The following is a 57,023-nucleotide window of genomic DNA, read 5'->3' as shown; positions in this document are numbered from 1 at the left end:
ATTGTTATCTAAGGATTCAACATCAATAAAGCCCTTTAAATAACCCTCGTCATCGGTGACCAACAGTGTATCCACCCGGCGTTTGCGCATCAAGCGGATGGCTTCGCCCAAAGAGCGGCCCGGTGTGATGGAAACGGGGTTTTTCAGCATGATCTGGTCAACGGTGGTGACGTCTGCGCGGGCTTGGATCAAGCGCTCAGCCCCAATTAATTCTTCTACGAATTGATTGGCCGGATGGCGCAAGATTTCTTCTGGAGAGGCGTCTTGGATAATATGACCCCCGTCCATGACCACGATTTTCGTGGCTAATTTCAAAGCTTCATCCATATCATGGGTGACGAAGACCACGGTTTTACCCAGTTTTTCCTGTAAATTCTTGACTAATTCCTGCAGACTTTCCCGAGTGATGGGGTCCAAAGCGCCAAAGGGTTCGTCCATGAGGATCAAGTCTTGGTTGGCTGCAAGGGCACGGATGACCCCCACTCGCTGTTGTTGGCCCCCGGATAATTCGGAAGGATAGCGGTCTAGGAATTCCTTAGGAAGCTCCACTAATTTGATCAGTTCTTCAGCCTTTTCCCGGCGCTTGTCATCAGGCCATTTTAACAGCTTGGGGACTAGGGTAATATTTTCATAAATCGTCATGTGGGGCATGAGCCCGATATTTTGAATCACATAGCCGATATGGCGCCGCAATGTAACGGGGTCGGACGTATGAATATCTTCACCGTTGAACAAAATCTCCCCACTAGTTGGTTCTAACATGCGGTTGATCATGCGCATGGTCGTGGTTTTCCCGGAACCAGATGTGCCAATCAGGCAAACAAAATCGCCCTTGTGTATGGTCAAGTTGATGTGCTCTACAGCCACGTTGCCGCCCTTGTAGATTTTAGCCACATCCTTGTACACTAAAATTGGATTATCTTCTGTCATATAAGGTCCTCCATTGTTAAAAATATTATTACTAATATATTCATCTTAACATAACCAAGGCACTCAAAAAAAATTAATCCGTGGTTTCCAGGGCCCAAATGTTGATGGGACCGAATTTATGGCCCACTGCCAATTCCCGTTCAATGGCTTGATTGACTAAAGTTTTAGCAATGCGCACCGCCGCTTCAATGCCCGCCCCTTTGCCGATTTCCGCAGTAATGCAGGCTGACAGGGCGTCGCCGGTACCATTGATCCGTTGGGTGGGATGATAGGGTTCTGATAACCAGAACGTTTCGCCGTTTTCTAATAGCAATAGGTCTTTGACTTCGGTTAAATTCGTATCTTCGTGGTGGGCGCCTTTAGCTACGACATTTTTAGCCCCCAATGCTTGTAATTTCTTCGCCGCCGTCAGCATATCCGCATCAGTGGTGATGGTCATGTCGGCTAATTTTTCCAATTCAAAGAAGTTAGGGGTGATCACCGTGGCCAGGGGAATCAGTTCTTGGCGCAGGGTCTCATAGGCTGCTTGTTCTAGCAATAAGTTTCCGTGCTTGGTAATGATCACCGGGTCTAATACCAAGGGGCCAAAATCATATTGCTTATAATTCTTGGCCACGGTTTGAATGGTGATGCTATCCGTCAGCATACCGGTCTTGGTGGCCAGCACTTTGAAGTCGTCAGCAATGGCTTTGAATTGGCTGTCAATGAAGTCTGGGCTTAATGCGGTGGCATCGTGGATTCCATAGGAATTGCCAGCCACTGCGGCGGTCATGACCGAGATGCCATAAGCCTTGCGGGCGAAAAATGTGTGCATGTCAGCTTGCATCCCAGCACTGCCGTCACAGTCAGAACCAGCGATTGTCATTACTTGGGGAAAAGAGTTAGCCATAAGAGGAGCCTCCTAAAAATTTTTATTTGAGTACTATGAGTATCGTCTCATTTTTTGCGGTCATTTGAAAGGATTTTCCGACAGTTATTGCAATTATGTGGTCTGCTAGATAAAATGGGGTCAATCACTGATTTCTAAAAGAGAAGATGGGAGCAGCCTATGCACATCAATTTATCGTTTCTTTTGTTCGTCTTTGGCATTAACGTTTTGTATCTGACCGTGAACACGATGCGACTACTCCTGCAAAATCGGGGGTTACAGGTACCGGCAGCCCTATTTGGCATGGTGGAAATCACCCTGTATACACTAGGGCTGAACTATGTCTTAAAGAATCTCAATCAACCGCTTTACCTCATGGCTTACGCAGTGGGCTTTGGTTGTGGGATTTTTGTGGGGATGATGATCGATCGCTGGCTGGCCATTGGCTTTGTGATCGTACAAGTCATCAGTGCCCATGAAGATTCCCCCGATGAAGACAAACGCAGTCCCCTGGCCCGTTTATTACGGGACCAAGGCTATGGGGTCACTGAAATGAGCGGGGAAGGCCGGGATGGCACCCGGGAAATCCTAGAAGTCTTAGTACCTAGAAAAGAAGAAAAATTAGTCTATGAAACTGTCCTAGCTTATAACGCCAGTGCGTTCATGGTTTCCATCACCCCCACCGGGTTTAACGGCGGTTTTTGGAGCAAGCACGCCCGGGGTCGTAAAGCACGGAAGAAATAATAAAATTAAACAAATAACGCCGCCAATGAGGGGACCCTTGTTGGCGGCGTTGGTTTGAATAGGAGAATTTAAATGGTTAAAGCTTGGTATGAAGATAGAATTGCTGCGGCATTGGCGGGAACTAATCCGATGGTGATGGCAGAGTTACCCGGTGGCTTTGCAGTTTTTGGAGATGTGCAGTTTTTACCCGGATATTCTGTAACTATTGCCCAAAAGACAGGTTAGCACGTTAAACGAATTACCCTTGACCGAGCGAACAGTTTTTCTACGGGATATGAGTATTTTAGGGGATGCTGTGCTGGCCGCTACTCAAGCTTTGCGCATCAATTATGACATTCTTGGGAATACCGACAATTTTTTACATGCCCATGTTTTTCCCAGATATCAAGCAGAAGACCCAGCACGGTTAAAAAAGCCAGTGTGGCTATATAGTCCGGATCATTGGACGGCTGAAACATACCGTTATGATCCAAGGCAACATGACACTCTACGCGCAAAAATCACGGCATATTTGCGATAAGTTGTTTTAAAATATAGAACGTTAATTATTGCGTATCTTTTAAATCTGTACTATCACTTATAAAGTAAAAAGAAGCCACTGGGGGCAAATCCAATGACTTCAAGCGTAGTCTAGAAATGACTTTTGGGTAAGCTAACCTGTGTGGTTGGCTTTTTTGCTGTGATTAATTCAAAAAAAGCCTGAAATTCCCCAGCTAAAACTAGGAATTTCAGGCTTTTACCTGTTACTTCAGATTACTAATAGCATCAAAATCGGAGGTGCTTAATTCAATATTCGCAGCGGCGACGTTTTCTTTGAGATGTTCTAAATTCGAGGTGCCGGGGATTGGTAAGATAATCTTGGAGCGTTGTAATAGCCAAGCTAAAGCAATTTGAGCCGGTTGAGCCTGGTATTTCTCAGCGATTTTAGCTAAGACACTACCTGGGGCTGCCAATTTGCCAGTTGCCAGTGGGAACCAAGGGACGAAGATGATGTTGTGGGCTTCGGCGTAGTCTAAGACGATTTCGTCAGCCCGGTCTGTCACGTTATAACGGTTCTGAACGGCATCGATATGGACGATTTTTTCAGCGGCTTGCAGTTCTTCCACCGTCACTTGGCTGACACCAATATGTTGGACTTTGCCTTCGGATTGTAATTGTTTCAATTCACCCAATTGATCAGCTAATGGAATTGCGGGATCGATGCGGTGTAAGAATAAGAGGTCAATCGAATCCACCCCTAAACTGCGCAAGTTTAGCTCGACTTGTTGCCGTAAGTAAGCGGGTCGGCCCACTGGCGTCCAAATGTCTGGGCCTTGGCGGGTCAAGCCCACTTTGGTGGAGATGAATAGGTCGTTATATTTGCCAGAATAATCACCAAACGCTTGATGCATCAATAAATTAGACGTGAAGGGGCCATAGGAATCGGCTGTATCGATGAAGTTGATACCTAAGTCCACGGCTTCTTGCAAGACCTTGACGGCATTATCTGGGTCTGGGGATGGCCCCCAAATACCCTTGCCAGGTAGCTGCATAGTGCCATAGCCCAACCGATTGAAAGTTTTACCACCAATTGATAACGTGCCTGCATGATTCGCATTAATTTCAGCCATAACGACAACTCCTCATATATTATTTTGATAACACCTACATTGTACGCAGATTTTATGAAAAAAGCTTGAATAAGCCTTGGTTTAAAGTTGCTTTTTGACGCAAATGGCCAGTTCATGAATGCCCTGGGCAAATTTAGCGGGGGTCAAATAAGAATAAGACAGACGTATGCTTTGATCACCGTGGGGCCCATAGATTTTACCAGGGTTTACTTTTAGCTGATGGGCCTTGGCTTCGGCCAATAGTTGCGGCATATTAATGGTGTCCGGGAAGGTGAGCCAAACGTAAAAACCCCCCTTTGGTTGATTCCAAGTGGCAATCTGGCCCAGTTCTTGTTTTAAGACCGCCATGGCCAAGTCACAACGTTCTTTTAACTGTGCCCGCATGGCTACCAGGTAACGGTCATAGTCCGGGTCACTTAAAATGGCTGTTAAGATATGCTGGGATAAAGCGCTGGCACCATAGTCGGTTTGTTGTTTGATGGCTGTGAGTCGAGCAATGATACCGGCATCCCCCACGACCCAGCCTAAGCGCATACCCGGTGCCAGGGTTTTAGAAATCGAGCCCAGGTATAAGACGTTGCCGTTTTGGTCATAAGCTTGCAATGGTTTTGGCGGCTGTTGGTCTAACCAAATATCTTCATAGGCGCTATCTTCAATGACTGGCAGGCTATAGTGTTGGGCAAAGTCCACTAAATCTTGACGGCGTTGGGCACTCATCACATTGCCCAGGGGATTGCTGAAGGTGGGGATGGTGTAGAGTAACTGTTGTTTAGGACTGTTGGGAATTTGGGTAAAGTCAAGACCAGCTTCATCTAAGGGCAGTTCTTTAAATTGAATGTGGCGAGCTTTAAAAATCCCCAAAGACCGCAGATAGCTCTCTGGTGCGGTGTATATAACGGCGTTATGCTCAAGCAAACTAACGATCAGTTGGATGGCCTGCAGGGAACCAGACGTGATCAAGATATTGTCAGCTGTGACGGTCATGCCCTGGCGCTGCAACCGTTGCGCTAAGACTGTGCGCAGGCTTTCTAAGCCCGGTCCGGTTTGATAGTTCATGGTGGTGATGTTTTGAGCGGTATTGATAATCGCTTTTTGCACCAAATCCCTAGGGAAAATATCGGCCCCCAATTCACCGGTGCTCAAGGGCAATAAAGGTTTAGGATCAGCTTGGCGGGCTTTGACGAACCCCGTGGCCAGACTTTGGGGCGCTGCACTAATTAAAGGGCCCCAGCTCGTGTTGGCACTGCGGCCCTTTGCATCAATGCTACCGGTGCTCTGCAAGTATTGCAGGGCCCGTTGTACCGTGGTGGGGTCCACATTAAATTGGTCAGCCAGCTCCGTTTTAGTGGGCAGGGGTGTACCCAGGGGCCAAGTGTTTTTGTGGATTTGTTGACTCAAGTAAAGACTGATTTGTTTATAGATTGGCAGTTGGATTTTTTTATCCGGCTGCCAATTTTTCTTGTGATAGGTCATGGCGCTGGAACTCCCTTCGTTATTTCCCGGGAAATATTGGGCAATGGAATATGATTAAGTCCTATTATAGATTAAATTTCAACCAATTGGCGATAAAAATAACCACCGCAAAGGCTATGCAGTGGTTAATGCCAATTTGAATCAATTAATAAGCATTGGCAAGACTTGAGTAATAGGCCGGTAACCAGTTGGTTTCATTGCCTAAGTTGTACCAGATAGGGTCATTGTTGCCATAATTATAAGTTACAGAATAACATTGCCATTGACTACCAGCAGGCACAGCTTGGTTAAATGCTTTATAGTTCGGTGTTTTCCAAAGGGCAATGGGGCCATCATTATTTGTGGCAGTTATTGTTAGAGGATTCTTAAAACTGGTTTCATAATTTGGAGCTACACCGTTTGTTTTTGCATCGAAGTCATACAGCAAACTGTTGGCAACGTAATAGGCATTGATCCAATTATTATCGCCTAAGTCAAACCATAATTCCCCAGTTGGTGCGCAGTAGTACCGGGCAATTTTCCAAATCGTACCCGGATCAACTGTACGTTTTGGTTGGCTGGCATAATTAGGTTGGCTCCATAACGCAACAGGGCCGTTGCTATCAACGGCTGTAGCAACAAAGTCAGCACTTCCGGGATCGTCTGAAAAGTTACTAGGTCGGTCAACGATTTGATCTTGGGGAATGACTAGAACCTGATTGGTGGTTAGCCAAGTATCATTTCCAACTTCGTAAGCTTCTCTTGCACTAGTCCATTCTTCAGGTTGAATAGAACTGGGCATGCTTTTTCTAGTAGCACTGATTTTCCAAGTGGTGAGACCATAAACTGGCTCCAGCACTTTTAAGCTATCGATGGCAGATGCTTCTGCAAAGGGATGTTTAGCATCAGGCCGCGTTGTTAAAAGATTTGTATCTCTCAACGGTATGGCAACTTCATCTGCGGCTTGGACGGTGCTGGGTCTTAAAAATAAACATACAGTTATAGCTGCTAGGCCTGTGAGTAGCAGGCTTAATTTGAATTTTGGCATAGAATTCCTCCCCGAATTGTTACTTAAATTATAGCATGGTGGCTGGAAATCACGGGGAAAGTAACGTATTTGTAGTTGAATTGCAATCAAAATAAAACCAGTGGCGATTTGCCACTGGTTGACCATCAATAATAGGTTGGGGGCGTTGCTATCAAGGGATGAGCCTGCAGCCACTGTACCACTTTTTGGGCCAGGGACTGGGCCATTTTTGCCGCGGCTTGGATTTGTTCGGTGGTGATGCCATTCACGTGGACACCGGCGGTAATGGTGCAGTGCCCAGTCAAATTTGGCTGGAGTAAGCGGCCGATGATTTCAGACAAAACATGATCCTGGTGCAAACGGCCATCGTGACTGGGGTAGCGAAAACTACTTAAGGTCGTGGCGGTCACATTGGTGATGGCCCCGATATGGGGATGGTCACCACCTGTTAAGACCACTAATAAATCCGGGCCGATTTGCTGCAGGGCCACGGTCATGGTAAAACCGGCCTGCGCCAGGTTAAACGTGGCGGTTTGGGTCATCATTACCCTCCCGTCCAGCGTTGAGCCAAGTCGTTGGGGATCTTTAGAGCGTCTAATAAGTGCATGGTTTGTTTGGTCACCAAATCGGCGATGGTCTTAGGCTGGGTATAAAAACTGGGAATAGGGGGAATGATTTGAGCTCCTAATTTGGCCAGCTTGGTGAGATTTTCCAAATGAATCACGCTCAAGGGCGTTTCTCTAGGTACGATGATCAGCGGTCGGCATTCTTTAATGGTCACATCAGCCGCCCGGCCAATCAGATTTTCCCCGAAGCCGTAGGCGATTTCGGCCACGGTCTTCATGCTGGCCGGGACGATCACCATGCCATCGTGCAGGAAAGAACCACTGGCAATCGCCGCCCCTTGGTCATTGTCGTGGTAGACCACATCGGACAAATCTTGGACCTGCTGCAAGGTCAGATCGGTTTCTAGTTGAATATTCTTTTTAGCCCAGGGACTGAGCACCAGGTGGGTTTCAACCGACGGAATGGCCTGCAAATGGCGCAATAAATCAAGGCCGTAAATCACGCCTGACGCGCCGGTCATAGCAACGACAATTTTCTTCATAGTTTAACAGACCTCCTATTGCAAATACTTGCGCCAGTCTTGAACTTCTTTAAACCGGGCTCGGATGAACTGAGCCTTCATGTCCCAGGGGACGGTGCCATCTAAAATCAACTTGCTGGACATCCCCTGAACTCGAATAGACTTCGGGTCATAAGCGGGCCGCTCTGAAGGGTCCAGGGGATGATTGCGCATCCCCGGCAGCACCACAATGTCCTGGTCGGCCTGAAAACGGGTATTGACAGTCCATATCACATCGTTCATGTCGAAAATGTCCACATCCTCGTCCACTAAAATCACTGTCTTCAATTCTTTAAAAGCCGCAAAGGCTAAGAGGGCGGCCTGACGCTGGATGCCTTCATCAGCGGGATTAGTTTTGTGGATCTGGAGAATCGTCATCAATTTACCGCCGCCAGCAGGGGGATTGTAGACATTTAAGACTTTACCGGGGATGGCTTTATTGGTGAGTTCTAGAATGCTAGCTTCCGTGGGAATTCCGGCTAAGTTCACATGTTCTTCGCTGGGACCAATCACTGTCTGCATAATGGGCTGGTCTTGACGATGGGTGACCGCCGTTACTTTGATGACCTGCACGGCGGGATTAGCATCACCGTCATAGCCAGGAAATTCTGGCATGGCTTTACCCGTGTTGGTGTTGATGTCTTCTTGCATGCGTTGGTGGGGCATGATGTAGCCTTCGATGGTGAATTCAGAACGGGCGATGGCCTTTTCGGCAACGGTGATAGCGTCTACCAGCTGGACGGGTTCTTGGCGAATAGCCCCGGCAACTCCCAATTCGTTATAACCTAAGGGCGTTGTAGGCGGTTCAAAGGTGGCCCCCAACGTGATGGCCGGATCTAAGCCGATGTTCACAGTAATGGGCATGGGTTCGTTGGCTTGCTCATATTCTTCAGCAAAAGCGCCGATATGCCGGCCCCCAGGCATGATGTAGATGCCAATGGTATCTTTATCCTCTAAAACCATGCGATGAATGGTCACATCACTTTTGGTTTTGGCCCGATTAGACCCATAAACTAAGCCCATGGTGATGTAAGGCCCTGCGTCGTATTCGGTATTGGTGGGGGCGGCGATGAGTTTGCGGATATCAAAATCAGGGTCGTCGACTTTGTGGATGACTTCATGGGCCGGGGCGTCAGCTTCAGAAACTGTCACCGGGTTTAGGGGATGGTCCACTGCATCATTTAGAAATTGGCCTAGCGTATGGTAATCGTGATGAAATAGCAAACCCACCCGCTTGCGACTGGCCAATAAGCCAATCAAGACCCGGGTGCCGGCAAAGCCCTTGACGTTGTTGAACATCAATGCCGGTCCTGCTTGAGTGGGCCGCTTGACCGTGCCCCCAGCGCCAATGTAGCGGTAAACTCCAGCTAATTCCGCATTAGGGTCCACCAATTCATCGGTGGCGTGATATTGCTTAGGGGCCTCAGCTGCTAATTCCTTTAAGACCCGTCTCAAATCATAATAATCTGACATTTAATGACCTCCGTTTTTCAATAAGTCAATTATGGGCGGTTTTAAACTTGCATACCAATCGGATTATGACTATCATTATGCCAAAAGGGCATAAGAGGTGATCACGATGAATTTAGAGGACTTAAACGCCTTTGTGAAAATTTATGAGATCCGCAACATTTCTGAAGCGGCTATTGCCGTGAACTTGACCCAATCGGCCTTGTCAAAGCGCATGAAACATCTTCAAAGCGACCTAAAGGTTAAACTTTTGGATACCAGCAACCGCCAGTTTCTGCAAATCACCAGCGCCGGCGAGACGTTTTATCATTATGCCAAGTTGATGAGTGACCAGTACCAGGCGTTGTTGCAGGCTTTACGCCAAGGGGATAGTCAGCGGCAAGGTCAATTAAAAATCGGCAGTGTGCCAGTGGTACGCCAATATGGCTTGTCCCAAGCTTTGACCCGCTTTATGGCCGACTTCCCCAATATCAATGTGTCTTTGAATGAGTTAGAGGGCCAAGACTTACTGCGGTTATTGCGGTTTAAGGGTGTTGATGTGGCGATTCTCCGGGATATCCAAGTTCAAGACTTAGCTTTGACCGACTATGTGGTCCAAACCATTGCCCGGGATCAATTGGTCCTGGTGGGCAGCACCAGCGGCCCCTTGGCCCAAGTCAAACAGGCTAAAATCAGCGACTTGGCCAACTATGCCTATGCCTTGTTACCACCGGGATCCGGGGTATTTGAGTACGCCAATCAACTTTTCGCCCAAAACGGCCACTTGCCGGCGATCCCCTTACAAACCTCCCACATTGGCACCATTACCGATGTGCTGCAAAATTCCCAGCAGGTGAGTCTGCTATTTCAACAGGCCATTGACCCCGCGGTGGCCAAGAAGTTGAAAATTGTCCCCTTTGAAAAGCCGATTTTTAGCAACTTGTTCTTCATTTATCCCAAGGCCAATGGCAATCTGGCGATTCAAGCCTTTTTGAAATATGTGGTGAATTTGGGGTGAATCCAGCGCACCTGAATTGACCTGGTTTTTCTGTTATAATGCAGCTATTCCAGATACCAAGTCACAATTGGAGGTGGATCTATGATTGCTTTAAGCATCGCCTTGGGACTGCTGGTTGTTATCCTTGTGGGCGCTGGGCGACTGCGTTATTTGGAGAATCAAGTGATCGATGGTCAGCTTGAAAGTCATGTGACGCAGACGGTGGAGAAAGTCAGAGGGGCCCGCCGTTTTTATTTGCGCACCCTTTACCGCAGTCACCAACCCTTAGCTTTTTTGCGGTTTTTAACGATTATATTATTGGTACTGGCAGCCTTGGCTTTGGCCTGGGCCATTAGCATCCAGTTTGCACTGATTACTGGGCTGGCGGATACACTGAGTTCGATTCCGGGGTTATATGTCAGTTCTGACGATGAGCGGAATTTAGCGCTTTGGATCATGGCGATCACTGCCCTGATTGCCCTGGGCCTGCGCTGGCAGACGGTCAATGCCCTGCAACGGATTCAAGATGCCGAAGATACCAAAGAAATGCGGGATATCTTTACCACGCCCAGTCAATTACGACAAAAGATGGACGTTACCCGTAAAGCTCAGCTGGTGGTAGCTGCTTTGTTGGCCCTGTGGTTGGCCTTGGCGGGGCAATTGCAGCTGTTACCGGCAGTCGGGACGCCTTTTGTGGATCTATGGACTGCCAAAAGCACTGAAAATAGGCGTAATGCCGCCAGGGATAGTGCTTATAATAATCCCATGGCCTATGAACCCAGCAATAGCGCCAGTAGCAGTACTGCTTCAAGTTCTAATGACAATGGGCCTGCTAAACATGACCCGGACACCCCAATTGGGGCTTTACAAGCCGCTAAGAAGGCCCCAGCAAGTATGGCGGCCCAAATGACGGATGCTGACCAAGCTACCATGATATTTATGGCTTATTGGGCCATGGAGGGCCAAGACCCGGCCCAGTTATTTAGCCGGGGGCTAGGTGGGGCCCATTATTATTACCATATCCTGCCGAATAACGGCAATCCCCTATATGTGTTCAACAGCATCACGGATGCGGGCAATATTGTGGATAATATGTTTTATGCCAGCATTGCTGCTGGGCAGGTCACCTTTTATTCGCTGGATAATTCCACCAGCGCCAGTCAGCGCTTGTCGGACATTACGCCATTGACCATTCGCAATGGCCAGATTTATCCCGCCTCAGAGTCTTTAGACAATTACAGCTTTGACCTGCGTCAGCTGATTACGTTGTATTATCAACAGGCCGGCTATGCCAAGGTCCAGTCCTATTTAGAACTGGGGACCACGATGACGGCATTTTAAGACCAACGAATTAACCGCCAGTTTCAAAGCCATAAAGACTTTGGACTGGCGGTTTTTGGCTGGCCTTAATTTTGAAAAATTTGCAGCAACTTGCTGCGCTAGGGGTATAATCGAAACCAATCAAGCAATTATTATTGAAGGGATTTGAGATTATGGCTACAATCAAAGTTCAAGAAGGCTACATGCCCTTTCGGGGGTTTAAAACATACTATCGCATTGTGGGGGAACCCAGTGCCACAAAAGCGCCGCTCCTATTGATCCACGGCGGCCCGGGCTCATCCCACAATTACTTTGAATTACTGGATGATTACGCCGCCACCGGCCGTCAACTCATCATGTACGACCAAGTCGGCTGTGGCAAGTCCTCTTTGCCTGAGGATCCCGGGGTTTACGTCAAAGAGACCTGGGCTGAGGAACTGGTGGCCCTTAGAAAATATCTACATTTGGATCACATCCATATGCTGGGGCAATCTTGGGGTGGCATGCTGGAAATGTTTTACCTGACCAACTACGACCAAACCGGCATCAAAAGTGTCATGATCGATGGCTCACCGGCGTCAATTAAGCTGTGGATCCAAGAACAACATCGCCTGATCAAATACTTAAGTTATGAAGATCGGCAGGCCATCAGTGAAGCCGAAAGAACCGGGGACTTCACTGGCCCTAAATACTTAGCCGCCAATGACCGCTATATGGAGCGTTACTGCTGGGATGACCCGGATGAAAATTCTCCCGAACCCTTGAGACGCCCCACCAATGGCAAGCGGGCCAGTTTGATTGCTGAAGGCCCCAATGAATTCACCGAAAATGGGACCATCAGTGACTTTGATGTCACCGACCAGTTGAAAAATATCCACGTGCCAGTCTTAGTCACCAATGGCACCGATGACCTGTGCACACCGCTGATTGCCAAGTCCGTCTATGACCACATCCCCAACGCCAAATGGCACTTGTTTGCCAACAGTCGTCACTTAGCTTTGTTGGACCAACACGACGAATTCATTCAAGTGATGGACCAATGGTTAAGTGAGCATGATTAAGGTGATAGCCAGCAATGACTTAAATAAGGCCATTTAAAAACCGTTAATTTCAAGTGAAATAAGCTTGAAACTAGCGGTTTTTTCAATGGGGCTTGCCTAATTTTTTAAAGGACACTTTTGGTCAAAAAAACGACCAAATCGGGTATAAATATTGTCATATCGTGATGTTTTGAACTATCATTACCATAAAGCAAGAAACGGATAAAAAGGATAGGACGTTTGTGTTAGCTGGTAATAGATTCTGACTTCAAAGTAGGTGAGCCCACGATCACAAAGACAACGCTAAAAGCTTATTCTTTAGTTTTTTATGGCCTAGCATTATTGAGCATTGTGCTAGCCATCTATCTACCTAGCATCAGTTGGCTAGCCCTCATTGCCTTAACCATTCTAATGGTCGTTTTAACGGTGGGGTTGGTTCAAGTATTGCGGCACAACCCCACGGATCAGCCGGGCATGATTCCCAAAATTATCCCCATGCTGGGCTGGACCCTAAACCCCAAGAGCCCTAATTTTGTACCAATCGCTTTTTACATGGGGGATATCTTAGCCTTCATGGCCAGTGTCACCTTTTTAAGCCAACGGCTTTGAGTGGATTTTTAGGCGTATTTATGTAAGAACCGGGGTTGAACGTAAAGCAGGTGCGGCCATGGTGACAGTGACTACGTTTAAGGTCTGTTCCATAATTTACTGGGGACTCGCACTGTTGAGTATTGTGGTATCAATTTTTGTGCCAAGCATTAGTTTAACAGCGCTCGTTGCACTGACGGCATTATTGATAGTTTTAACCGTAGCGATAATTAGCTTGTTAAGGCGTCATCCTACAAGTCAATCTGGATTAGTTCCCAAAAAGCTGCCCTTCTTAGGCTGGACAATTAATCGCAGAAATCCCAATTATTTAGCAGTCATGTTCTACCTCATGGACTTCGTAGCATTTTTAGCAGGCACCATGATTTTACCGGGAAACTTTTGAACAGTCCAAAAACTGGGTTTAGCTTCAGAACAACTTATAGGATTTAGCCAGTGATACGAATTGATTTTCTGAAACGAACCATTTAGGTCAAAAAAATGACCAAATCCGGCAAATGATATAACCTCGCTTAATTTTGGCATATCCTATGGACTGTCAAATAAAGGTGATCAAAAGCTGATAGTTCAATCTAGCAGCTTGATCCAGGAAATAACGAGGTGTTAGGAATGCTGTTGTACGAACTTGTAGCTATCGGCCTAGTAGCTGTCATGGGTTATCGCTTGGCAGTCGTGCCAAAATACAAACCAAGTGGCGCCCATTTTGGCTATCGCACGGCTTACGCCCAGGCCAATCCAGGCAATTGGGCTATTGCTCAAAAAGTCAGTGCTGGCTATGGCCTCATCACCAATGTGGTTTTGGTGGTGCTGTTCTTCTCTGACCGGCAACTCACGCCACAAATAGCCGGCTGGCTGGTGTTACTTGCCGTTAGCACGCTATTTTTGGTCACAGAAGCGGCGATTTTCTTATTAAATTTGAAGGCTAACCATGCCAAAGCCAGCGGGCGAACCGCAACTGCCAAAGCAGCACCGCTATGGATCCCCAAGAAAATCGGCTTCGGTGTCCAATTGAACCCTGCCAATCCCTTGGGTAAAAAATTGAGTAAAATTATTTTGATTACGTTACTACTATTTTTAGTGATTATTTTCGCAGTAGCTTTCTATCAGCAATTTAGCGCCAGGTAAGTCAAAAGCTGTTCTGCAAAGTAACCACTTCTAAAGGAAAGAAGGTTGTCAATGATGCGGCAAAATAACGCGCCAAAACAAAATCGAAACCGGAAGCTATATGTCACTCTAACAATGGTATTTTTAGTCATTGCTCTGGCACCAATTTTATTTTTGCCTATGGTGAGCGGCGATGCCAAGCTGGCTAAGATCATCGGCATTTTCAGTGTAGCCATGACTATTCCAGTGCTGATCCTCAGTTTGAAGGTGTTGCAAAGCTATTACGACAAAGCCGAGTTGCGCCACAAACCACTGCTGATTCCCAAAGCCTTTGGATATGGGTTGTCCATTAATCCCTACCATCCAGCCGGCAAAGCCATTTGGTTTGGCATCATTGTCGTTGTTGTAATTTTGTTGATCAAGATGATTGTAACACCGGCTTAAACACACGTTGTCACACACTCAAAAGGGAGGTAATTTATCATGAAGAAGCCAATTGTCAAACTAGCCGCTTTATTTGTCGGGGTCTTGTTGGAAGCCCTGCTGTTATGTTACTGGCAGGTCTACACGTTCCCAGCCGCTAAAACCGCGGCGGCCATCGCTGGTAAAGAAAGCCTGGTGTTCATCACCGCCGTCATCGGCTACTTGGTGACCACCGTGCTGTCCGCGCTGATCCCAGTGGCGCTCTACCTGATTATCACCGGAATTTCCGCCAATAAAGAAGGCCTGGTGGCGCCAGCGCCTAAGACCCAGTTAGCCATGTACTATTATGTGAATTGTTTATTCGTCACCACCTTGACCTTGGTATTCACGTACTTTACCCATAATGCCGTGCCAGCGGTGGCTACCATGGCAGTCTATTACGGCGGGGTCATCATTCAATTACTATTAAGCTACAGTGTTTTTGGCAAACGTCGCGGTGCCTACGGGATATTTGCCATCGTGATCTTAGTCCTAGCTTCCATTCAACCAATCATGCAATTGCTCGCCAAATAACTAAAGCACGCAACTGGATAGGTTGCGTGCTTTAGTGGCTGAAAAGAGGGATGATTATGCGGCACGAAAATAACCAACCCAAAGCACCAAAAGATTCTAAATCCACCCAAAAGGCGGAGAAATACCAGGTCTTTCGCATTGTCATTGGGCCCATAAGTTTAGTGGTATTAGCTGTCATTTTGCTGAAGCCTTTTGTGCCAGTGCTACAACAAACACTTAGCGGCCGGCTGGGGCAGATTGCCGTGTTAATCTTTTATATACTGATATTAGCGCTAAATGTTATTTTAGAACTGCAAACACCGGTGGATTATGACCCTGACCGTCTCCAGGGCAAGCTTTTTGTTACCAGACGCTATGGCTATGCCTTTAAAGATGTCAATCCTAGAAATCCTTGGGGGATGTTCTTGTATATCTTCACCATTGGCTGTGCCATTTATGCGCTGTTTTTTTATTAATGCAGTGCGATTATTATAAAGAAAGTAACCGAGGAAAATAAGATGAAAAACGCAAAGAAGCAAAAGGCTAATTTTCAAAAGCAACAAGCTGCCCAACAGAAGACGAATGCAGCCGAAAAGCGCCGCGCGAAAAGATATCAAATTTATCGAGATATCTTAGGGACTATCAGCTTTTTGATGCTGGCTTTCATTGGGATATCGCTCTTTGTCCCATCTTGGCGCGCAGCCGCCGCTGGTCCGGTGGTGCAGCTGATCATCTTGGCAGTACTCCTAATTATTGTGGGAATTGTTATTTATATAGAAAAGCGCATGCCCCATCAATTTGATACGGCCCGGGCCCAAAACAAACTTTTTGTACCCAAAGCCTATGGGATTGGGCTAACGGTGAATCCCCATAATCCCCTGGGTATCTTATTTTATGTCTTAATAGCTATCTTGTTCTTGGTAAGTGTTTTTTGGTTGTAAACCAAAATTGAGGCAGTATTATGAAAAATATTAATAAACGTAAATCAGCCTTTCAAAAACAACAAGCTGCTCAAAAACGTGCCATTGAACTTGCGCAGCGAGCCGCCAGGAAACATCAAATTTATCGCGATATACTTGGGGGTATCAGCTTATTAGCGCTTATTTTTGTGGTAGTAAGTGCGCTGGTCCCGCCAGTGCGCACCGCGCTTCAGGGCGTTGTTCCAAAAGTAGGCATTTTATTGTTACTTGTATTTCTGGTGGCGGCCACCATTATTGTGGCCTTGAAAATTCCCCCTAGGCCAGATGTGGGCAAGCAATTCCTTATCCCTAGAAGATACGGGATTGGGTCCACCATTAATCCCCGCAATCCCTGGGGATTACTGATTTATGGCGTTATTGCCCTCTTTTTGATCTATACGATATTCGCCCCTTAGTTAGCCATGCAAGGCTCCTAAGCGCTGCTGCAACTCCCGAATCTTATTACGGGCCACTAGACAATAAGTATCAGCCCCAAAATAAACCAGCCGTTCATGATGATCCAAGGCCGTGACATTTTCCAGGTTGATCACAAAGGACTGATGGCAGCGAAATAGCCGCGGATCCATTGCAGCAATTGCCTTCAAAGACCCAAAGAACTCGCAGCGCTTGTGGCGCATGACCAAATTGACCTTGTGATTCAAGCCAGTGGTCTCAAAATAAAGAATCTCCTCATAAGGCACCTGAAGGTTAGTGTAGTTGTTCTTCAAACTAAAAGTGTCATCGGCCAAGGGGAGCTGTTGGTGGGCTAAAGCTGTTTTTAAGCTGTCTAAAACTTGGTCGTGGTACTTTTGCGGGTCGTCTTTGGGGATGAAATGTAACGCCGCTACCTTATAATCATAGGTCAGGGGTAGGAATTCCGAATAAGTGGTGACAAAACTAATGGTGCCATAGGGGTCTAGTTGGCGAATCTGTTCCGCCAGTTCCAAGCCCGCTTTCTTTTGGGCCCCGATGGTAATGTCTAAAAAGTATAAATTATTGATAGGGGCAGTAGCCATCTGCGCCAATAGCCGTTGCGGCCGGTCGCTGGTCTTGATTTGCACTTTGGTGGCTTTTAAGTCCGCAACAAACTGGTCTAATAGGCGTTTTAGTTTTTGTTGCTGGAGGATATCATCCTCTAAGATAAAAATATTCATAGGCTGGGTATCCCTCCTAAAGGCGTTGAAGTGAGGACTTGGCGAAAGCGGCCATCTTGGCAGGTTGTCTGCAGCATTAAATTGGGATGGCGGTCCAGGAGTTCTTTCACAATGGCCAGCCCTAAGCCGTGGTCGCCGGTTTTCGTGGATACTTTGGGTTTGAAGATCTGATTGATATTCAAGTCAGTTTGGTCGGTGGTGTTGTCGATAATAACCACCAACTGCTGGGGCTGGTCATAGGCGATAAAGGCAATGTTCAACTGGGGGTCAGCCACGCTGGCATTGGCCTCGATGGCGTTATCCAAGAAGATGGATAAGATGCGCAAATAGTCCACCAGCTCCACGTAACAGTCCACCACCGGGGCCTCGATTTCAACGCTAGTGGCGATATTTAAACCCAGGGCGCTAATGATTTTGGCCGACAGTAAACTTTTTAAGGCTGGAATTTTCAGATTGCTTAAATGGGTCAAATTGAACTTACTGTTTTGCAGGGGCTGACCGTATTTGGCGATGACGTTGTTGTAAATTTGGGTGATGGCCGGCAGGTCTTGGTTAGCGATGCTGTCCTGCAGACTGACCAACACGTTGCCCAGGTCGTGGCGGACTTCGTGGATTTCGTTATACATGCCTTCGATTTGCTGGGTATAGGTGGTGAGCTGGGCCAATTGGGCCCGGCGCAATTCCTTGATTTGGTCGGCTTGCATCAAGCGGATCTTCATCGTGATATAAAGCAATAACAGGGCCATGACGGCGAAAAATATCCCGGAGATCACGTAGCGCAGGGCGCTGAAATCCCGGTCTAAAGCTTGTAGGAAGTAACTGCTAAATTCTGCCACCAGTAACAGGGCTAACACGCTGTTGATGACTTGCAACATGGCTTTCACCGGGAGCTCGTAAGCGGCGTGCAACAAGCGGAAGTTAGGGTTGGCCACTTTTAAGAAGACTAGGTTTAATAACACTGGCACGGGAATAATAATAAATTCCAGGATATTGTAAATTGGCGCCAGCGCCGCTAAGGAATCTAAAATATTGCCAATCAGAGAAAAGAAGGACACCGTGTACAGGCTAAAGAACAGCGCCAGGTATTGCCGGTCCTTAAAGGCCGGGAGCCCATACAAATAAAATAGCACTAGGGCCATGAGATAGATGCCGTAGTCTGGCAGCCACAGGCCTAGGCCGGCTAGAGGGATGAAGCTGAGCAGTTGCCAGAGCCGTAGTTTGAGGCCACTGGTTTGCTGATAGATCAGCAACAAAGCGCCTGTCTGTAATAATAAATTCAGTAGTAGCAAGATAGCGTTTGTGATTTTGGCACAACTCCCTTTGCAGCAACATCGTTTTGTAAGATACCGGTCAGTTAATCCTTTGTATTATCAGGATAGCGCAGGTGTTCAGGCAAGGCAAACCAAAGATTTAACTTATCAAAATTACTTTAAATTTCAAACAAATAAAGCATTAATTCAGAAGGTGTGGCGTATGTATGTTTGGTTAGACCGCTTGACCCGTTTTACCAGATGGGTGGGCCTATTGTTGGGGGTGGTGGAGGTCATTGTCTTTTTGGTGGCTTATCCCAATTTGCCGGCAACGATTCCCACCCACATGAGTGGCGGGGGCCATGTGGACGGCTATGGGCCCAAGATAACCTTGATCACACTGCCACTGATCGTTATCGTGGTGAGCTTTTTGTGTCAGGAAAAGTTCATTGATAACCAAATTCCCCCTTTCACCTCCACGAATGCTGGTACCAAATTGTTGATGATTGGTTTAGTCGTTGCCGTGGCCGTGGTCTCGCTTCGATTCTTCAGCCTCATTGTCTTTTAAGGCCAGACTGGGGGAAAGCTCCCGGGCTTAACGGCTGGCCTAGGTGATCAAATCCCGGATATACCACGGTTAGGCACCATAATATCTAATTGGTCCAAAGTGTATTACAATAGACGTGAATTCAAAAGAATGGGGGAATTCGCATGTCGAGGCAAAGTCTAAAAGCAGAGGCAAGACAGCTGCTCAATAAGCATTATGGTTATTTCTTGATTTTATTTATTCCGTTTTTTGTCATCGAAATCCTGAGCTGGCTGGTGATGAGATTTATCCAGTATCAGCTGTTATTTAACACTTGGTTTGGTCGGGGCTTTGGGGGTTATGGTTACCGCCACGGGTATTATGGCGGCAATCACTTCCGGGGCGGTGGCGCAGCCTTTATGGGGAATCCTTTTGGGTTTCTAACCAATACGATTCCGGGTATTGTGCTGACCATTGCCACCGTCAGTGCCACCTTTATCTTGATTGATGCTCTGCGGCAAAAACAAGTCAGTGGCCAACCATTCCGGGCCGCCTTTAAGATTTTTACCCGGGGGGAATATTTCATCGGCACAGTGCTGATCAATATTTTGACCACGATTTACACGGCCCTTTGGACTTTGTTGTTGATCGTACCAGGCATCGTTAAGAGTTTGGCTTATTCCCAGTCAGCCTATGTTTATCGGGATGCCGTGGATAATGACCAACAAATTACCTATTCCGAGGCCATTACCCGGAGTCGGGTCTTGATGAAGGGGCACAAATGGGAGTTATTCGTCATTTACTTGAGTTTTATTGGCTGGTATTTAATCGTGGGCTTAACGGCTGGCTTAGCCGCCATCTGGGTCCAACCTTACCTGCATATGACCCTGGCTAATTTCTATGTGAAACTAGTGACCCCAGAAACAGCCACAACCGAGACCACACCGGAAAATCCCGAGACCACTACAGCACCGACTGAATAATCCGGATATAGAATTATATATTAAAAAAACGCCCTAAGCGATGGCCATCCCCAAACCTACATCAGGTCTTGAGAGCCAGCTTAGAGCGTTTTTAGTTTGGGTTTTATTCCTCAGCCATAAATTTGTCAATGATGGACGACACTTGTTGTTGCCGCTGTTGGGTAGCCGATAGCGGTTCTAAGACAATGGTGCCGTCATCTTCTCTAACCAGCAAAGCTGAGCCCTTTTTGATGTGCAATTTCTTGACCAGCTCTTCTGGCAAGGGGACGTACAAGTCAGCCCCAATTTGGCCGACTGTTTTGGTAGATTCTGTGTTAGTCATCACAATTCACCTCAATTATAGTTATAACCTATCTAATCTGGAAAAGATACCGGCAAATCTCGATGGGTAATGACTGAATACTATATACTACTTATCCGCCAAATACTTCATGACCGTCATATATTCTGCAATCATGGTCTCAGCTTGCTTTATTTGTTCTTCAACACTAGAAGTTTCAGGTTTCATTTAGGATAGGACCTTCTTCCTCGTTGATAGTTCGTTCTTATGCATGCAGTATATCCGAAATCCATATAAAATAGCAATAAATTTGGTGTGTTGTCGATTAACTCTGCAATTCCCGTTTCAGATAAGCGGTAAAGCTTGTGGGCTCCCGGCCTAACAAATACCGCAGGACATTGGGATTGCCGTCCAAGCCCCAACGGCTGTAACTGTCAGCCAACTGTTGAAAACCGGCCCGAAAGTACAGGTCAGTGGCCTGGATCTGGTCCAAAAATTGGGTCACCGGGACATATTTGGCCTGCGCCTGTAACCCGGTCAGGGCGTTGAACTGGGCCACTAATTCTACCGGTGAATAAGCTTGGGTGCCCACCAATTCATAGGTAGCTTTGTCATGAAAGGCGGGCTTTTGGGCGACTTTGACCACCACGGCTGCCACATCTTCCGGGTCCACATAGGCCACCTTGGCATGAATGTCATAGAAAATACCATAAGTCAGGTCTTGTTGCACCTGCTTAGGGTTGAAATTATGCATATAGTGCATAGGTTGCAAAATCGTATAAGTCAGGCTGTGGGCCATCCCCTGATAAATCAAATGTTCCTCCACATCCCGTTTGGCCACATGTTGCAACAAAGTATGCAAAATCGGATGGGTGACGGAGATAAAAATAAACTGCTGCACGTGGTTAGCAATGGCCAGGTCCACCAACGTTTGGCCGATCAAAGCTTCTTCTGGGGAGAACAACGGGGGAATATACGCAATTTGGTCCACATCGGTTAACAAGTCTTTTAAAAAGTCGAGATTCGTTAAATCGCCAACTTTGGCGGCTTTGATGCCAGGCAAATCCTTAACTCGAGGGTTGATGTCGGTGGCTAAGACGTCATAGCCCGCGTTGACCAAGGCTTGGGTGATGATGGTGCCGGTATGGCCGGCGGCTGAAGTAACTAAAAACATAAAAATCACGCTCCTTTAGCTGAATTGTAACATAATTCACAAATTAAATGCAATTGCATGTAATTATGGCTAATTTATGCTATACTGCGGAGGCAAACAGCTATTAAGACACAATGGCTGGTCACTAAATAAAACAGAATTGGAGTGGATCGTCATGGAATTAACTGGACATCATATTTTAATCACGGGAGGCACCACCGGCATTGGGTTAGCGTTGGCCCAAGCGCTACTGGCCCGGGGCAACACCGTATTAGCCGTGGATTACAGCCCGGAGAACATTAAAGCTGCCCAAGTCAAAAGTCCCCAACTACAAACTCACCTCACCGACTTAAGTTCAGCCGCTCAGCGGGTCGCCTTAAAGGACTGGGTTCAGACTGATTTCAAAGACATCGATATTTTGATCAATAACGCTGGTATTCAGCGCTGGATCAACTTGTTAAATCTAAAACATGACTGGGATTGGTATCACCAGGAATTGGCCATTAATTTTGAGGCCCAATTGCACTTGACCATGTTGCTACTGCCGCTGATCACCCAACAGCCAAAGGGCGCCATTATCAACGTGTCCTCAGGGCTGGTGACCAATCCTGGGGCCTGGGTACCCCTATACACCGCGGCCAAAACCGGGGTCCATGGCTTTACCCAGGCACTGCGACTACAGTTACAAGACACGCCCACCAAGGTCTTTGAAATCCTGCCCCCGGCCGTGAACACCGACTTAGGGGGTTCAGGGGCCCACACTTATGGGGTGGACCTGTCCGAATTTATCGCAGCTGTCTTGGACCAATTGACCCAAGACCTGCCGGAAATCACCTATGGTACGTCTTGGGACCAGCTCCGGGCCACCAAAGCCCACAACCTGGCCACCACCCAACAAACCTGGGAGTTATTTAAAGACAATCCGAATTTTAAAAATGCCTAATCAAAAAATTAGTTAGGCTTTCAGAGCTTGGCTGAGTTGTTGGATCATTTGGTGGAGGGCCTTGGGCTGCAGGACTTGGCGGCTTAGCTTGCGATTCAACCCGTTGATATCTTGGGCCACCTTTTGATACATGGCTTGTCCAGTAGCGGTTAATGCCAATTGGCCAGTACGTTTATCCTTAGCTGAGGTGGTTTTAGTCACCAGCCCGGCCTTGATCAAGTTATTCACACTGCGGGTCACCGAACTTTGATTCATTTGAATTAAATCGTTGAGCTGACTTTGAGAAATCAGGGGATGCTCAGCGATTTTTAGAATGTAAAAATAATTGCTGGCGTTGAGGCCATAGGGTTTCAAACGCTGATTGATGGTGGTGGTGACGGTATTATTTAAAATGGCGATTTGCTGAACCAAATCATAAGCTGGGGATGTTTGTGAAGTCATCAAAAGAAGTCCTTTACATTAGAATAATTCCATTATACCGGACTTTGGCCTAAAAAGCTGGGCGTTAAAAAACCGGACCCCCAAAAGGGCCCGGTTAAATCTATGCCGTTTAGTCGTCAATACCGACGATAACAGAAGTGGCTTTGATCACAGCGTAAGCTTCTTTACCAACTTCCAAACCTAAACCATTGATGGAATCCATGGAAATCGTTGAAACGATTTCGTGGCCGTCACCAATATCAATGGAGACGATGCCGTTAACAGCACCTTTTTCAATGTTGGTAATGGTCCCTTTAAATTGATTTCTAGCACTTAACTTCATAATATACTGCTCCTCTTTTAATGAAATTATGAACATATTTAGTATAACATCTTAGAAAGCGCTTTTACAGTAGCAATCAACTTCATTCCCCAACTCAAAAGGGCTACAATAACCATAACAAACTCAAATTCAATTCTAAGGGAGAGTGCTTTGCATGGATGCAACGTGGTTGGCACAACTGCCAATTCCTAAAGTCACCGCGGCCCAGCCCGTGAGCGGTGGCGATATCAACCAGGCCTATCATTTAACGACCGCTACTGAAGATTATTTCTTATTAGTGCAGCCTAATCATCCCCAAAGCTTCTACGACCACGAAATCGATGGCCTCAAACTGCTGGGCCAAGTGGTCAACGTCCCCCAAGTGATTGCCAGTGGGGCAATTGGTCCCGATGCTTATTTAGTGATCAGCTACATCGACGTGGGGCAGGGGGACCAGTTTCAACTGGGAAAAATGGTGGGCCAACTCCACCGCACCTACAGCCCCAACCAGCAATTTGGGTATAAAACGGCCTTTCATTCCGGAGACTTCCTGGTGCGCAATGACTGGTCTGACAACTGGGCCGACTTTTTCCTGCAGACCCGCTTAATTCCCTTGGCCCAGCGCCTCACTCAAATGGGGCGGTTTATACCAGCCTGGCAGCCTAAATTTCAGCGGGCTACGGCTCTTTTTAAACAACTGATTGCCGACTACGACCCCAAACCATCCCTGTTACATGGGGATTTATGGGCGGGCAATTACCTGTTCGACCAGGCTGGCACGCCTTATCTCATCGATCCCAGCGTTTGGTATGGGGACCGGGAATTTGATATTGCCTTGACCACAGTTTTTGGGGGCTATGATCAAAATTTTTATGCCGGCTATAATCAAGTTTATCCCCTGGCCACTGGCTATGCCCAGCGCATCGAATTTTACCGCTTGTACTATTTAATGATTCACCTGTTCTTATTTGGCAACACCTACCAAGGACCGGTGGGGCGTATTCTGACCAATCTAGACAACTGACCATACAAAAAGCCCTGGGCCAACCAATGCCGGCTAGTCCAGGGCGTTTTGTCATATCAGATTTTACTTATTGGTAATGATAATATCAGAGGCTTTAACTTCAGAACCGAAGTAAGGTTTCAATTGAGAGTTGTAGCTCTTTTCAAAGAACTTGGCTTTGTTTAACTTGGTGATTTCTTTGTTAGTCCAAGTTAACAAGGACTTGTTACCCTTTTTAACGGCAGGGGCGATGTATTGCTTAGGACCGATGCTCTTGATACCGACAGTGTACTTAGGATTGTTCTTGACCCAAGCATACAAGTAAGAGTTATCGTCAGCTAAGGCCACACCACGGCCGTTCTTCAAAGCGTTGAATTGTTGGGTCTTGGAGTCATACTTTTGCAAGTTGACATCTTTTTGTTGGGCAGTGAAGTAGTTTTCAGCAGTGGTCCCTTTAGTTACGATCAAATCTTTACCCTTTAATTGGGAAACTTTGGTGATAGGTTTGCTCTTAGGTGAAATAACCCCAACAGAAACTTTCATGTAAGGCTTAGCAAAGTCCACGACTTGCTTCCGTTCATCGGTAACGGTGAAGTTGGCCAAAACGATATCGACTTTGTTCGAGTTCAAAGCGTCCACCCGGTTGTTGGCGTTAACTTGCACGAATTTAGTTTTAACACCCAGATCCTTGGCCACCTGACGGGCTAAGGCTAAATCATAACCGGTCAATTTACCTTTCTTATTGACCCAGCCATAAGGGGGCAGATCTTGGAACACGGCGATTTTAATGGTGCCCCGTTTTTTAATGGCGCTGACCGAGCTGTCATTGCTGGCAGCGTTGGCCGTAGTTGGTTTGGCAAAGGCTGGGAAAATCAAGGCCAATGCAGCGACGACAGTTAATAGTAATACCCAAGACTTAGACTTACGATTCATTTGAAAACCCTCCATGTATATATGTTTTTTGAAGCTTGTTGATAATTGAAAGAAATCCCGCCTTGCTAGGCTAATGCTCGAACAAAGCCCACTTGCCGGATAAGCTCTGATTTAAACGCTATCCGCCAAGCAATGTCTTCCGCTTAGCTCAAAACCATCTCTTGGTGTACCCACCAAGCGCTGCTTTTGGGCTAATGCTCAGACAAAGCCCGCTTGGCGTATGGCTCTGGTTGAAACGCTATCCGCCAAGCAAAGTTCTCCGCTTAGCTTAGCAAGTCACCTTGGTGTGCCACCAAGCCGCCTTGCTAGGCTAATGCTCGAACAAAGACCGCTTGCCGGATAAGCTCTGATTTAAAAGTCCATACTCTGCAGAAACTCCTTAGCCCGGTCGGTTTGGGGGTTGGTGAAGAAATCTTTGCCCGGGGTGCTTTCTAGGATGTGGCCGTCGTCTAGGAACAAGACGTTGTCGGCGATTTGTTGGGCAAAGTTCATTTCATGGGTCACCACGATCATGGTCATTTTTTGTTTGGCTAAGTTGGCCATGATTTCCAAAACCCCCCGGACCATTTCGGGATCCAGGCTGGCGGTGACTTCATCAAAGAGCATGAAATCAGGGTGTAGGGCCAGCGCCCGGACGATGGCGATCCGCTGTTTTTGACCGCCGGATAATTCCCGGGGGAATTTAGCGGTGTAATCGGCTAACCCCACGGTGTCTAATAGGCGCAAGGCTTCTTTTTGGGCCGTGGCTTTAGATTGTTTTTGGACTTTAATTGGGCCCAAGGTGATATTATCCATAATATTCAGATTGGGGAACAGGTCATAACTTTGAAAGACCATACCAATTTTTTGGCGCAGGAGCTGCCAGTTTTTTGGTGTCGGGTCTATTTTTTGGCCTTGGAAATAAATGGTGCCGCTTTGGTAAGGTTCCAGGCCATTCAAGCAACGGATCAAAGTACTTTTACCGGAGCCAGATGGGCCTAAGACGACTTGGACTTCACCGGTGTTGACGGTAAAGCTGATGTCTTGGAGCACCGGGACCTCACCATAAGCTTTATTGAGATGTTCGACGCGTAATAATTCAGTCATTGGCTCAATCCTTTTGTAATTTTTTGGCTAGCAGTGAAAATGGGTAACAAATTAAGAAGTATAAGACGAAGATGACGCCATAGACCCAAAAGGCCCCTTGGGGATATTGCTTTTGGTTGGCTTCGATGATTTGCTGACCCACGTTGATCACGTCTAGCACACTGATCAACAGGAGCAAGGACGTGGTTTTAATGATCCGGCTGATCAAGTTCATCATGGCCGGCAGCATGAGTTTTAACGATTGGGGTATTAAAACGTAGTAATAAAGCTGGCTGCGATTTAACCCAATGGCTAAGCCGGAATCCACTTGGTGTTGGGGCACAGAAATCAAGGCCCCCCGGACGATATCGCTGGCTTCTGCAGCCATCCACAAGGTGAATACCAAGGTGGCTACTTCGGCAGCGGGTAAGTTCAGGTTCATGCTCTTAGGCAGAATATAATAGAATAAAAATAACAAAACTACCGTGGGTACGATTCGGAAAAATTCCAAATAAAGCCGTAAAATAAAGCGTAGCAAGCGATTTTTGAAGGTCCGCAAGACCCCTAAGAAGATGCCTAACACACCACCGGCAATGATGGCGATCAAGGCCACCCGGATGGTGATCCAAAGCCCGCCTAACAATCTGGGCAGGTTTTGGCCTTCAAATATCAGGTTAATCCCCGAATGTGCCATAGCGAATCCTCCTTTCCAGCCACGTGAGAATAATCGACAGTGGAATCAAAATAATGGCATAACCTACTACCAACACCAAGAGATATTCATTGGTATGGTAGTATAACCCAATCAAATCCAAAGCCGTATTGGTCAATTCTGGAATGGCGATAACGGTGAAAATTGAGGTCTCCTTAATTAAGAAGATAATATTCGCCGCTAACGCTGGGATGCTTAACGCAAACCCCTGGGGGAAGACCACATAGCGGGTCAATTGACCTTGGGATAAGCCAATGGCCTTGCCAGATTCAATTTGGCTATTGGGGATGCCATCAAAGCCCCCGGAAAAGCCTTCAGCCATGTAACTGCCGCCTAAGAAAATCAGGCCGATGATCCCGCAGGTATACGCTGATAGCTTGAGCCCAATGCCCGGTAAGCCGTAGTAGATGAAGAATAACTGAATCAATAAGGGCGTGTTCCGGGAGAGTTCGATATAAGCACCAACGATTTGCTTCAGGACAGGTATTTTGAAGTACTGACACAGACTACACATCAAGCCTAAAATAATGGCCCCAAGAATGCCCAGGGCCGACATTTGCAAGGTCAATATGAAGCCCTTTTGAAACATTGGTAAACTTTGTTGAATAATTTGCCAGCTCAAAAAGCGATCCCCCTTTATTTATGTATTTGTAGGCGTTTTATGCCCACTTGTATTCGAGTATAATTTTGGCTGATACCCCTGTCAAGCGCTTAAAATAAACCTTTTGGGGCTTTTTGTAAGCCTGCCGCCTACAAAGCGCGCTAGACTACAGTTGTAAGCAAAAAAAGACGGTGCCAAGAAAAGTATATTTTTGTGATTAGACAGGTAAAAATATACTTTATGTCGGTGCCGTCGGTGGTATTTTCTAACCGCTCATAATTAGAAAATGACTATTTCTTCAAATTCTTTTCAATGAATTCCTTAATCTTGTCATCAGAGGCATTCATGAAGGGTTCCATGTCTTTTTCAGTTTTCATTGTGTCGTGTTTGTTGTTTTCCATGAAGTAGTCCCACATGGCATCCCGAAGTGGTGTCTTGCTATCGCTCCAATCAAAAACTTGGCTCATTTCTCTATCTAACATTGCGGTTTCCTTTAATTCTTTAGCTGTCATAAAAATGACCCCCTATTAATTTATTACAACTACAGTATAGTTCTAAATTTGAAAAATGGCACAAAAAACCTCCGAAAATTAGAAAACAATGAGAGGATAATCCGATGAAAATGGCGCGATAACTACGGCCAGTAGTGGTTTGGAAATTTGAAATTTCAGGTGATTTTAATTTTTTGGAGGCGCTTTCAAATTTAAATAGTTTCGAAATTCCTTGCTTAAAAAGCCATTTCCATATAGAATAAAGAATTGTATATCAATAAGGAGGTCCAAGACATGTCTCAAAACACACATACTGGCGTTTCAAACAACCGTCGTCCAGTTAACTCAAAAAAAGTTAAAGCTCGCCGTAACGAAACTGAAAAAGTCCTCGAATTCGTTAAAAAACGCGCTGAATTGGATACAAACAAATAATTTCGTTACACCCTAGAAGTTGTCCAGACTATTAAGTTATGGGGGCTTCTTTTTTTTGCGCTTTTTTGGGGGTAAAAGCTGATCATCCTTCCGTAAATCCCGAACATTACCTTTTTAATTTTTATAAGTTAATTGTTTAAATATCTATATTACAATAATAAATTATAATTAATTGATTATATAACAATTGTTATTCATAATAATCGTTTAATGTTTTTTATATCTAAGTTAAGCGATTAATCCTTATATACAGGTGAAATCATGAAAAGTTTCAATACATATTGCTGGTAATTTAGTTTTAGGCGTGTAATAATAGCAACACTCAAGTCATTTTATGTAAAAAAATAGTAAATAAAAAGACTTGATAGCTGGCCAGCTAGTTTTAAGATGTTAATTCGGTTTATGTTTTGGGATAGGGAAAATGAGGAAGGATGACAAGTAATGCGTAAAATCAAACGAAGCCATCAAGTGGCAGTAGCGGCGCGCCGACGTAACGGCGGGCCTAAACTTCAATATCGTGTTTGGCAAACCAGCAAGCGGGGGCTCGTTGGGGCGATCACAGCAACTGCACTGGCCATGGTTGGCACAACTTTAGCCAACGTGAATGTGGCCCATGCTGCTGACGACACGGGCACGACCACGACCGCCCCAGCGGCGGACACAAAGGCTACTAGTACGACCAATACACCAGCAGGTCTGACTACGCCAGCTACTAACAACCCAGCGTCAACAGCACCAAGCTCAACATCAATATCAAGTTCAACATCAAGCTCAGCACCAGCACATACCGCCGGTTCAGAAGCGCCAGCTGGTACAACGGGAACATCAACTTCGGTGGTACCAAGCTCAGCCAATGCAGATATACAACCGGCAGCGGCAACGACAACTACTGCCGCACCCACCAATACACAGATCACCGCAACACCGGCTGCAGTAACGGCAGCCAGCGCCCCAGCGCAAGCTACCGCGGTGGCACCAACTAGTGCCCCGACACCGGCAACGACAGCAACTGCTGCTAAAGCTGACCCAGCGGTGGCGCCAACTGTTACAGCCCCGGCTACGAACGCCCCAGCGACAGCGGCTACTAATACGGCAACTGCTACGCCGGTTGCGCCAACTAGTGATGCGACTACACTGGCAACGCCAACTGCCACACCAGCGGCAACACCAACTGTTACACCAGTGACTGCGACAAGTAATGCAACCGTGAATGCCATCGCTAGCGATGTCCGCTTGCTGACTGGGCAAACTACTAAGGACGCTCCAGCTACAGCAACTTATCCCGTCAGCGATTTTGTACGGTATGGGGCTGCCGGCAAATTTACCGTGAACACTAGTGACTTAGTGAATGGCAATACCATTGTGGTGGCGCCCGTTGCACTGAGCACCAATGTGCCAGGGGCTTTGCCGAATTTACAAGCAGATGGCATACCCGTATCTATTTCGACGCCTGATGGGGCAGCCGTTATTGGGGTGGGGCAGTTCGATAATAAACTCAAAGCCATTACACTTAAGGTGAACAAGACGATCACTAGTAATAATCCACAGATGGGGATTAGTTTTAGTGATCCTTGGCTGATGGTTTTGAATTATCGCCAAGACATACCACGCTTAAATCCTTTAGCACCCTTCACTAACAAACTAGATGTTTCGGGCCATACTTATGAAGTTAATTTTGATCCCCAAATTAAAAAGGCCGCTACAATTTGGCCTGACGGTTTTACAGCTTTGGGTGCACCAAGAGCTAATGGGGTAACCCTTGAAATCACCCAAAGCACCATCATCCCTAACTCAGAAGTTTTAAACCAACTTCAAGCCAGTGGTGGGGCTAGTGGGGATGTCTTGCCCAACGATGGCGTGACGGTGCGTTATGCCATTAACAGTTCGGATGACATTTTGGCACCACATCAATCATATCTGGATTTGAAGAATTTATATGTATCAGCTGCGGATAATAAAGCACAGACTATTGATGCAAATACGGAAAAAGCTGATTTTAGTACCGATGCTTCCCCGACTAAAGTTTCAGATTTTAATCTGGGTGATGGGCTATCGCTGACCCAAGTTACCAAAGCTGCAACTGGGACGGGGACCTACTATTCCAAACAAGCGGATGGTAGTTATTTGACGGTGGTACATGTTACCCCGGCTGATCTTGTATTAAAACCTGACCAAATAAGGGCCGGTGTAACTACGCGATACAATGGGATTAGTAATTTAAATGATGATGTGCAAGCTACTCAGAAGTATTATGCTGGGGTCATGCAAAATGTGGCTTCTCGAATTTATGGGACTGTTATTGTCGGCGCTGTTGATCCGTCCAAGCCAATTACGGTAACTGTTAACAATTTGGATGCCGCTGGCAATGTGACTAGCACCTTGAAACAGACTTCCTTGCCAAATACGAGTGATGCTGTGGCCAATAGTTCTCAAGTTACCACTCACTTTGTGGACTTGAAGGGCAATCCGCTGGACACAATCAACACGCAATATGGCTTGCCAACGGCTAAGGAAACCCTGACTGGCCCGACCAGTACCAAACAAGCCAGCGTTAGTCCTAAAGGCATCACCGGGTATAAAGTAGTGGCTGATCCAAGTACTTTGACGACCGCCCAACAACAAGCGCTACAAGACACTTTGACAAAATTAGGGCTATCCAGTAGTACGCCAGATCAAGTTATTGGTCAAAATGTTTTTGTCACTAAGGCCGCTAACATTGCCTTCCCTGGCTTAAGCGGGACGTCTTACGATGCCGCTGGTAATATCGTGACGGATGGTAGTGGGACACCAGGTACCGGGCAAACGAATGCGTACTATGCTTATTCAGGTTTGCCGAAAAACGCCAACATTCACTGGATCAATTTGGCTGATAGCAAGCAAACTTCCGATTTAACACCGGCTTCAGGTACTGAGAACACAGCACTCGCCCAAACCTTCGCTGGTTTCGTGGGCGATAGCCTCAAAGAAACTTTGAGCGGTGCTTTGCCTGCCAAGACCCATTTAGTAGAGGCGTCTAATGGCATTGATACGACAAATAGTGCCTACACGCTGTCCGGGATTTACAACACAGACACGACTTCTCCACAAAATTACTATATTTATTATGCGCAAGATCCTGAAACGACTACGCCTGGTACGACTACACCAGGAACTACGACACCAGGAACAACAACACCTGGCACCACTACACCAGGCACAACTACCCCGGGAACAACTACGCCAGGCACAACAACCCCTGGTACGACTACCCCGGGTACCACGACCCCTGGTACGACCACTCCTGGGACCACGACACCAGGTACTACAACCCCTGGCACCACAACCCCAGGGAAACCTACAACTCCTGGAACCACGATTCCGGGTAAACCAACAACACCAGGTAAAGCAATTACACCGGTGACACCGACAACGCCAAACCGGCCAACTGCACCAGGTACTACGACACCAAGTAAACCGGCAAACCCTGGCACCACAACCCCAGGGAAACCTACAACTCCTGGAACCACGATTCCGGGTAAACCAACAACACCAGGTAAAGCAATTACACCGGTGACACCGACAACGCCAAACCGGCCAACTGCACCAGGTGCTACGACACCAAGTAAACCGGCAAACCCTGGCACCGCTATCCCGGGTCGACCAGTTAATCCAAATGCGCCATTGACCCCAATTACACCAACAACCATTAATACACCAATCACACCAAGTACACCGACGAACTTGGTAACACCAACTACACCGACAAAGTCACGGCCAACTGCCAATCGCGGGACAACTACGACGCCAAGTCAGCTGAGTAATCCTAGCAACACGGGCGTTCAAGCTAAGGCGACCGCTAGTGCGAAGTTACCACAAACTGGTGAAGCTAACGACCGCGGATTAATGGCGCTGGGTATTGCCGTTCTTGGCAGCGCCTTAATTGCCCTAGCTTATTTCCGGCGGCGCAAGCTTCTGTGAGTTACGGCGGTTATTGATCCGTAAGTTAGTAATTTGTTTGTTGAATAAGTAGGCGAGAATACTTGGGGGGATATAAATTATGCACGAATTTAATGGTAGACCGAACAGATCATCACTGCAGGGCAGTGTATCTAAAGTTCATTACAAAATGTGGAAATCCGGGAAACGCTGGTTAGTTGGTGCGATTACCGCCACGGCCTTTACTGCGGTGGGAACAGCGCTGACCAGTGGCAATGTGGTTCATGCCGCCGATACTAATGTGCCAGTGACAACACCTGTGCCGGATGCAAAGGCAACTAGTACGACCGCCACGGCACCAAGTTCAGTGGCGCCTACAACGAATGCAACACCGCAAACAACTGCGACTTCTGCGACACCAAGCACAAATTCTGAAGCAAAACCGGTGACGCCGGCACCAGAAAGTGCTGCAACGAAAGCTTTTAAGGATGTTATGCCAACGGCGGTAAGTGCGGCTACAACTACACCGGTGACCATCGCTGCGCAAGCTGAGGCACCAGCCAGCACAGCGGCCGTCGCAAACACGACGACACCAGCAGCAACACCAAGTGCGATCACACCGACCGCGGATAGCAAACCTGAAACGGCGACACCAACAAATGCCAGCGCAACTACTACTGCAAGTGCACCGGCTGCACAAGCTGCTGCGCCGGCTGACACGCAAAAAGCTGACCCTAATGCTGATGCCGTGTCTACAGCACCAACTGCAACAAGTGCTGACCAGAGTGCGGCTGCGAAAGCTTTTAGGGATGTTATGCCGACAAGCGCAACGGCAGCGGCGCCAAGTACGGCTACTAATACGACCACATTGACAGCGGCTACGCTGGTTGCACCAGCTAGTGATGCAACTACACCAGCGGCAACACCTGATGTACCAACACCAAAAACGGTGAATGCTATTGCCAGCGATGTCAGATTACTCACCGGTCAAACGATGACTGAAGCACCTGCCAGCTCAACGCAACCAGTTCGAGATTTTGTCCGCTATGGCGTTGCTGGTAAATTTTCCGTGAACACCAGTGATTTGGTTTCTGGAAATACAATTGTGGTGGCCCCAGTCACCGTAACCACCAACGTGCCCGGCGCGATGCCATCATTTATTGCAGATGGTCCCAGCGTGGATTTCACCACCCCTGATGGTGCCGAAAAAATTGGTAGTGGGCAATATGATAATGGGCTCAAAGCCATCACACTCAAGGTGAACAATACCATAACAAGTAAAGATCCAGAAATGGGCCTTAGTTTTAGTGCCCCTTGGCTAATGGTGTTGAATTATCCTCGGGACATCCAACGGCTAAACCCACTGGCACCTTTTACCAACACGATAGAAGTTTCCGGCCACACTTATGAAGCAAAATTTGATGCGCAAACTAGAAAGGATGCCACCGAATGGCCTGGTGATGCTGAAAATTTGGATAAACCTAGACCATTAGGTGTGCTGCTTCAAACTGAAAATATTACGGTTGTACCTGATGGCACAGTTTTAGGTCAACTTCAAGCTAGTAATGGTACCAGTGCAGATGTCTTGCCAAATAATGGTGTTACTAAACGCTATTTAATTAGCAGCAGTAGTCCAGATGCCATTTTAGCGCCCCACGAAAATTATGCAGAACGGCAGAATGTATATGTTTCAAGTACCGATAACAAAATACAAACAGTTTCTGAAGACTTAAACTATCCTGATTTTAGCACTGATACTGGGCGGTTACCTATCACCAATACAAGTGTTAATGCGGGTGACGGTCAGTCTCTGACACAATTAACAAATAGTGCCACCCAATCAGGACTGTATTATTCCAGACAAGCCGATGGCAGTTATTTAACTGTTCTTCATATTACGCCGGCAGATCTGGTGCTAACCCCTGATCAAATCGCGGCTGGCGTGACTAGTCGTTATAATGGCATCGGCGATTTAAATAAGGATATCCAGGCCACTCAGAAATATTATGCCGGTGCCATGCAGAATGTTACTTCGAGAACTTATACAAGCATTGGTATCGATGCGGTTGATCCAACTAAGCCGATTACGGTAACGGTCAAGACCTTAGATGCTTCAGGCAATGTGACCAATACAATGCAACAGACTACTTTGCCAAATGAAAGTGATACTGTGGCTAATAGTTCTCAGGTCATCACCCACTACGTAGACTTGAAGGGCAATCCTTTGGGCACAATTGATACGCAGTATGGCTTGCCGACTGGTAAGGAAACTTTGACTGGTCCCACTAGCAATACACAGGCCAGTGTCAGTCCTAAAGACTTCACAGGATATAAAGTGGTAACTGACCCCAGTGCTTTAACCGCCGCACAGCAAAAAACGCTACAAGAAACCTTGGCAAAGCTTGGTTTATCTAGCGCTACACCCGAGCAAGTGGCCGGTAAAAATGTCTTTGTCGTTAAAGCCAATAATGTGGCATTCCCTGGTTTGAACGGTACGTCTTATGATGCCAACGGTAAAATTGTGACGGATGGCGGGACGCCAGGTACAGGAGAAACTAATGCGTATTATGCTTATGCTGGTTTACCTAAAGACGCCAATGTTCATTGGATCAACTTAGGTGACAGCAAGCAGACGACGGATTTGACACCTGCTTCTGGGACTGAGAATACAGCTTTGGCTCAGAAATTCGCCGGTTTTGTTGGCGACAACATCAGTGAAGCTTTGAAAGGTACATTGCCTGCTAAGACGCACTTGGTACAAGCATCTAGTGAGATTAGTACGACCAATAGTCCTTATACTTTGACTGGAATCTATAACACGGATACCAGTGCGCCACAAGATTATTATATTTATTATGCACAAGATCCTGAAACGACAACACCAGGCACCACGACACCAGGCACCACCACGCCGGGTACAACGACCCCGGGAACTACTACGCCGGGAACTACTACGCCGGGTACCACCACGCCTGGCACTACGACGCCTGGCACTACGACGCCTGGTACAACAACACCAGGCACCACGACACCAGGAACCACCACGCCAGGTACTACGACGCCTGGTACAACAACTCCTGGCACCACGACACCAGGCACAACAACACCAGGAACCACCACACCAGGCACTATCACGCCTGGTACCACGATCCCAGGCACAACAACGCCTGGAACTACGACACCAGGCACGACAACCCCAGGTAGACCGTTAACACCAGGCCAACCATCAACACCGGGCACACCAACGACGCCGAGCCGACCAACCACCCCAGGAACGCCGACAACCACCCCGGGTCGGCCGTCTAACCCAGGCACATCAACGACGCCAGGGAAACCAGCCAATCCAGGGACAACAACCCCGGGTAAACCAGCTAATCCTGGCACCGTTACACCAAGTCGGCCAGCTGATCCAAATGCGCCATTGACGCCAATTACACCAAGGAACTTAAGAACAACAACCCCAGGAACACCAGTGGCTCTAACACCAGGAACCACACCAAGTGCAGGGACGAACACCAGCGCCAATACACCGCCAAATTCAGGTACGACCCCAACACCACGCCCATTGACGGCGGGGCCAAGGACCACCGCCGCAGCGGCCCAACCCGCCCAAGTGAGTGCCAAATTACCCCAAACTGGGGAAGCTAGCGACAAGGGCTTAACGGCTTTGGGCCTGGCCCTTTTGGGAAGCACCTTGTTGCCGTTAGCTTACTTCCGGCGGCGCAAAGATTCATAACCTATTTTAAAATAAGCAGCCTGTGAGTAGCATCCCACAGGTCGCGGGCAATCTCTGATACTTTCGTCAATGTCGAAGGCAACTGGAGATTGCCTTTTTATGTCCAAAACTGGTTTAACATTGGTATAATGTGGATAAAGTGAGGTGGCAACATGGCTGAAGAAACCAAAACGCAAGCTAAACCTAAGAAAAAGCGGGGGCGTAACGCCAAACGCGTCCGGGAAATCGTCAAAGTCTTGCGGCAATATGACGTCCTCAAGGCTTTGAGCACCCAGACCCACCCGGAAAATGTCCGCAAGGCCCTAGAAGCCCTGGGACCAACCTTTATTAAAATCGGCCAAATGTTGTCCACACGCCCAGACATCGTCTCACCTGCCTTCATAGCAGAATTATCCAAGCTCCAAGACGACGTGGGGACGGATTCCTTTGCAACCGTGCAGCAAACCATTCAAACCGAATTTGGCCAACCCGTGACTGAATTATTCCAGGACTTTGCGGACAAGCCGATTGCCTCAGCCTCCATGGGCCAGGTGCACTTAGCTCATATGCAAAATGGCGTCAAAGTTGCGGTGAAGATCCAACATCCCGGCATTGCTGCCGTCATTCACACCGATCTAAGAATCCTGGACCGGCTGGTGCGGGTGGTGAAGTGGTTGCCCACGGCCCAAGTTGTGGACCCCAAGGAAATCTTTGCCCAATTTAAAGTGGCTTTGGAAAAGGAATTAGATAGCAAATTAGAGGCGGAGAATAACGCCCGTTTTTATAAATTAAATAACAAACAAGACATTTTTGAAGTCCCCCAAGTCTATCTGGATTATTGCTCCAGCAAGGTGGTTACCACCGAGTACAAAGTGGGCCGCAGTATGGGCAGTTATCTCAAGGCGATTGCGGGGCAGCCCATCACCGACAAGCGGCGCAACATCGCCAAAGCTTTGGTGAACAATTTCATGAAACAAGTCTTTGACGATGGTTTTTTCCACGCCGATCCCCATCCCGGCAATATTTTACTCCGGGACAATGAACCGGATTTTGGGGAATTCGGGGCAGCAGAACGCCCCCAGCTCTTTAACAAGACTAGTAGACTACCCAATTACCGCTTGATTTACCTGGACTTCGGCATGGTGGGCACCCTGGATCAGGGGCTGATCGACAACTTGGCCGCCGTGGTGATGGCCATCAATTCTCGGGATGCCTATAAAATCGGCAATGGGCTCTTAAATATTTGTAAAGTCGTTGGCCCTTTGGATAAAAATAAGTTCTTTGAAGAGCTGAGTGCTTTTCTGGAGCCCTATTACAATAGTGGTTTGGGCACTATTGATTTGGAGAACATGACCTTACAAATCGTGGAGTTGTGCCGGCGCAATTATTTGCAGATGAACCCCGATGTCACGCTCTTAATGAAAGCCTTCGGGACCTTAGAAGGGGTGGTCTTACAACTAGACCCAGATATCTCCATGCTAGAAGTGGCCCGGCCTTTTACCCGCCATTACATCATGAAGACCGTGAATGTCCGCAATGAAATTGAAGACCAATTGTTGGCGGCTTACCAATTGAGCAAAGATGTGCCTTTAGTGGCCAGCCGTTTGAAGACCAGTTTAGATTTATTGGAGCGGGGCCGGTTAAAATTAGGTATCGAGCTGAAAAATCGCGACCAAGTCTTAGACCGCATTGAAGCCATGGTGAACCGCATTGTTATTGGCCTGATATTAGCGGCTTTGATCGTTGGGTCCTCCATGCTGGTGCAAAATCAAGCCCAGCAAACTTGGATCGCCCGCCTGGGGATTTTGGGCTATATTGTGGCGGCTATCTTCATCCTAGGCTTTCTAGTGGGTGGGCTTTGGACCCACTGGCAACGTTGGCGCAAGCGCCGGCAAAAATAAATCACCGCAATCTCAAAAGCTTGTAGCAAACTACACAATCTACTGAGAATTCCCCATTGTAATCGGATTCTCATAAACAAATAAGCGGTTAAATCGCTGTAACCACTGCTAGTTATACATTTTTATCAGATTGATAAAAAATTCGCAAAATACCGTTGACAACCTTGCCCAAGGTTGTTATATTAGGGGAGTAAACAAACGCGATCATAGCAGCTAGTAAATTTCAAACCCCACTCAGAGAGTCAGCGGTCGGTGTGAGCTGATGAGGGCCAGGAATTGAATCCACTGCTTAGTAGATGCCGATATAAGGTATTCCGGAGAAGTCCGATACACTTTTAGAGTATTGCTGTTTAGCATAAACTTGGGTGGTACCACGTCTAAGACGTCCCATGACTATATATTTAGTCGTGGGACGTCTTTTTTTGAACACTAAGCAGCAATTTGATGGTGAGATATGCATGTCTTGTCACCCGTTAAAAACTTAGATCCCATTTATCGCGCTAACATAAAAAAACTTAAATTTCATCAGGAGGCAACTTGATATGATCAACCCTAAAATTATTCGTCAAAACCCAGAACTTGTTAAAGAAAAATTAAAACATAGAGGCGTCGACCCTAAAGAAATCGATGACTATGTGACTTTAGATCGTCAAAACCGGGATGCCGTTGCCAAGGTTGACGACTTAAAACGTCAAAAAAATGAATTGAGCAAAAAGGTCAAAGAGGCCGATCCAACTTCTGAAGAAGGCCAAAATCTCATTGCCCAAGTTAAGAAAATCAACGAAGATACCAAAGCCGTTGAAGCTGAACAAAAAGAAGTTGCTGACAGCTTGCACTACATCGCCGTGCGCCTGCCGAACTTACCTGATGACAGCATTCCCGTTGGCCCAGACGAAGACAGCAACGTTGAAGTCCGTAAATGGGGTGACATTCCTAAGTTTGACTTCACACCAAAAGCCCACTGGGAATTAGGTGAAAACCTAGATATCTTAGACTTCGAAGCCGGTGCTAAAGTTTCCGGTGCCCGCTTTGTTTATTATAAGAATGCCGGCGCGCGCTTGGAACGGGCCGTTTACAACTTCATGTTGGACTTGCATACCGAAAAACAAGGCTACCAAGAAATCATTCCACCATATTTGGTTAATGCACAAACTATGTTTGGTACCGGGCAATTTCCTAAGTTTAGAGAAGATGTTTACACCGTTGAATCTACCGGTGAAACTTTGATCCCAACTGCCGAAGTACCTTTGACTAACTACTATGCTAACGAAATCTTGGATGAAAAGGACTTGCCAATTTACTTCACAGCCTTCTCACCTTGTTTCCGTTCTGAAGCTGGTTCTGCCGGTCGGGATACCCGGGGCTTGATCCGGATGCACCAATTCCATAAAGTTGAAATGGTGAAGTTCAGTAAACCAGAAGATTCTATGGAAGAGCTAGAGAAGATGACCTTGGATGCCCAAGAAGTCTTGAAACAATTAGGCTTAGCCCATCATGTTATCATCTTATCTACGGGGGACACTGGTTTCAGTTCTGCCAAGACTTATGACGTTGAAGTTTGGATGCCTGAACAAAACGTTTACCGTGAAATCAGTTCTTGTTCTGATTGCTTGGACTTCCAAGCACGTCGGGCTATGATCCGTTATCGTAAAGAAGACGGCTCTGTAGATTACTTGCACACCTTAAATGGCTCTGGCTTAGCCGTTGGCCGGACTGTTGCTGCTATCATGGAAAACTACCAACAAGCAGATGGCACGATCAAAGTACCAGACGTCTTGGTACCTTACATGAATGGTATGGAAGTTATTAAATAACAGTTTCAATTAATTTAAAATAACAAGGGCGCCGAATTTTCGATTAATCTCGAGAATTCGGCGCTTTTTTTGATGATTTCATTGACAACGTTCACTTGAACGTTTATGATGGGCAACATTAAGGAGGTCATTTTGTCATGGCGGAATCCGTATTGGAACAATATTTGTCGATTATAAATCGACTGATAAGGAATAAATTGAATGCAGAATTAAAGCCTTTGAATCTGTCTGAAAATAATTTCATGATCATCAGCAAATTATTTAATCATCCTGGCGTCTCACAAATTGAATTGAATCGATTGATATATAGAAACCATAGCATCATCTCTAAGCAGATCAAGCGCCTGCAAAATATGGGTTATGTAGAGATGAAAGTGGATCCCGCCAATAAGACCAAGCGGCAACTATTTCTAACCGATAAAGGGATAGCTGTTAATTCGAAGGTTCAATTGATTCAAGCGTCCGTCAATCATTGGATTGTTGCGGAACTTTCTGAAAGTGACCGGGAAAACTTTGAAAATATTTTAAAACAGATTTTTTCGAATAAAAATACCGAAATTCAAGATATCCTGTTAAGTTAATGATTTCAAGGAGACGACTAATTATGAAAGCAATTGTATTTGATGAATATGGGGATGCATCCGTACTTAAGATGGCAGACGTTGCGATACCTGAACCAAAAGACGACGAAATTTTGATAAAGAACTACGCGTCAGGTTTGAATCCTTTGGACTGGAAATTAAGAAGTGGGCAAATGGCCAAATTTATGCCCTTAAAGTTCCCCGCAATCAGTGGCATGGAACCTGCGGGTATCGTGGAACGGGTTGGGAAAAACGTGACGACGCTTCAAGTTGGCGATCACGTTATTGGCTTTCAAGCTGTTCCGGACATGGGTTCTTACAGTGCCTATTCAATTGTTAAGGATACTTCAGCGGCCAAGATCCCGAACAATATGAAATTTGAGATTGGGGCCACGATTCCAGTGACGGGTATCACGGCCTATCAAGCCCTTTTTGGAAGCTTGAAAGTCAAATCCGGCGATCGGGTACTCATTCAAGGCGGTGCCGGTGCTGTGGCGCTCTTTGCGATTCAGTTAGCCAAGAATGCTGGGGCAACAGTCTATGCAGCTGCCAGCCCAGATCATAATGACTTTTTGAAAAAAATAGGCGCGACTGCGGTTTATGATTACCATGACGCCGCTCAATTTAGCAAACTTGAGAAATTCGATAAGATTCTAAATGTCATCGGTGGACGTAATTTTGAGGATAGTTTCGCTTTAGTTAAACCCGGCGGTGTGATTGTAACTACAAATGGCAATCCCGGCAATCAAGAAGACAAAGTTGCATCGGCTAAGTATGGCATCCATGCGCTATCCTTCAGAGCCCAGGTTAATCCGCAAGATCTAGCCACCTTGATCAAAGCCGTTTCTGACGGGCAAGTCGTACCAGCTATTGATAGCATTTATGATTTTAAATTAGCGGACGTTCAAGCCGCACAAAATCTCAGTCAAGCCGGACATGTGACAGGGAAAATAGTTATTAAAATAAATGGTTAAGTCAACAAGATTATCGTGTGTCAATATAAAAACCAGTGCCTCAGCAAAAATGGGGTACTGGTTTTTTGCACTTGGTAGGGGGTATATAACAATTTGTAAGGTTTATAACTAGGTTGTAACTGTTTGGACCCTGGTCAGATTCTTATAATTAAATTAACGACTAGGCTTGCGACAGACGCTCAATCCATATGGAGGTAAGTTATGGCTCAAACAATTGTAAAGACCGAAAAGTTAGCGAAAAGTTTTGGCTCACAAAGCGTACTTCAAGATATCTCAATGATGCTGAAAGAAGGAGATATTTACGGATTTTTGGGAACAAATGGTGCAGGCAAATCAACCACGATGAAGTTACTGTTAGGCTTATTAAAACCTGATTATGGGCAGATTGAAATATTTGGTCAACCTTTGGCTAATAATCGGGCGCAACTTTTGAAAAATATCGGTTCTCTAATTGAAGAACCTTCTTTTTATCCTAATTTAAGTGGTTTTGAAAATTTAAATTTAATTAGAAATCTACTGAAATTACCAGCTAAAAATGTGGCTGAGGTGTTACGGATTGTTGATTTGATGCCAGCTAAGGATAAACTAGTCAAAAACTATTCTATAGGCATGAAACAACGCCTTGGCATTGCCCTGGCACTTGTCAAATTTCCCAAACTGCTTATTCTAGATGAGCCAACCAACGGTCTTGATCCAGAAGGTATGCATCAAATGCGAGAACTTATCAAGCGTCTTCCGGCAGAGTATGGCATCACTGTCTTGATTTCTAGTCATCTTTTATCAGAGATGTCCCAAATGGCACAAACTGTGGGGATTATACAAAGTGGCCATTTGATTTATCAAGGCAGTATAGACACACTCACTGGTGCACACAAATACTTTTTAAAGACAGATAACGTAACTACCGCTAAAAAGGTGATTACAACATATGCAGGAACGAATATCGCTATTGATGATGATCACACTGTGACTTTTAATTTGAAAAATTCAAATGAGACGCCAAAAATCATTAAAGCATTGGTTCAAAACGATGTTAATGTCTACACTTTATATGGCAAAAAGAAATCCTTGGAAGATGTCTTCCTTGAATTGACTGGTGGTGAGACCAAATGAAGTATATACGAAGTGAATTCGCAAAAAATAAACGTCGAAACTTTTGGTTTGCCATTATTGGTCTATTCGTATTTTCGTTACTTTGGGGAGGCGTGACAGCTAATATTCAACTCATGCGTCATGGGCAACAAATAGTGGCAACTATGATTTTTAATATGTCAACGATTGATAATTTTATTTTTCCATTCTTAATCGCATTATTGACTGTACGATTGGTTCAACCTGAACATGATTATCGAATGTTGCAAGTTTTAATGACAAATGGGGAACGACCTTGGGATTTATTCTTAGCTAAATTTGCTGTAACAAGCATAGTTTTATTGGGCGGAGAACTGCTGCAGATAGCGATGATAATTATGATGAGTTTAGCTAAGAGCGGCGAGCTACACGATTTTGGTGTGATTGGGATGTTCTTTCTTTCGATTTTTATTGGGGGCTCTGTTATTACCTTAGTTCAATTGGCACTAGTATTTTATCTAAGTCGACCGATCATTCCGCTTTGTCTGGGATTAGCCGGAAGTTTTTTGAGTTTGGTGACATCTGGTTTTTTGCCTAAAAGTCTGAGCATGTTTATTCCTTGGCAATATATTTCGGTTTTGAATCCATTCTTTTTACAAGGCAAAGGATATCATTACACTAATCTCTGGCCAATTTATCTAGTTCTTGTTCTTGCCATTGGCTGTGTGTTATTAATCTTGATTAGATATGTCATGAAAATTAAAGAAAGGGTGGTTTTATGATACGTAAGATTAACGGGGAATTCATAAAGCTTAGGCATTTGCACTTATTCGCCATTGTCATTGGTATTGATTTACTCGCTGTCACCCTCGGTGCTTTATTATATTTTCAGAACAAAAAGGTTTTTGCTAGTTTTCATACACAATGGTTGGCGCTGTGGAGTGAATCAGGATTATTTTATGCACAAATATTTTTGCCATTACTTTTGGCATTGATGGTAGCCGTTGTGATTCGCTGCGAGAAAGAACAACACAACTTTAGTCGCATGGCAGTGGTTCCGCTTAAGGCTAGCCAGTTAATTCTGAGGAAGTTCAGTACTTTGGCTTTATTAACTGCTGCTGGGGTGGCAGTTTTTATATTCGCTTTTTATTGCATAGGTTTTGCAGGGCGTTTTCCGATTAACAGAACTATTGGATCATTTTTATGGTGGGGTACATTAGGTTGGATCGGGACTTTCCCAATTTTAGGGATTCAATTCTGGCTTTCGATTCGATTAAAGAACTTTACAACGCCTATTATCTTTGCACTAGGATTAAGTTTAGCTAATTTTATATTATTAACCATCAGCCAAGCGCTTGTCCGACTATATCCATATGCCCAAATCATGATTGGGCTACATGCTCGGTCTTATGAAGACTTATCATTGCTGCAAGTGATACTTTTTTTAGGTATTGTGACAATCTTTTGTGGTGGAAGTTTGATTTTCAGCGTAGCGACATTAAAGCGGCAAGGATTTGAGTAATTTGGTAATGGGTATTGCTAAGCAGACCATCAGTATGGTATAAAACCAGCGTCCCATTTTGAATCAAGCGGAGGTGCTGGCTTTGGGTGAAACAGCTTATCAGCGGTAATCCAACGATTGCTGCGAATCAGGTGCAACAAACTGAGCTTGGGACAAAAGTCATAACTTTAGACAACTACATTTCAAAAAGACGCCGAATTTTCGATTAATTTCGAGAATTCGGCGCCCTTTTGGTACTGCCATATAGTTGAGTCATCACAGGTTCTCCCCCGTCAAAAGACTAATCGTTGGTGTGTTTAAAATATGCATGAATTTTTTTCTGAATAAAGAAGCCGGTTCCGGATTATCACTGGTTAGCCAATTTGCAAGAATCGCAATGACCTTGCTCACGATTAAGCTGCATAAGAAATCGTCAGACAGACCGCTGTTGTTGCCCTTTTTCTGAAGATAAAGCTTAAGGATGGGGGTGTACTTAGCTTGAAGGAAGAGAATCCATGAGTTATCAATGACTGTGCCGTATAAGATTTTTAGCCAGTCTCGTTTTTCATAGAGGATAGGTAAGATTTCTTTAGAAAAATATGTGATGGGATCGTCATCGCTGGTCAGGACAAAGTGGTGCATTTTTTCGACAATTTGGTTATCGATTAAATTGTGAATAGTGGTGATGATATCCTCAACACTGTTAAAATGTCTACCATAAATACTCTGTCGACGCATACCAGCTTTTTCTGCGACTCTTTTTAGGGTTATCTGCTTAAGATCCGGATTTTCCTGAGCTACCAGAAAAAAAGCATCAATAATCTGTTGTTGTCTCTCAGTAATTGGAATCATTGAAAGCGCCTCCGTATTTTTCTGTTAATCATACAGGAAGGAATGCGTTAAGACAAGGCACATTCGTGTGACATCTGAACTAATAAGCCTGGGGGAACGGATAAAGGGCCATGAAAAAGTTGACACGCCGTCAAGTGACATAGATTGATGTCCGCTTGAGAAGTGCGAAAGGGCAAACTTGAATCAACTTTGGATTGTGAATACTACTGTCAGTGCGTCAATTGATTGAACTTGCGCTGTTTTCTTCAAGAAATTAGACTAAAAGTGAACTGGTTTTAGTTTTGTCATTACTGATTGCTTCTAGTAAAAACATGACAGCATGACTGTAACCGGCTAATGTGAAGTTCTGGTAAGCCACCCGCAAAACATTGGAGATGATGACGTGCAACGTATCAATTCAAGTTTTTTGAGGCAAATTAAGATTGCGACTGTGGTATTTATCGTCATATTTATGATTGATTTTGTGATAGAACTAGCGCAGATTCATGGCAACGTTATCAAGACGACACTTCTAGGGCTTAGGATAGAAACGAGTATTGATCCAGCGAAAATCTTTACAACCTTTGCGTTAACGTTAAGAGTATTGATTAGTTACCTCATCTTTATTATCTCATGGGTTTCGATATTCATGATTGTCAGGCGGCAAAAAAGAGTGACTGTCCGGTAATCTCAAATCATGATGGTATGAAAAACAATTTTGAATCAGCCTAGTTAAATGACGTTAGGGGGGGATAAACTAAATGGCTATTATCAAAATACTGATCACGGTAAGCCTTATTATCATGGGGCTTATTTTTAGACGAGGCAAAGCACTTTTTCTGATTGCTGGGAATAACACCATGACTAAACCTTACGACAAGAGGTCTTTGTTAGTAGGAAAATATACGGGTATTATTTTGTACGGCACGGCTTTGATAGTTGCCCTTATTTTCTTCGTGCCTGAAATGCCTAAAACATTATTTTGGGCGCTGATAGCAGTGCTCACTGTGTTTTCGCTGGCACTGACAATTAGCGTGAATAGGCGTGTTCGCAAAATGAGAAAATAAAATATTTATCAATTAGTGATGACCGCATTGAATAATTATGCAATAAATGCCACGATTAGTGCGACTGATTTTGATCAGATAACAGAACTTTTAAAGTCGTTAGCTCATTAAGCAAACAGCCACTACCAAATCCAACTAATATTAACGGCTCACAATCCAGTTTTCAGGTAGCTTATCCCTTAGAGTGACATTATCTTTATATTGAAAAGTAGGTGTATTATGAAAAAGAACTTCGTAACACTAGTAATATTATTCCTAGCGGCGTTGGCGGCAACTTGCTGGTTGGGATATTTACAGATTTATGTTTTTCCAGACGCCAAGACGGCCGAGATGATCGCCAACAAACAAAATATGGTATTCGGTGTTTCCATCGTTTCATCGGTGGTCACTTCTATTATTTCAGCTTTAATACCAGTGCTGCTCTACGCTTTGATTAAAGCGCTGGTCAGCAAAGACAGTTTAACTGCAAAAGCACCAGGCGTTCGATTGGCAGCGTACTATTACGTCAATTGTCTGGTCGTGTTGGTTTTGACATTAGGTTTTACATATCTAACCCATAATAAGGTGCCAGCAGTGGCGAATATGGCCATTTATTATGGCGGCGTTGTTATTCAGATCTTGTTGAGCTACAGCGTTGTCAATAAGCGCAAGCCATACATTTTGTTTAGCGCCTTATTGCTGCTAGTTGCTTCGATTACCCCAGTTATTCAATTGATCACAACTTGAAGTAACCCATTTGGAGCTAAAATCAGGATTTGCGCTAGTATTGAAGGATGCTAGCCTGAAATAGAAAGGTGTGAAAATTGTGACGTTTGATGTCATATTACCGACAATATTTATTGGTTTGCTTGCGGTGTTCTTTATCATATTCGGCATCCGTTTTCGCATGGGGAAGAACTTATCGATATTAGCCGGGTTCACAACGGCTAAATTCTCTGAGAAGCAAAAATCATTCATTTCCAAAATAAGCAGTGATTATTTCTTCATTGAGGCAATCATTACCTTGTTTTTCCTCTGGACGTTTATAAATGATCAATACTTAATGCTTGGCATTGTGCTGTTGATGGTGCCACTGTTCATGTTTATCATTCATATTAATTTGAAATTGCGGCAAACTAAATAAAGATTTTAGGCCAGTGGTGTCGGCTTTGGAGGAGGGAGAATTCGATGATTTTTCTTAAAATAGCGTTGTTGTTGGTGCTGTTCATCTGGGGATTTTTGCTGAGACGGGGCAAATTGCTTTTCCTGATCGCAGGGAATAATGACGCCAAGAAGCCTTATGGCAAAAAGTCCATAGTAGCTGGACGTTACGTGGGCTTGATATTTTATGGCGCCGATATCGTGCTGCTGTTAACCTTTGTGCCCGATATACCGAACAATTATTTCTGGGGAATCTTGGTCGTAATGCTAGCGTTTATGCTAACTGTCACGATTCTGCTGAACATTAGGATGCGTAAAATGAGCCAGTAAAGATCGTTGAATTGGCCAGCTACTTATCTTTCAGGAGGTGAGTAACTGGCTTTTTGCCGCCATAGAAGTTTCCTAGATTCCTTTTTCCCGTAGACGTTTATTTGGCGTATAATCAAAAAAATAAAGATAGACAGTGACTGGAGGATTTTAGGATGAATGCATTTATTTTCCATGGCTCAGCGCCCCATGCCACGGCTGATAAATTCTGGTATCAAAATATTGCCCATGGGTTAATTAACCAAGGCACGACAACAATTGTTGCGGATTTACCAAAACTTGATCAAGAGCCCTTAGAAGTTACTTTAACCAAGATTAAAAATATGAATTTAACGATTAATGAAAATACGATTCTAATTGGGCATTCAGCCGGAACGAACATTATCTTAGCTTTATTGGAACAATTGAAATCACCTGTTAGGGCAGTTTATCTGGTAGCTGGTTATAGTCAACCAAATGGCATGGAACACACCACTTTAAAAGCCACTTACGATTGGGCCACGATTAAAACAAATTCGAAAGATTTCTATATGCTTAATTCTTTTAATGATCCCTTTAACTGTGACGAGAATCAAGGCCGCATCTTATTTGATCATTTAGGTGGCACCCTTATTCTGCGAAATGATGGCCATTTTACAAGTGAACAACTACCATTGCTACATACGCTGTTGAGTCAATATTGATTGACCGTTTCAAAAAGAGTGTAATTTCTTAAAAGAGTAATAGCGATTTAATGAAACAAGACAAAATAAACCTAATATGTGGGGCGTCATCGATGAAAACTAGAAATTTTAAATTGAACGTGTTATTGAAATTTAACCTCGTTTTGTGTCTATATCTCTTATTAGCGAACATTATAAAAATCCCTTTTAAAAATGTTTTTAACGGTATCTTTATCGCAACTGCAGTCATTCTAGCCGGGTGGTTAATGATACGTGTTGATAGAAAGGCCTAAGCTGCATATTTGAATGGTCCGGTACTAGATTTTATATTTTAACAGCATCATCCTAAAACCAGCACCCCATTTTGAAGCAAGCGGCGGTGCTGGTTTTTTATATGGCGTCACTTAGATTTGTGAATTCACCTAAAAACAGGCTATAATAGAAAAAATGAATTGTTTGAAAGGATGAAGGGCATGCGGGTATTCGATGTTTTAAAATTAGTAACGGTGAATCACGGAGAACTGCCAGTTCAACAAGTGATTATGACAGACCCCTCCGGTAAGCCAAACAGTGTGCTCACCGATTTATTGCACGATGTCTTAAACAAGACCCAGTTGTTTGTGGACTTAAAAGAGGTCAACGACTCAGCGGACATTATCGATACGTTGCATAATGTCACGCCACTGCCAGATGATGTGCTGGACGAATATGACAAGATTTTGACCCAAGAAGTGATCGGGCTGAATTTTGCCACGCGTAAGAGCGAGATCGAACTCGTCTATGATGAGCTCGTGTAGTCATGCATCTACGGTGTGCCTATTGTACGTTGACCATGGCCGAATCTTATTTCCAACAAGACACACAGCTAAGCAGCCTGTGTGCGATTTGTGTCCAGCGGGGTCAAGATCCTAAGGCCTTCTTCAATGGGGATGTTTACTACCTCGCCCAAGCCCAGCAACGCCCTTATCTCGGCTTAACTGAGCCCACAGCCCAGCCCAAACTGCGCCTGAGCAAAAAGCAGCGTCGTTTCATCACCACCTTATTGCAAAACTTTGCCACCAGCCCGGCCATCGTCCACCAAGTTGTGCCCTTAAGCGCTTTGGCCAAGCAAGTGATCCTGCTAGAAGATGGGGAACTGCCTTTGCCTGATACGGGGGTCTTTAATGACGTCATGGCGTACCTGGGCTTTGAATTGGGTAGCTTGTTTCACCAAAATCAGCTGGACTACACCACTCGACAACTGATTCGAGAGAAGTATCAGCATACCTGCCAATATTGCGGCCGCCGGGGGGATAGTGTGGACCATAAGGACCCGGTATTTGTCAGCCAAGATAATAGCTTGGCAAACTTGACCCTAGCCTGTCAGGAATGTAACCGCCTGAAGGGGGACATGCCCTATGCCTTGTTTCAGCGCTTAAATGCCCAGATCAAGCCTTTGAATCAGGCACTGGTGGGTTTTGAAAATACGTTGAACAACTTGCAACAGATGATCAATACCAACCGGCATACCTTAGCCGCGCAGCAACACTTAACCTCAGATCCTAGTGCGCCGGTACTAGAGCCTTTCCGGCGCAAAGCCAAGGATTTACAATTTGTCTATGACAGTGTCCAAAGCGATTATCAAAAACGCATTCAATTGCGCCATGACTTCATCGTATCCAATGCTTTAGTCCACCAACGCTATCAATCGTGAGGTGTTTGACTTTGAGACATATAAAAGTTACGCTGACGCATTTCACCAATATTGTGGTAGATGCTTTCTTAACCGTATTGGCTATTTTAATGTTAGTGGCCATGGTCAAGCAGCTGATCATTTTAGGCGAGTATGCCTTTGCGGAAAAGCTGTCTTTTACCACCATGATCACCAACAGTCTATCTTTTTTTATGTATTTTGAGTTTACCATGATGATCAAGAAATATATCGATGAGGGCCATCATATTCCCATCCGCTACTTGGTATACATCGCTTTGACCGCCATTTTGCGCCAAGAAATGGTTACCCACGGTGATGCCACCCAGACGTTGATTTTGTCCATCGCCATCTTTTTATTGGTGTTGACCTTAATTGCGCTGGAGATTGTGGAGGGGCGGGTCCCATTTTCTAAAAATCGCTTTAAAAAATAATGTGGCTAAATCGGGTAATGTTAAGTAGGGATATTTAACAAGGACCCGATTTTTGGCTATCAAGGAGAATTTTTATGCGCTTATTACATACAGCGGACTGGCATATTGGCCGGCGCCTCCATGGTTTTGACCTGACGGCGGCCCAAGAACATGCCTTTGACCAAATTGAACACATTGCCACCACCCAAAACGTGGACGGCATTATCATCGCCGGGGATTTATACGACCGCAGTCTACCTGGAGAAGAGGCGGTGGCCTTGTTGAATCAGATGATTCAAAAATTGAATTTGACTGACCATTTGCCCATTTACGCCATTTCTGGCAACCACGATAGCGCCATTCGCCTGGCCACCGGCGCCCCGTGGTTTCAAGCCACCAATTATTACATGTGTACCGACATTGCCCAGGCCTTTGAACCGGTGGAATTGCCGGATACCCAGCTATTTTTACTGCCTTACTTTGAACCCTTTGCGGCCCAGAAGTATTTCAAAGATGACAGTCTAGTGCATTTAGACCAGGCCGTAGCTGCCTGTGTCACCAAGATGAAGACTTTATTTGACCCTGCCAAAAAGCATATTTTAGTGGCCCATTTCTTTGTGGCCGGCAGTGCCATGACCGATTCCGAGACCCAATTGAAGGTGGGGGGCTTAGCAGCTGTACCCGCAGCCACCCTGGCAGACTTTGATTACGTCGCTTTGGGACATCTCCACGGCAAAGATGCCCTGCATGAAAAAAACGCCCAGTACAGCGGTTCACCGGTGAAGTTTTCTTTGTCAGAGGCCAGTCAAAAAAAGGGCGTCTATATTATCGATACGGACACCTTAAAGCGGGAATTTATCCCGATTACGCCGCTTTTGGACGTGCAACGGCTTCAGGGGAGCTTTGAACAATTCATGGACCCGGCTTTTTACAACACGGTGGCCCGGGATAATTACCTGGGGCTCACCTTGACCGACACCAAGGCCATCCCCAACGTGAAAGCCCGCCTAGACGCCATTTACAGCCACATCATCAGCATTGACCGGGTCAACGGCTATGAAACTGACGTGGCCACCCAACATCTAGATTTGGCCAAGCGGGATCCCTTGGATTTACTGGCGGATTTCTACGAATCCGTGGCCAAAGATGACTTGTCCGACCAGCAAAAGCAGTGGGCCGCCGCTGCCTTGAAAACCGCCAATGGGGAGGTTCAATCATGAAACCACTTAAATTAGTCTTAAAAAATTTCGGACCTTATGAAAATGAAACCATTGATTTCCAAAAATTAGACCAGGTGCCCCTGTTTCTGATTTCCGGGCGGACTGGCAGTGGGAAGTCGACGATTTTTGATGCCATGACCTTTGCTTTATATGGGGATAGTGCCACCAGTGATCGGCCGGCTCCCAGCTTGCGCTCGGATTTTGCGGCGCCCACAGAAGCCACAGTGGTCACTTTGGATTTTAGCCACCAGGGCAAAATCTATCACATCACCCGCTGGCCTAAGCAGATTTTGGCTAAGAAGCGGGGGGATGGAGTCACCACCCAAAATAACGCCGCAAAGCTGCAGATTTTTCAAGGTGATAAAAAAATTGAAGATACCGGTAAGTTAAAGGATATCAATATCTTGATCAACCAAGTGCTGCAGATCAACAAAGAGCAGTTTGCCCAAATCGTGCTGTTGCCCCAAGGGGACTTCCGGCGCTTTTTGACGGCCAGCAGTAATGATAAAGAAGCGGTGTTGCGGAAGTTATTTAAGACCCAACTCTTTGAAAAGTGGGCCGAAGCCTTAAAGGACCAATTGCGCCAAGCCAAGCAAGATAATGAAAATTGGCGCTTAGATATTGAAAGCAATCTAAAACAAATTCAATGGGTCCCTAAACCGGACAACCTAAAAGAGTTAAACACCGGTGAACAAATCGCCCAATTAGAAATTCAGCAAAAGGGCACTGAGGCTGAAATCGTGGCCTTGAATCAGCAACAAACCAAGATCCAAGACCAAATTCAGGCGCAGAAGACCAAATTAGCCCAACAAACTGCTTTAAATGAACACATTCAAACCCTGGCCCAAGTCCAGGCCCAGCGCCAAGCCCACGACAGCCAAAAGGCGGCCATGGCCCAAGTGCAACAACAAGTCACGGCGTTGCAATGGGCTCAAGGTCAAAAAGATACAGCGCAACGTTTCACCGAGGCCAAAGCCCAGGCGGCTGATTTAGCCCAACAGCAAACCGCTAAAACGGCGGCTTTAAAGGCCCAACAAGCGCAATTGGTCACGGCCCAAAGTCAATTGAAGGTCCTGCAAGCCCAAGAGTCCGTGCAAAAGCACTACCAAGCAGATGCCGCGGTCTTACAGCAACAACGGCCTTATTTTGAACAGGTGGCCAGTTTGACCCAGGCCTTAACTAAACAGCAACAGGCTACCACCACCCAGACCCAACAGGTGGCCGCCACCCAAACTAAGCTGACCCAGTTGAACGAAAACCTAGCGGCGTTCACCAAAGTCGTGGCCGCATTGCCAGGGGTACAAGTCCAACTGGCCCAACAAGGCCAACAGGAAGCCGCTTTGGCGCACCACCAGCAAACATTGGCCCAATTGACTCAAGCGCAAGCAGATTTAGGTCAACTACAGGCTAAAGTGACCCAACAACAGACGGTCAGCCAGCAGCTGACCCAAGCAGCCACCGCTGCCCAAGGGGATTATCGGGCCTTGAAGAACCAATGGCTCACCAGCCAAATTGCCAACTTAGCCCAGCAACTGGCACCCGGCAGCCCTTGTCCAGTGTGCGGCAGTACCGACCATCCCCAACCGGCCGTGGTAACGGCCACCGTGGCGGTGAGCCAAGAAGCAGTAGATACTGCCGAAGCCGCCCTGCAACAGGCCCAAAACCAGGCCACGGCCAGCACCACGGCTTTAGAGAGTTTGACAGAACAAGTCACGGCTCAGACCGCTGACTTGACCCAAAACCTGGCGGATTTTCAAGCCGAGTTACAACAAGCTGGCTTGGGGCAGTTGGCTGACTTAACAGCCATAAAGACGGCCCTGCAACAGCGGCAAGATGAATTGAGCGCGCAAAAAAAAGCATTGTTAGCCCAGGTCAAAACGGGCAAAATCGCCGAATTACAACAGGCGGATCTACAAAAAGAAATCACTGCCACCCAAGCAGCGCTGGTCACCCAGGAACAGGCGGTGCAACAAGCCCAAGCTCAACATCAAAAAATCACGGTGCAATTAGCCGATGCCCAGCAACAACTGCCGGCAGGCTTTGGGGACTTAGCGGCCTTAGAGGCCCATTTGACGGATTTAAAACAAAAAATCGCCACCTATAGCCAAGCTTTGACCGCCGCCCAACAAGCGGTGAGCGACTTGAGCCAGCAAGTGGCGGCCAGTGAGTCCCAACAGGCTATGTTGACTCAGCAAGTTAAGGACACCCAAGGCAAAGTGCTTGCCTTAGAGAAACAATTAACGCTATCATTGACCGAACACTTTGGCCAAGCTGATTGGACCCAATTCAAGACTTTACTGGGCCAACTGGGGCAATTGCCGACCTTGACCCAACAGTTGCAACAGTACCAAGAACTTGGGGCTAAGCTTGCCACGGAGATTGAAACCTACACCAAATTGGTGGGAACGCAAACCACGGTGGATCTCAGCCAGGGCCAGGCCCACTTGGCTACCTTGCAGCAGCAACAAACTCAACTGGCTGCTGACCTGAAACAGCGCTCAGAGCGGCAAGTGTTGAACCATAGTATTTTGACCCGGGTCCAGGCTAGATTGGCTACCATTGCCCAAAAAGCTGCGGCCTTCAATGAATTACAGGCCTTGGTGGATGCCATTGCCGGCAGTGGGGCTGCGAAGTTGAGTTTGGAACGGTATGTCCTGCGGGAATACTTGTTAGAAATCTTAAACGTGGCCAATGCCCATTTGAATCAATTGAGTGCCGGCCGCTATTATTTACAACTGCACAAAGAAGTCGGTACCTATCAAAAGAATACCGGCTTAGAGATTGATGTTTATGATGATAACGTGGGTAAGGCCCGCAGCGTCCATACCTTGTCCGGCGGGGAAAGTTTCATTGCGGCCTTAAGTTTGGCTCTGGCTTTAGGAGAAGTGATCCAAAATAAAGCCGGGGGCATCAGCATTGATACCCTCTTTATCGATGAAGGCTTTGGGTCCTTGGATCAAGATGCCCTGGGGATGGCCATGGATGCTTTGGAACATATTGAAGGCGACCACCGGATGATTGGCATCATCAGTCATGTGGCCGCCTTAAAGGAACAAATTCCCTATCAAATTCAAGTTAGTACTGCAGGTCAGGGTAAGAGTCACGTCAAGTTGATCCTACCGGGGTAAAGTCTACCAGATATTCTCACCGCAATGGGCGTGGATGTCACAGCGTTTGCCCTGTTCAAAATCAATGGGCCGGAGTTCAAAAACGTTGCCACAATTGTGTTTGATTTGTAAATAGTGGTAAGGGTCGCCGGTATAGGCTTCTAGCCACTGGTATTGGTCCCCGTCTTTGGCATTGTCCAATAAGCTTTGAAGATAGGCCGTTGTTTTTGCCATGTAAAACACCCCTTGTATATTTTTGCACAAGCATAGCAGGAAAGGTGAGATTATGCAAACTTTAGTTATCGTCGCCCACCCGGATTTTGACAATTCCGGGACTCAAAATTTCTTGCGGGCCAGCAGTGCCCACTTATCCCAAGTTCAGTACCATGTTTTAGACCAGTTATACCCGGATTACCAGGTGGACGTGGCCCGAGAGCGGCAATTGCTCCAGGCTGCGGATCAAATCATCTTTCAGTTTCCTTTATATTGGTACAGTGCCCCAGCTTCGTTGAAGGCCTGGTTAGACCAAGTGTTGCAGACCGCCCAAGAAGAACGCCTGCCGGATTATCAGGGCAAGGCCTTGGGATTGGTGGTGAGTACCGGGGTGGCCGCTGCGCAATTCACAGCGGGTCGTTCGGAACAGTTCACTTTGTCGGAAATCCTGCGGCCTTATCAAGCCCTGGCCCATAAATTGCACCTGACCTATCGGGCGCCATTGATCATTTCCCAGTTTAGCCATACCAATGACCTGCAAAAAGCCCAACTGTTGGTGCAATATCAGCAGTATTTGACCAGTTTCTCGGATCATTTCGCCGACCAAGTGCGCTGGTTGGCCCAACGCTTGCAGGACTTGGCGAGCCGAAATCCTGAAGAACCGGCTTTGGCGGCGGTGGCCGCCACTCTGACGGCCAACCAGGACCATTTAGATGATTTGAACCAGACCATCGCCATGATGAAAGGTGGTGGGTCAATTGGCTGATGGCTTACAAAATTTAATTGCCGATTACATCAAAAAAGCGCCCGATTATGAAAATCGGGCGCTGATGCAAGTGGCCGCTGAACTTTTAAAAGCCCAGGCCCAGCGGCTTGAACAAGCTGAAGGGGAAGTGGACGGCCGCACTTGGGATCATCGCAAGTGGTAAGTTAGTTGTTATCGGCTAACTCTTTTTTCAAGGCGTCATATAATTGCCCCGTATAAATTAACGGAACTTCCGTGGTCAAGCTGATATCTAATAGCTTGGCCACATCTTTTAGGCGCTGGGCTTCTCCGTAGTGGGTGTAGATCCGTGCCGGGCGGCCACTGGCTTTGATAAAGCTCTTTAGCCAAGTGCCTAAGGCTTCGGTGACGGTTTGTTTAGGGTCGATGATATCTTGGACTAGGATACCGCCGCTGGTATGGTCCACCACTAATAACAACCTAGGGTAGAAGCTGGCGCCAGTTTTATCCACCACTTGATGGGATAAATAAGTTACCACGACTTCTAGATTCACGGCTTCCACCGGACTGTTTTGAAAGGGCTTGAAGGTGGTGGGTTTCACCGTGGGAAATAAACCCTGTTGCCGGGGGATACGCAAGGCCCGAAAGCGGGTGTACCACTTGCCATCCTTATAGGCCCGGGTAGGATATTTGTCTTTTTTAAGGTTGGATTGTAGCTTGGCGTCAGAGGGCAAGTCCGCTAACAGTTGGTTTAATTGGGGTAAAATGGCATTCAACAGGGTGATGTCAGCAGTGGTAGCCGTTTGTTCTTGACCTTGATAGTGTTTTTTAATGGTAAGTTGGGTTTTATTTGAGGTGATGCCCAGATAATCCTCATACAGTTTGCTGGGTTCCCAAAGTTCAAACCCCGTGGTCTGTTGAATCAAAAAGCTCTCAATGCCTTCAGGAGTCGCAAAAAATTGGATCATGGTGGTGTCATCTTGGCGTTCAAAGGTCACAATTGTGGCCTGCTTGCCCGCTTCATCCAGAATAACCAAAGGATCAGTGGGCCAAAAAAGTTTCCATGGATTTTGATTCAGGATCGCTGCCAAAGCAGTTTGGGCGGATTCATTAAGTTCCATAAGGCGGCCTCCATTGTTGTTTACTTCAATCATAAGCTAAAACCCCAAAAATCCAAACAGTTTTATTTGTGAAAATAAATAAAAAACCAATGGTATGTCAACCGTGACCCCTCACTAAAGTAAGGGGCTTGAAGTACTTGCTTCAAGTCTGGTTGTCTAGACTCAGTGTCTTTTGGACACTACGTTATCTTGGTGATCACACCTGGGAATGATACCCTAGTTCCCAGCTCTGTGCGGGCGCTGTAAACAGTCCTAAGGTCAATGGGACCGTCAACCCGTGAGAAAACTGCTGCTCGTCAGCGGTTAAGCCTTGATAACATTGTCGAAGGGTAACCTCACGAACTCAAGTCTGATGAACTTGACGCCGTGGTCAGGTCACTTTACCTGACGAATAACACTCATCAGAAGGAGGGCATCATGCAAAATCGCGTATTTGTCATCAATCGCCAGGGCGAGCCACTGATGCCCTGCAAACAACGTAAATGTCGTAAGTTATTACAATTTGGCAAAGCTAAAGTTGTCAAGAAAGAACCATTCACTATTCAACTATTGTTCGGCTCT

At 46.1% G+C, this 57,023-nt stretch carries 61 protein-coding genes, 1 pseudogene and 1 other annotated feature (1 of these 63 only partly in view); of the genes and pseudogenes, 40 read left to right on the top strand and 22 right to left on the bottom strand.

Annotated features, from left to right (window positions below; genetic code table 11):
- A protein-coding gene (locus FC83_RS09910) for a betaine/proline/choline family ABC transporter ATP-binding protein (protein ID WP_052004701.1) crosses the window boundary here: on the bottom strand, nt 1-930 show its 5' portion. 327 nt of this gene lie to the left of the window's left edge; the window shows 930 of its 1,257 coding nt (coding positions 1-930); the start codon lies at nt 928-930; the stop codon falls past the left edge of the window.
- Between the two features lie 73 nt (nt 931-1,003).
- A complete protein-coding gene (gene thiD, locus FC83_RS09905) occupies nt 1,004-1,819 on the bottom strand; it encodes a bifunctional hydroxymethylpyrimidine kinase/phosphomethylpyrimidine kinase (RefSeq protein WP_035453355.1) in 816 nt (271 codons plus the stop codon).
- Nucleotides 1,820-1,978: 159 nt separating this feature from the next.
- Between thiD and FC83_RS09900 the strand changes: the two genes are divergently transcribed.
- Nucleotides 1,979-2,542 carry a DUF2179 domain-containing protein gene (locus tag FC83_RS09900; RefSeq protein ID WP_057002721.1) on the top strand — a complete coding sequence of 188 codons (564 nt, stop codon included), beginning with the start codon at nt 1,979-1,981 and terminating at the stop codon, nt 2,540-2,542.
- A 72-nt stretch (nt 2,543-2,614) separates the two neighbouring features.
- Nucleotides 2,615-3,062: pseudogene (locus FC83_RS09895) on the top strand (HIT family protein).
- A gap of 223 nt (nt 3,063-3,285) precedes the next feature.
- Here FC83_RS09895 and FC83_RS09890 read toward each other — a convergent pair.
- From FC83_RS09890 to FC83_RS09865, 6 genes are all read right to left on the bottom strand, one after another.
- Nucleotides 3,286-4,152: an aldo/keto reductase gene (locus FC83_RS09890; RefSeq protein WP_035453353.1), complete on the bottom strand. Its 867-nt coding sequence runs from the start codon at nt 4,150-4,152 to the stop codon at nt 3,286-3,288.
- 81 nt (nt 4,153-4,233) lie between these two features.
- Entirely contained in the window at nt 4,234-5,625 is a 1,392-nt protein-coding gene (locus FC83_RS09885; RefSeq protein WP_035453350.1) for an aminotransferase-like domain-containing protein, read from the bottom strand.
- 145 nt (nt 5,626-5,770) lie between these two features.
- A complete protein-coding gene (locus tag FC83_RS09880) occupies nt 5,771-6,652 on the bottom strand; it encodes a hypothetical protein (protein WP_035453348.1) in 882 nt (293 codons plus the stop codon).
- A 125-nt stretch (nt 6,653-6,777) separates the two neighbouring features.
- A complete protein-coding gene (lpdD, locus tag FC83_RS09875; protein ID WP_338028710.1) occupies nt 6,778-7,176 on the bottom strand; it encodes a prenylated flavin chaperone LpdD in 399 nt (132 codons plus the stop codon).
- Nucleotides 7,176-7,739: a UbiX family flavin prenyltransferase gene (locus FC83_RS09870; protein ID WP_035453344.1), complete on the bottom strand. Its 564-nt coding sequence runs from the start codon at nt 7,737-7,739 to the stop codon at nt 7,176-7,178. The genes lpdD and FC83_RS09870 overlap by 1 nt, the downstream gene beginning before the upstream one ends.
- Nucleotides 7,740-7,754: 15 nt before the next feature.
- Nucleotides 7,755-9,230, bottom strand: coding sequence for a UbiD family decarboxylase (locus FC83_RS09865; RefSeq protein WP_035453342.1), 1,476 nt, complete (start codon nt 9,228-9,230; stop codon nt 7,755-7,757).
- A gap of 106 nt (nt 9,231-9,336) precedes the next feature.
- Between FC83_RS09865 and FC83_RS09860 the strand changes: the two genes are divergently transcribed.
- The 11 genes from FC83_RS09860 to FC83_RS09810 all read left to right on the top strand — a co-directional run bounded on the left by FC83_RS09860 (nt 9,337) and on the right by FC83_RS09810 (nt 16,623).
- The gene (locus FC83_RS09860; RefSeq protein ID WP_035453340.1) at nt 9,337-10,224 is read left to right on the top strand and encodes a LysR family transcriptional regulator; all 888 of its coding nucleotides are present in this window, start codon (nt 9,337-9,339) and stop codon (nt 10,222-10,224) included.
- 81 nt (nt 10,225-10,305) lie between these two features.
- The gene (locus FC83_RS09855; RefSeq protein WP_035453338.1) at nt 10,306-11,544 is read left to right on the top strand and encodes a hypothetical protein; all 1,239 of its coding nucleotides are present in this window, start codon (nt 10,306-10,308) and stop codon (nt 11,542-11,544) included.
- A 161-nt stretch (nt 11,545-11,705) separates the two neighbouring features.
- Entirely contained in the window at nt 11,706-12,584 is an 879-nt protein-coding gene (pepI, locus tag FC83_RS09850; RefSeq protein ID WP_057002735.1) for a proline iminopeptidase, read from the top strand.
- A 321-nt stretch (nt 12,585-12,905) separates the two neighbouring features.
- A complete protein-coding gene (locus tag FC83_RS09845) occupies nt 12,906-13,172 on the top strand; it encodes a hypothetical protein (RefSeq protein ID WP_057002720.1) in 267 nt (88 codons plus the stop codon).
- 58 nt (nt 13,173-13,230) lie between these two features.
- Nucleotides 13,231-13,554 (top strand): MotA/TolQ/ExbB proton channel family protein, encoded by a 324-nt coding sequence (locus FC83_RS09840; RefSeq protein ID WP_035453335.1) that lies wholly within the window; start codon nt 13,231-13,233, stop codon nt 13,552-13,554.
- 224 nt (nt 13,555-13,778) lie between these two features.
- On the top strand, nt 13,779-14,294 hold the full coding sequence (locus tag FC83_RS09835; RefSeq protein ID WP_035453332.1) for an SdpI family protein: 516 nt from the start codon (nt 13,779-13,781) through the stop codon (nt 14,292-14,294).
- A gap of 51 nt (nt 14,295-14,345) precedes the next feature.
- A complete protein-coding gene (locus FC83_RS09830; protein WP_052004699.1) occupies nt 14,346-14,717 on the top strand; it encodes a hypothetical protein in 372 nt (123 codons plus the stop codon).
- Between the two features lie 39 nt (nt 14,718-14,756).
- Nucleotides 14,757-15,269, top strand: coding sequence for a hypothetical protein (locus tag FC83_RS09825; protein ID WP_057002718.1), 513 nt, complete (start codon nt 14,757-14,759; stop codon nt 15,267-15,269).
- 56 nt (nt 15,270-15,325) lie between these two features.
- Nucleotides 15,326-15,724: a hypothetical protein gene (locus tag FC83_RS09820; RefSeq protein WP_057002717.1), complete on the top strand. Its 399-nt coding sequence runs from the start codon at nt 15,326-15,328 to the stop codon at nt 15,722-15,724.
- A 42-nt stretch (nt 15,725-15,766) separates the two neighbouring features.
- On the top strand, nt 15,767-16,189 hold the full coding sequence (locus tag FC83_RS09815; protein WP_035453324.1) for a hypothetical protein: 423 nt from the start codon (nt 15,767-15,769) through the stop codon (nt 16,187-16,189).
- A 20-nt stretch (nt 16,190-16,209) separates the two neighbouring features.
- Nucleotides 16,210-16,623, top strand: a complete 414-nt coding sequence (locus FC83_RS09810; protein ID WP_035453321.1) for a hypothetical protein — start codon at nt 16,210-16,212, stop codon at nt 16,621-16,623.
- On the opposite strand, the gene FC83_RS09805 is transcribed toward FC83_RS09810, so the two are convergent.
- Together FC83_RS09805 and FC83_RS09800 are read right to left on the bottom strand one after the other, a co-directional pair.
- A complete protein-coding gene (locus tag FC83_RS09805) occupies nt 16,624-17,361 on the bottom strand; it encodes a response regulator transcription factor (RefSeq protein WP_035453318.1) in 738 nt (245 codons plus the stop codon).
- Nucleotides 17,358-18,611 (bottom strand): sensor histidine kinase, encoded by a 1,254-nt coding sequence (locus FC83_RS09800; protein ID WP_156405590.1) that lies wholly within the window; start codon nt 18,609-18,611, stop codon nt 17,358-17,360. Before FC83_RS09800 ends, FC83_RS09805 begins: the two co-directional genes overlap by 4 nt.
- 223 nt (nt 18,612-18,834) lie before the next feature.
- On the opposite strand from FC83_RS09800, the gene FC83_RS09795 reads away from it, so the two are divergent.
- Together FC83_RS09795 and FC83_RS09790 are read left to right on the top strand one after the other, a co-directional pair.
- The gene (locus tag FC83_RS09795) at nt 18,835-19,179 is read left to right on the top strand and encodes a DUF1648 domain-containing protein (RefSeq protein WP_052004697.1); all 345 of its coding nucleotides are present in this window, start codon (nt 18,835-18,837) and stop codon (nt 19,177-19,179) included.
- A 143-nt stretch (nt 19,180-19,322) separates the two neighbouring features.
- Entirely contained in the window at nt 19,323-20,120 is a 798-nt protein-coding gene (locus tag FC83_RS09790) for a DUF975 family protein (RefSeq protein WP_052004695.1), read from the top strand.
- Between the two features lie 103 nt (nt 20,121-20,223).
- Here the strand turns inward: FC83_RS09790 and FC83_RS09785 are convergent, their stop codons facing one another.
- A complete protein-coding gene (locus FC83_RS09785) occupies nt 20,224-20,442 on the bottom strand; it encodes an AbrB/MazE/SpoVT family DNA-binding domain-containing protein (RefSeq protein ID WP_035453313.1) in 219 nt (72 codons plus the stop codon).
- Between the two features lie 283 nt (nt 20,443-20,725).
- A complete protein-coding gene (locus FC83_RS09780; RefSeq protein ID WP_035453311.1) occupies nt 20,726-21,574 on the bottom strand; it encodes an SDR family oxidoreductase in 849 nt (282 codons plus the stop codon).
- Between the two features lie 154 nt (nt 21,575-21,728).
- Here FC83_RS09780 and FC83_RS09775 point away from each other — a divergent pair, with 154 nt between their 5' ends.
- Entirely contained in the window at nt 21,729-22,496 is a 768-nt protein-coding gene (locus FC83_RS09775; protein ID WP_035453308.1) for an SDR family NAD(P)-dependent oxidoreductase, read from the top strand.
- A 12-nt stretch (nt 22,497-22,508) separates the two neighbouring features.
- Here FC83_RS09775 and FC83_RS09770 read toward each other — a convergent pair whose 3' ends face one another.
- Complete coding sequence (locus FC83_RS09770) at nt 22,509-22,937, bottom strand: MarR family winged helix-turn-helix transcriptional regulator (RefSeq protein ID WP_052004692.1); 429 nt, start codon at nt 22,935-22,937, stop codon at nt 22,509-22,511.
- A 109-nt stretch (nt 22,938-23,046) separates the two neighbouring features.
- A complete protein-coding gene (locus tag FC83_RS09765) occupies nt 23,047-23,259 on the bottom strand; it encodes a TOBE domain-containing protein (protein WP_035453306.1) in 213 nt (70 codons plus the stop codon).
- A 154-nt stretch (nt 23,260-23,413) separates the two neighbouring features.
- On the opposite strand from FC83_RS09765, the gene FC83_RS09760 reads away from it, so the two are divergent.
- Nucleotides 23,414-24,262 carry a fructosamine kinase family protein gene (locus FC83_RS09760; RefSeq protein ID WP_035453304.1) on the top strand — a complete coding sequence of 283 codons (849 nt, stop codon included), beginning with the start codon at nt 23,414-23,416 and terminating at the stop codon, nt 24,260-24,262.
- 63 nt (nt 24,263-24,325) lie between these two features.
- On the opposite strand, the gene FC83_RS09755 is transcribed toward FC83_RS09760, so the two are convergent.
- The 5 genes from FC83_RS09755 to FC83_RS09735 form a co-directional block, all read right to left on the bottom strand.
- A complete protein-coding gene (locus FC83_RS09755; protein ID WP_035453302.1) occupies nt 24,326-25,174 on the bottom strand; it encodes a transporter substrate-binding domain-containing protein in 849 nt (282 codons plus the stop codon).
- 351 nt (nt 25,175-25,525) lie between these two features.
- A complete protein-coding gene (locus FC83_RS09750) occupies nt 25,526-26,260 on the bottom strand; it encodes an amino acid ABC transporter ATP-binding protein (RefSeq protein WP_035453300.1) in 735 nt (244 codons plus the stop codon).
- A 4-nt stretch (nt 26,261-26,264) separates the two neighbouring features.
- On the bottom strand, nt 26,265-26,933 hold the full coding sequence (locus FC83_RS09745; RefSeq protein WP_035453297.1) for an amino acid ABC transporter permease: 669 nt from the start codon (nt 26,931-26,933) through the stop codon (nt 26,265-26,267).
- On the bottom strand, nt 26,914-27,573 hold the full coding sequence (locus FC83_RS09740; protein WP_035453295.1) for an amino acid ABC transporter permease: 660 nt from the start codon (nt 27,571-27,573) through the stop codon (nt 26,914-26,916). Before FC83_RS09740 ends, FC83_RS09745 begins: the two co-directional genes overlap by 20 nt.
- Before the next feature lie 269 nt (nt 27,574-27,842).
- Nucleotides 27,843-28,064 carry a P8 family protein gene (locus tag FC83_RS09735; RefSeq protein ID WP_035453293.1) on the bottom strand — a complete coding sequence of 74 codons (222 nt, stop codon included), beginning with the start codon at nt 28,062-28,064 and terminating at the stop codon, nt 27,843-27,845.
- Nucleotides 28,065-28,337: 273 nt separating this feature from the next.
- Here FC83_RS09735 and FC83_RS17300 point away from each other — a divergent pair, with 273 nt between their 5' ends.
- The 10 genes from FC83_RS17300 (at nt 28,338) to FC83_RS09685 (ending at nt 43,968) form a co-directional block, all read left to right on the top strand.
- Nucleotides 28,338-28,475: a hypothetical protein gene (locus FC83_RS17300; RefSeq protein WP_169790838.1), complete on the top strand. Its 138-nt coding sequence runs from the start codon at nt 28,338-28,340 to the stop codon at nt 28,473-28,475.
- A 441-nt stretch (nt 28,476-28,916) separates the two neighbouring features.
- Nucleotides 28,917-32,432, top strand: a complete 3,516-nt coding sequence (locus tag FC83_RS09725; protein WP_156405589.1) for an LPXTG cell wall anchor domain-containing protein — start codon at nt 28,917-28,919, stop codon at nt 32,430-32,432.
- 79 nt (nt 32,433-32,511) lie between these two features.
- Nucleotides 32,512-36,126, top strand: a complete 3,615-nt coding sequence (locus FC83_RS09720) for a KxYKxGKxW signal peptide domain-containing protein (protein ID WP_082622586.1) — start codon at nt 32,512-32,514, stop codon at nt 36,124-36,126.
- Between the two features lie 152 nt (nt 36,127-36,278).
- A complete protein-coding gene (locus FC83_RS09715) occupies nt 36,279-38,006 on the top strand; it encodes an ABC1 kinase family protein (protein ID WP_035450786.1) in 1,728 nt (575 codons plus the stop codon).
- Nucleotides 38,007-38,200: 194 nt separating this feature from the next.
- Nucleotides 38,201-38,399 (top strand) — a binding site (T-box leader).
- Between the two features lie 149 nt (nt 38,400-38,548).
- Nucleotides 38,549-39,820, top strand: a complete 1,272-nt coding sequence (gene serS / locus FC83_RS09710; protein ID WP_035450789.1) for a serine--tRNA ligase — start codon at nt 38,549-38,551, stop codon at nt 39,818-39,820.
- Nucleotides 39,821-39,957: 137 nt separating this feature from the next.
- Nucleotides 39,958-40,401 carry a MarR family winged helix-turn-helix transcriptional regulator gene (locus tag FC83_RS09705; RefSeq protein ID WP_035450791.1) on the top strand — a complete coding sequence of 148 codons (444 nt, stop codon included), beginning with the start codon at nt 39,958-39,960 and terminating at the stop codon, nt 40,399-40,401.
- Between the two features lie 23 nt (nt 40,402-40,424).
- Entirely contained in the window at nt 40,425-41,375 is a 951-nt protein-coding gene (locus tag FC83_RS09700; RefSeq protein WP_035450792.1) for an NADP-dependent oxidoreductase, read from the top strand.
- Between the two features lie 201 nt (nt 41,376-41,576).
- Nucleotides 41,577-42,488 (top strand): ABC transporter ATP-binding protein, encoded by a 912-nt coding sequence (locus FC83_RS09695; protein WP_035450793.1) that lies wholly within the window; start codon nt 41,577-41,579, stop codon nt 42,486-42,488.
- Nucleotides 42,485-43,228, top strand: a complete 744-nt coding sequence (locus FC83_RS09690; protein WP_035450794.1) for an ABC transporter permease — start codon at nt 42,485-42,487, stop codon at nt 43,226-43,228. Before FC83_RS09695 ends, FC83_RS09690 begins: the two co-directional genes overlap by 4 nt.
- Nucleotides 43,225-43,968, top strand: coding sequence for an ABC transporter permease (locus tag FC83_RS09685; RefSeq protein ID WP_052004429.1), 744 nt, complete (start codon nt 43,225-43,227; stop codon nt 43,966-43,968). The genes FC83_RS09690 and FC83_RS09685 overlap by 4 nt, the downstream gene beginning before the upstream one ends.
- Nucleotides 43,969-44,223: 255 nt before the next feature.
- On the opposite strand, the gene FC83_RS09680 is transcribed toward FC83_RS09685, so the two are convergent.
- A complete protein-coding gene (locus FC83_RS09680) occupies nt 44,224-44,799 on the bottom strand; it encodes a TetR/AcrR family transcriptional regulator (RefSeq protein WP_052004430.1) in 576 nt (191 codons plus the stop codon).
- A gap of 740 nt (nt 44,800-45,539) precedes the next feature.
- Here FC83_RS09680 and FC83_RS09670 point away from each other — a divergent pair.
- From FC83_RS09670 to FC83_RS09620, 10 genes are all read left to right on the top strand, one after another.
- Entirely contained in the window at nt 45,540-45,845 is a 306-nt protein-coding gene (locus FC83_RS09670; RefSeq protein ID WP_057002713.1) for a DUF3784 domain-containing protein, read from the top strand.
- A gap of 219 nt (nt 45,846-46,064) precedes the next feature.
- Nucleotides 46,065-46,571, top strand: a complete 507-nt coding sequence (locus FC83_RS09665) for a hypothetical protein (RefSeq protein ID WP_152537668.1) — start codon at nt 46,065-46,067, stop codon at nt 46,569-46,571.
- A gap of 79 nt (nt 46,572-46,650) precedes the next feature.
- On the top strand, nt 46,651-46,968 hold the full coding sequence (locus FC83_RS09660; RefSeq protein ID WP_035450799.1) for a DUF3784 domain-containing protein: 318 nt from the start codon (nt 46,651-46,653) through the stop codon (nt 46,966-46,968).
- A 44-nt stretch (nt 46,969-47,012) separates the two neighbouring features.
- Nucleotides 47,013-47,315: a DUF3784 domain-containing protein gene (locus FC83_RS09655; protein WP_057002712.1), complete on the top strand. Its 303-nt coding sequence runs from the start codon at nt 47,013-47,015 to the stop codon at nt 47,313-47,315.
- A gap of 152 nt (nt 47,316-47,467) precedes the next feature.
- Nucleotides 47,468-47,995 (top strand): alpha/beta fold hydrolase, encoded by a 528-nt coding sequence (locus FC83_RS09650; RefSeq protein WP_057002711.1) that lies wholly within the window; start codon nt 47,468-47,470, stop codon nt 47,993-47,995.
- A 452-nt stretch (nt 47,996-48,447) separates the two neighbouring features.
- A complete protein-coding gene (locus FC83_RS09640; RefSeq protein ID WP_035450803.1) occupies nt 48,448-48,771 on the top strand; it encodes a hypothetical protein in 324 nt (107 codons plus the stop codon).
- A 2-nt stretch (nt 48,772-48,773) separates the two neighbouring features.
- Entirely contained in the window at nt 48,774-49,667 is an 894-nt protein-coding gene (locus FC83_RS09635; RefSeq protein WP_057002709.1) for an HNH endonuclease, read from the top strand.
- 11 nt (nt 49,668-49,678) lie between these two features.
- Nucleotides 49,679-50,098 carry a phosphate-starvation-inducible PsiE family protein gene (locus FC83_RS09630; RefSeq protein ID WP_057002708.1) on the top strand — a complete coding sequence of 140 codons (420 nt, stop codon included), beginning with the start codon at nt 49,679-49,681 and terminating at the stop codon, nt 50,096-50,098.
- Nucleotides 50,099-50,172: 74 nt separating this feature from the next.
- Nucleotides 50,173-51,297 (top strand): exonuclease SbcCD subunit D, encoded by a 1,125-nt coding sequence (locus FC83_RS09625; protein WP_057002707.1) that lies wholly within the window; start codon nt 50,173-50,175, stop codon nt 51,295-51,297.
- Nucleotides 51,294-54,425: an AAA family ATPase gene (locus FC83_RS09620; protein WP_057002706.1), complete on the top strand. Its 3,132-nt coding sequence runs from the start codon at nt 51,294-51,296 to the stop codon at nt 54,423-54,425. Before FC83_RS09625 ends, FC83_RS09620 begins: the two co-directional genes overlap by 4 nt.
- Nucleotides 54,426-54,428: 3 nt before the next feature.
- Here FC83_RS09620 and FC83_RS09615 read toward each other — a convergent pair whose 3' ends face one another.
- Entirely contained in the window at nt 54,429-54,638 is a 210-nt protein-coding gene (locus FC83_RS09615) for a hypothetical protein (RefSeq protein ID WP_035450804.1), read from the bottom strand.
- Between the two features lie 52 nt (nt 54,639-54,690).
- Between FC83_RS09615 and FC83_RS09610 the strand changes: the two genes are divergently transcribed.
- Nucleotides 54,691-55,383 (top strand): NAD(P)H-dependent oxidoreductase, encoded by a 693-nt coding sequence (locus tag FC83_RS09610; RefSeq protein ID WP_035450805.1) that lies wholly within the window; start codon nt 54,691-54,693, stop codon nt 55,381-55,383.
- Nucleotides 55,376-55,546, top strand: a complete 171-nt coding sequence (locus FC83_RS16925) for a hypothetical protein (protein WP_235184178.1) — start codon at nt 55,376-55,378, stop codon at nt 55,544-55,546. The genes FC83_RS09610 and FC83_RS16925 overlap by 8 nt, the downstream gene beginning before the upstream one ends.
- 1 nt (nt 55,547) lies before the next feature.
- On the opposite strand, the gene FC83_RS09605 is transcribed toward FC83_RS16925, so the two are convergent.
- Entirely contained in the window at nt 55,548-56,462 is a 915-nt protein-coding gene (locus FC83_RS09605; RefSeq protein ID WP_035450806.1) for a DUF6930 domain-containing protein, read from the bottom strand.
- A gap of 417 nt (nt 56,463-56,879) precedes the next feature.
- On the opposite strand from FC83_RS09605, the gene FC83_RS17450 reads away from it, so the two are divergent.
- A partial coding sequence (locus FC83_RS17450) for an RRXRR domain-containing protein (RefSeq protein ID WP_338028711.1) occupies nt 56,880-57,023 on the top strand: 144 nt, incomplete at its 3' end.

The sequence above is a fragment of the Agrilactobacillus composti DSM 18527 = JCM 14202 genome, assembly GCF_001436375.1.
GTDB lineage: Bacteria > Bacillota > Bacilli > Lactobacillales > Lactobacillaceae > Agrilactobacillus > Agrilactobacillus composti.
Note: the sequence above shows the minus strand (reverse complement) of the source record. Positions and strands in the feature narration are given on the sequence as shown.

Excerpts from the sequence above, each read along its gene's own strand:
- thiD (WP_035453355.1), bottom strand. The coding sequence starts at position 1,819 with ATGGCTAACTCTTTTCCCCAAGTAATGACAATCGCTGGTTCTGACTGT.
- FC83_RS09900 (WP_057002721.1), top strand. The coding sequence starts at position 1,979 with ATGCACATCAATTTATCGTTTCTTTTGTTCGTCTTTGGCATTAACGTT.
- FC83_RS09890 (WP_035453353.1), bottom strand. The coding sequence starts at position 4,152 with ATGGCTGAAATTAATGCGAATCATGCAGGCACGTTATCAATTGGTGGT.
- FC83_RS09885 (WP_035453350.1), bottom strand. The coding sequence starts at position 5,625 with ATGACCTATCACAAGAAAAATTGGCAGCCGGATAAAAAAATCCAACTG.
- FC83_RS09880 (WP_035453348.1), bottom strand. The coding sequence starts at position 6,652 with ATGCCAAAATTCAAATTAAGCCTGCTACTCACAGGCCTAGCAGCTATA.
- lpdD (WP_338028710.1), bottom strand. The coding sequence starts at position 7,176 with ATGATGACCCAAACCGCCACGTTTAACCTGGCGCAGGCCGGTTTTACC.
- FC83_RS09870 (WP_035453344.1), bottom strand. The coding sequence starts at position 7,739 with ATGAAGAAAATTGTCGTTGCTATGACCGGCGCGTCAGGCGTGATTTAC.
- FC83_RS09865 (WP_035453342.1), bottom strand. The coding sequence starts at position 9,230 with ATGTCAGATTATTATGATTTGAGACGGGTCTTAAAGGAATTAGCAGCT.
- FC83_RS09860 (WP_035453340.1), top strand. The coding sequence starts at position 9,337 with ATGAATTTAGAGGACTTAAACGCCTTTGTGAAAATTTATGAGATCCGC.
- FC83_RS09855 (WP_035453338.1), top strand. The coding sequence starts at position 10,306 with ATGATTGCTTTAAGCATCGCCTTGGGACTGCTGGTTGTTATCCTTGTG.
- FC83_RS09840 (WP_035453335.1), top strand. The coding sequence starts at position 13,231 with ATGGTGACAGTGACTACGTTTAAGGTCTGTTCCATAATTTACTGGGGA.
- FC83_RS09835 (WP_035453332.1), top strand. The coding sequence starts at position 13,779 with ATGCTGTTGTACGAACTTGTAGCTATCGGCCTAGTAGCTGTCATGGGT.
- FC83_RS09830 (WP_052004699.1), top strand. The coding sequence starts at position 14,346 with ATGATGCGGCAAAATAACGCGCCAAAACAAAATCGAAACCGGAAGCTA.
- FC83_RS09825 (WP_057002718.1), top strand. The coding sequence starts at position 14,757 with ATGAAGAAGCCAATTGTCAAACTAGCCGCTTTATTTGTCGGGGTCTTG.
- FC83_RS09820 (WP_057002717.1), top strand. The coding sequence starts at position 15,326 with ATGCGGCACGAAAATAACCAACCCAAAGCACCAAAAGATTCTAAATCC.
- FC83_RS09815 (WP_035453324.1), top strand. The coding sequence starts at position 15,767 with ATGAAAAACGCAAAGAAGCAAAAGGCTAATTTTCAAAAGCAACAAGCT.
- FC83_RS09810 (WP_035453321.1), top strand. The coding sequence starts at position 16,210 with ATGAAAAATATTAATAAACGTAAATCAGCCTTTCAAAAACAACAAGCT.
- FC83_RS09805 (WP_035453318.1), bottom strand. The coding sequence starts at position 17,361 with ATGAATATTTTTATCTTAGAGGATGATATCCTCCAGCAACAAAAACTA.
- FC83_RS09795 (WP_052004697.1), top strand. The coding sequence starts at position 18,835 with ATGTATGTTTGGTTAGACCGCTTGACCCGTTTTACCAGATGGGTGGGC.
- FC83_RS09790 (WP_052004695.1), top strand. The coding sequence starts at position 19,323 with ATGTCGAGGCAAAGTCTAAAAGCAGAGGCAAGACAGCTGCTCAATAAG.
- FC83_RS09785 (WP_035453313.1), bottom strand. The coding sequence starts at position 20,442 with ATGACTAACACAGAATCTACCAAAACAGTCGGCCAAATTGGGGCTGAC.
- FC83_RS09780 (WP_035453311.1), bottom strand. The coding sequence starts at position 21,574 with ATGTTTTTAGTTACTTCAGCCGCCGGCCATACCGGCACCATCATCACC.
- FC83_RS09775 (WP_035453308.1), top strand. The coding sequence starts at position 21,729 with ATGGAATTAACTGGACATCATATTTTAATCACGGGAGGCACCACCGGC.
- FC83_RS09770 (WP_052004692.1), bottom strand. The coding sequence starts at position 22,937 with ATGACTTCACAAACATCCCCAGCTTATGATTTGGTTCAGCAAATCGCC.
- FC83_RS09765 (WP_035453306.1), bottom strand. The coding sequence starts at position 23,259 with ATGAAGTTAAGTGCTAGAAATCAATTTAAAGGGACCATTACCAACATT.
- FC83_RS09760 (WP_035453304.1), top strand. The coding sequence starts at position 23,414 with ATGGATGCAACGTGGTTGGCACAACTGCCAATTCCTAAAGTCACCGCG.
- FC83_RS09755 (WP_035453302.1), bottom strand. The coding sequence starts at position 25,174 with ATGAATCGTAAGTCTAAGTCTTGGGTATTACTATTAACTGTCGTCGCT.
- FC83_RS09750 (WP_035453300.1), bottom strand. The coding sequence starts at position 26,260 with ATGACTGAATTATTACGCGTCGAACATCTCAATAAAGCTTATGGTGAG.
- FC83_RS09745 (WP_035453297.1), bottom strand. The coding sequence starts at position 26,933 with ATGGCACATTCGGGGATTAACCTGATATTTGAAGGCCAAAACCTGCCC.
- FC83_RS09735 (WP_035453293.1), bottom strand. The coding sequence starts at position 28,064 with ATGACAGCTAAAGAATTAAAGGAAACCGCAATGTTAGATAGAGAAATG.
- FC83_RS17300 (WP_169790838.1), top strand. The coding sequence starts at position 28,338 with ATGTCTCAAAACACACATACTGGCGTTTCAAACAACCGTCGTCCAGTT.
- FC83_RS09725 (WP_156405589.1), top strand. The coding sequence starts at position 28,917 with ATGCGTAAAATCAAACGAAGCCATCAAGTGGCAGTAGCGGCGCGCCGA.
- FC83_RS09720 (WP_082622586.1), top strand. The coding sequence starts at position 32,512 with ATGCACGAATTTAATGGTAGACCGAACAGATCATCACTGCAGGGCAGT.
- FC83_RS09715 (WP_035450786.1), top strand. The coding sequence starts at position 36,279 with ATGGCTGAAGAAACCAAAACGCAAGCTAAACCTAAGAAAAAGCGGGGG.
- serS (WP_035450789.1), top strand. The coding sequence starts at position 38,549 with ATGATCAACCCTAAAATTATTCGTCAAAACCCAGAACTTGTTAAAGAA.
- FC83_RS09705 (WP_035450791.1), top strand. The coding sequence starts at position 39,958 with ATGGCGGAATCCGTATTGGAACAATATTTGTCGATTATAAATCGACTG.
- FC83_RS09700 (WP_035450792.1), top strand. The coding sequence starts at position 40,425 with ATGAAAGCAATTGTATTTGATGAATATGGGGATGCATCCGTACTTAAG.
- FC83_RS09695 (WP_035450793.1), top strand. The coding sequence starts at position 41,577 with ATGGCTCAAACAATTGTAAAGACCGAAAAGTTAGCGAAAAGTTTTGGC.
- FC83_RS09690 (WP_035450794.1), top strand. The coding sequence starts at position 42,485 with ATGAAGTATATACGAAGTGAATTCGCAAAAAATAAACGTCGAAACTTT.
- FC83_RS09685 (WP_052004429.1), top strand. The coding sequence starts at position 43,225 with ATGATACGTAAGATTAACGGGGAATTCATAAAGCTTAGGCATTTGCAC.
- FC83_RS09680 (WP_052004430.1), bottom strand. The coding sequence starts at position 44,799 with ATGATTCCAATTACTGAGAGACAACAACAGATTATTGATGCTTTTTTT.
- FC83_RS09670 (WP_057002713.1), top strand. The coding sequence starts at position 45,540 with ATGGCTATTATCAAAATACTGATCACGGTAAGCCTTATTATCATGGGG.
- FC83_RS09665 (WP_152537668.1), top strand. The coding sequence starts at position 46,065 with ATGAAAAAGAACTTCGTAACACTAGTAATATTATTCCTAGCGGCGTTG.
- FC83_RS09655 (WP_057002712.1), top strand. The coding sequence starts at position 47,013 with ATGATTTTTCTTAAAATAGCGTTGTTGTTGGTGCTGTTCATCTGGGGA.
- FC83_RS09650 (WP_057002711.1), top strand. The coding sequence starts at position 47,468 with ATGAATGCATTTATTTTCCATGGCTCAGCGCCCCATGCCACGGCTGAT.
- FC83_RS09640 (WP_035450803.1), top strand. The coding sequence starts at position 48,448 with ATGCGGGTATTCGATGTTTTAAAATTAGTAACGGTGAATCACGGAGAA.
- FC83_RS09635 (WP_057002709.1), top strand. The coding sequence starts at position 48,774 with ATGCATCTACGGTGTGCCTATTGTACGTTGACCATGGCCGAATCTTAT.
- FC83_RS09625 (WP_057002707.1), top strand. The coding sequence starts at position 50,173 with ATGCGCTTATTACATACAGCGGACTGGCATATTGGCCGGCGCCTCCAT.
- FC83_RS09620 (WP_057002706.1), top strand. The coding sequence starts at position 51,294 with ATGAAACCACTTAAATTAGTCTTAAAAAATTTCGGACCTTATGAAAAT.
- FC83_RS09615 (WP_035450804.1), bottom strand. The coding sequence starts at position 54,638 with ATGGCAAAAACAACGGCCTATCTTCAAAGCTTATTGGACAATGCCAAA.
- FC83_RS09610 (WP_035450805.1), top strand. The coding sequence starts at position 54,691 with ATGCAAACTTTAGTTATCGTCGCCCACCCGGATTTTGACAATTCCGGG.
- FC83_RS09605 (WP_035450806.1), bottom strand. The coding sequence starts at position 56,462 with ATGGAACTTAATGAATCCGCCCAAACTGCTTTGGCAGCGATCCTGAAT.